Annotated in this window: 52 protein-coding genes, 1 tRNA gene and 1 other RNA gene (1 of these 54 only partly in view); 31 read left to right on the top strand and 23 right to left on the bottom strand. The window is 69.0% G+C overall.

What is annotated here, in order from left to right:
- Positions 1-274 precede the first annotated feature (274 nt).
- Both ACIQCY_RS12405 and ACIQCY_RS12410 read right to left on the bottom strand, forming a co-directional pair.
- The gene (locus tag ACIQCY_RS12405; RefSeq protein ID WP_400484372.1) at positions 275-508 is read right to left on the bottom strand and encodes a helix-turn-helix domain-containing protein; all 234 of its coding nucleotides are present in this window, start codon (positions 506-508) and stop codon (positions 275-277) included.
- 236 nt (positions 509-744) lie between these two features.
- The gene (locus ACIQCY_RS12410; protein ID WP_400484199.1) at positions 745-1,068 is read right to left on the bottom strand and encodes a hypothetical protein; all 324 of its coding nucleotides are present in this window, start codon (positions 1,066-1,068) and stop codon (positions 745-747) included.
- Between the two features lie 100 nt (positions 1,069-1,168).
- Here ACIQCY_RS12410 and ACIQCY_RS12415 point away from each other — a divergent pair, with 100 nt between their 5' ends.
- Both ACIQCY_RS12415 and ACIQCY_RS12420 read left to right on the top strand, forming a co-directional pair.
- Positions 1,169-1,561, top strand: coding sequence for a hypothetical protein (locus ACIQCY_RS12415; protein ID WP_400484200.1), 393 nt, complete (start codon positions 1,169-1,171; stop codon positions 1,559-1,561).
- A gap of 60 nt (positions 1,562-1,621) precedes the next feature.
- Positions 1,622-2,886 (top strand): IS3 family transposase gene (locus ACIQCY_RS12420; RefSeq protein WP_400484201.1). Its coding sequence is split into 2 segments (ribosomal slippage): positions 1,622-1,925 and positions 1,925-2,886, totalling 1,266 coding nucleotides; the frame shifts between segments, so codons are not numbered across the junction.
- 432 nt (positions 2,887-3,318) lie between these two features.
- Here ACIQCY_RS12420 and ACIQCY_RS12425 read toward each other — a convergent pair.
- Positions 3,319-4,734 (bottom strand): hypothetical protein, encoded by a 1,416-nt coding sequence (locus tag ACIQCY_RS12425; protein ID WP_400484202.1) that lies wholly within the window; start codon positions 4,732-4,734, stop codon positions 3,319-3,321.
- Between the two features lie 709 nt (positions 4,735-5,443).
- Between ACIQCY_RS12425 and ACIQCY_RS12430 the strand changes: the two genes are divergently transcribed.
- The gene (locus tag ACIQCY_RS12430) at positions 5,444-5,785 is read left to right on the top strand and encodes a hypothetical protein (protein WP_400484203.1); all 342 of its coding nucleotides are present in this window, start codon (positions 5,444-5,446) and stop codon (positions 5,783-5,785) included.
- A 297-nt stretch (positions 5,786-6,082) separates the two neighbouring features.
- Here ACIQCY_RS12430 and ACIQCY_RS12435 read toward each other — a convergent pair whose 3' ends face one another.
- Together ACIQCY_RS12435 and ACIQCY_RS12440 are read right to left on the bottom strand one after the other, a co-directional pair.
- Positions 6,083-6,532 (bottom strand): Rep family protein, encoded by a 450-nt coding sequence (locus tag ACIQCY_RS12435; RefSeq protein WP_400484204.1) that lies wholly within the window; start codon positions 6,530-6,532, stop codon positions 6,083-6,085.
- A complete protein-coding gene (locus tag ACIQCY_RS12440) occupies positions 6,532-6,828 on the bottom strand; it encodes a helix-turn-helix transcriptional regulator (RefSeq protein ID WP_400484205.1) in 297 nt (98 codons plus the stop codon). Before ACIQCY_RS12440 ends, ACIQCY_RS12435 begins: the two co-directional genes overlap by 1 nt.
- A 757-nt stretch (positions 6,829-7,585) precedes the next feature.
- Between ACIQCY_RS12440 and ACIQCY_RS12445 the strand changes: the two genes are divergently transcribed.
- Together ACIQCY_RS12445 and ACIQCY_RS12450 are read left to right on the top strand one after the other, a co-directional pair.
- Positions 7,586-8,494 carry a tyrosine-type recombinase/integrase gene (locus ACIQCY_RS12445; RefSeq protein WP_400484206.1) on the top strand — a complete coding sequence of 303 codons (909 nt, stop codon included), beginning with the start codon at positions 7,586-7,588 and terminating at the stop codon, positions 8,492-8,494.
- A gap of 22 nt (positions 8,495-8,516) precedes the next feature.
- Positions 8,517-8,702, top strand: coding sequence for an integrase (locus ACIQCY_RS12450; RefSeq protein WP_400484207.1), 186 nt, complete (start codon positions 8,517-8,519; stop codon positions 8,700-8,702).
- 292 nt (positions 8,703-8,994) lie between these two features.
- Here ACIQCY_RS12450 and ACIQCY_RS12455 read toward each other — a convergent pair whose 3' ends face one another.
- Entirely contained in the window at positions 8,995-9,378 is a 384-nt protein-coding gene (locus tag ACIQCY_RS12455) for a hypothetical protein (RefSeq protein WP_400484208.1), read from the bottom strand.
- A gap of 91 nt (positions 9,379-9,469) precedes the next feature.
- Between ACIQCY_RS12455 and ACIQCY_RS12460 the strand changes: the two genes are divergently transcribed.
- Positions 9,470-9,673 (top strand): hypothetical protein, encoded by a 204-nt coding sequence (locus ACIQCY_RS12460; RefSeq protein WP_400484209.1) that lies wholly within the window; start codon positions 9,470-9,472, stop codon positions 9,671-9,673.
- Positions 9,674-9,799: 126 nt separating this feature from the next.
- Here the strand turns inward: ACIQCY_RS12460 and ACIQCY_RS12465 are convergent, their stop codons facing one another.
- From ACIQCY_RS12465 to ACIQCY_RS12490, 6 genes are read right to left on the bottom strand one after another with little or no spacing between them, the layout of a single operon-like run.
- Positions 9,800-10,720 (bottom strand): phosphodiesterase, encoded by a 921-nt coding sequence (locus ACIQCY_RS12465; RefSeq protein ID WP_400484210.1) that lies wholly within the window; start codon positions 10,718-10,720, stop codon positions 9,800-9,802.
- 5 nt (positions 10,721-10,725) lie between these two features.
- The gene (locus ACIQCY_RS12470; protein ID WP_400484211.1) at positions 10,726-11,862 is read right to left on the bottom strand and encodes a glycosyltransferase; all 1,137 of its coding nucleotides are present in this window, start codon (positions 11,860-11,862) and stop codon (positions 10,726-10,728) included.
- Positions 11,852-13,189, bottom strand: coding sequence for a family 1 glycosylhydrolase (locus ACIQCY_RS12475; protein ID WP_400484212.1), 1,338 nt, complete (start codon positions 13,187-13,189; stop codon positions 11,852-11,854). Before ACIQCY_RS12475 ends, ACIQCY_RS12470 begins: the two co-directional genes overlap by 11 nt.
- Complete coding sequence (locus ACIQCY_RS12480; protein ID WP_400484213.1) at positions 13,186-13,437, bottom strand: DUF6752 domain-containing protein; 252 nt, start codon at positions 13,435-13,437, stop codon at positions 13,186-13,188. Before ACIQCY_RS12480 ends, ACIQCY_RS12475 begins: the two co-directional genes overlap by 4 nt.
- On the bottom strand, positions 13,434-14,963 hold the full coding sequence (locus ACIQCY_RS12485; RefSeq protein WP_400484214.1) for a class I SAM-dependent methyltransferase: 1,530 nt from the start codon (positions 14,961-14,963) through the stop codon (positions 13,434-13,436). The genes ACIQCY_RS12480 and ACIQCY_RS12485 overlap by 4 nt, the downstream gene beginning before the upstream one ends.
- A complete protein-coding gene (locus ACIQCY_RS12490) occupies positions 14,960-16,423 on the bottom strand; it encodes an SDR family NAD(P)-dependent oxidoreductase (protein WP_400484215.1) in 1,464 nt (487 codons plus the stop codon). The genes ACIQCY_RS12485 and ACIQCY_RS12490 overlap by 4 nt, the downstream gene beginning before the upstream one ends.
- 198 nt (positions 16,424-16,621) lie before the next feature.
- Between ACIQCY_RS12490 and ACIQCY_RS12495 the strand changes: the two genes are divergently transcribed.
- The 7 genes from ACIQCY_RS12495 (at position 16,622) to ACIQCY_RS12525 (ending at position 26,743) form a co-directional block, all read left to right on the top strand.
- Positions 16,622-17,077 (top strand): 23S rRNA (pseudouridine(1915)-N(3))-methyltransferase RlmH, encoded by a 456-nt coding sequence (locus tag ACIQCY_RS12495; protein ID WP_400484216.1) that lies wholly within the window; start codon positions 16,622-16,624, stop codon positions 17,075-17,077.
- Between the two features lie 77 nt (positions 17,078-17,154).
- Complete coding sequence (locus ACIQCY_RS12500) at positions 17,155-17,883, top strand: DUF4232 domain-containing protein (RefSeq protein ID WP_400484217.1); 729 nt, start codon at positions 17,155-17,157, stop codon at positions 17,881-17,883.
- 57 nt (positions 17,884-17,940) lie between these two features.
- Entirely contained in the window at positions 17,941-22,965 is a 5,025-nt protein-coding gene (locus ACIQCY_RS12505) for a DEAD/DEAH box helicase (protein ID WP_400484218.1), read from the top strand.
- Positions 22,958-23,776, top strand: coding sequence for a DNA-formamidopyrimidine glycosylase family protein (locus ACIQCY_RS12510; protein WP_400484219.1), 819 nt, complete (start codon positions 22,958-22,960; stop codon positions 23,774-23,776). Before ACIQCY_RS12505 ends, ACIQCY_RS12510 begins: the two co-directional genes overlap by 8 nt.
- A 39-nt stretch (positions 23,777-23,815) precedes the next feature.
- Positions 23,816-24,724, top strand: a complete 909-nt coding sequence (locus ACIQCY_RS12515; protein ID WP_400484373.1) for an RluA family pseudouridine synthase — start codon at positions 23,816-23,818, stop codon at positions 24,722-24,724.
- A 62-nt stretch (positions 24,725-24,786) separates the two neighbouring features.
- Positions 24,787-25,422 carry a DedA family protein gene (locus tag ACIQCY_RS12520; RefSeq protein ID WP_400484220.1) on the top strand — a complete coding sequence of 212 codons (636 nt, stop codon included), beginning with the start codon at positions 24,787-24,789 and terminating at the stop codon, positions 25,420-25,422.
- The gene (locus tag ACIQCY_RS12525; protein ID WP_400484221.1) at positions 25,385-26,743 is read left to right on the top strand and encodes a tryptophan-rich sensory protein; all 1,359 of its coding nucleotides are present in this window, start codon (positions 25,385-25,387) and stop codon (positions 26,741-26,743) included. Before ACIQCY_RS12520 ends, ACIQCY_RS12525 begins: the two co-directional genes overlap by 38 nt.
- 140 nt (positions 26,744-26,883) lie before the next feature.
- Here ACIQCY_RS12525 and ACIQCY_RS12530 read toward each other — a convergent pair whose 3' ends face one another.
- From ACIQCY_RS12530 to ACIQCY_RS12545, 4 genes are all read right to left on the bottom strand, one after another.
- A complete protein-coding gene (locus ACIQCY_RS12530; protein WP_400484222.1) occupies positions 26,884-27,819 on the bottom strand; it encodes an NADP-dependent oxidoreductase in 936 nt (311 codons plus the stop codon).
- 141 nt (positions 27,820-27,960) lie between these two features.
- Entirely contained in the window at positions 27,961-30,795 is a 2,835-nt protein-coding gene (gene ppc, locus ACIQCY_RS12535) for a phosphoenolpyruvate carboxylase (RefSeq protein WP_400484374.1), read from the bottom strand.
- A gap of 296 nt (positions 30,796-31,091) precedes the next feature.
- Positions 31,092-32,255 carry an acyl-CoA dehydrogenase family protein gene (locus ACIQCY_RS12540; protein ID WP_400484223.1) on the bottom strand — a complete coding sequence of 388 codons (1,164 nt, stop codon included), beginning with the start codon at positions 32,253-32,255 and terminating at the stop codon, positions 31,092-31,094.
- A gap of 35 nt (positions 32,256-32,290) precedes the next feature.
- A complete protein-coding gene (locus tag ACIQCY_RS12545; RefSeq protein ID WP_400484224.1) occupies positions 32,291-33,076 on the bottom strand; it encodes an SDR family NAD(P)-dependent oxidoreductase in 786 nt (261 codons plus the stop codon).
- Positions 33,077-33,217: 141 nt separating this feature from the next.
- On the opposite strand from ACIQCY_RS12545, the gene ACIQCY_RS12550 reads away from it, so the two are divergent.
- Positions 33,218-34,228: a glycoside hydrolase family 76 protein gene (locus ACIQCY_RS12550; RefSeq protein ID WP_400484225.1), complete on the top strand. Its 1,011-nt coding sequence runs from the start codon at positions 33,218-33,220 to the stop codon at positions 34,226-34,228.
- Here the strand turns inward: ACIQCY_RS12550 and ACIQCY_RS12555 are convergent.
- Positions 34,225-34,821 carry a YdeI family protein gene (locus ACIQCY_RS12555; protein WP_400484226.1) on the bottom strand — a complete coding sequence of 199 codons (597 nt, stop codon included), beginning with the start codon at positions 34,819-34,821 and terminating at the stop codon, positions 34,225-34,227. The two genes, ACIQCY_RS12550 and ACIQCY_RS12555, sit on opposite strands and share 4 nt — an antisense overlap.
- A 63-nt stretch (positions 34,822-34,884) precedes the next feature.
- Here ACIQCY_RS12555 and ACIQCY_RS12560 point away from each other — a divergent pair, with 63 nt between their 5' ends.
- From ACIQCY_RS12560 to ACIQCY_RS12600, 9 genes are all read left to right on the top strand, one after another.
- Positions 34,885-35,610 (top strand): VOC family protein, encoded by a 726-nt coding sequence (locus ACIQCY_RS12560; protein ID WP_400484227.1) that lies wholly within the window; start codon positions 34,885-34,887, stop codon positions 35,608-35,610.
- A gap of 90 nt (positions 35,611-35,700) precedes the next feature.
- Entirely contained in the window at positions 35,701-36,240 is a 540-nt protein-coding gene (locus tag ACIQCY_RS12565) for an NUDIX hydrolase family protein (RefSeq protein ID WP_133080337.1), read from the top strand.
- A 166-nt stretch (positions 36,241-36,406) separates the two neighbouring features.
- Complete coding sequence (locus ACIQCY_RS12570) at positions 36,407-37,216, top strand: DUF6707 family protein (RefSeq protein ID WP_400484228.1); 810 nt, start codon at positions 36,407-36,409, stop codon at positions 37,214-37,216.
- Between the two features lie 53 nt (positions 37,217-37,269).
- Entirely contained in the window at positions 37,270-38,532 is a 1,263-nt protein-coding gene (gene tgt, locus ACIQCY_RS12575) for a tRNA guanosine(34) transglycosylase Tgt (RefSeq protein WP_400484229.1), read from the top strand.
- Between the two features lie 66 nt (positions 38,533-38,598).
- A complete protein-coding gene (locus ACIQCY_RS12580; RefSeq protein ID WP_400484230.1) occupies positions 38,599-39,264 on the top strand; it encodes a TetR family transcriptional regulator in 666 nt (221 codons plus the stop codon).
- Positions 39,261-39,698, top strand: a complete 438-nt coding sequence (locus ACIQCY_RS12585) for a hypothetical protein (protein WP_400484231.1) — start codon at positions 39,261-39,263, stop codon at positions 39,696-39,698. The genes ACIQCY_RS12580 and ACIQCY_RS12585 overlap by 4 nt, the downstream gene beginning before the upstream one ends.
- 2 nt (positions 39,699-39,700) lie before the next feature.
- The gene (locus tag ACIQCY_RS12590) at positions 39,701-39,838 is read left to right on the top strand and encodes a DUF1731 domain-containing protein (RefSeq protein ID WP_400484232.1); all 138 of its coding nucleotides are present in this window, start codon (positions 39,701-39,703) and stop codon (positions 39,836-39,838) included.
- A 4-nt stretch (positions 39,839-39,842) separates the two neighbouring features.
- Positions 39,843-40,670, top strand: coding sequence for a bifunctional hydroxymethylpyrimidine kinase/phosphomethylpyrimidine kinase (thiD, locus tag ACIQCY_RS12595; RefSeq protein ID WP_400484233.1), 828 nt, complete (start codon positions 39,843-39,845; stop codon positions 40,668-40,670).
- A 20-nt stretch (positions 40,671-40,690) separates the two neighbouring features.
- Positions 40,691-41,221, top strand: coding sequence for a DUF6328 family protein (locus ACIQCY_RS12600; RefSeq protein ID WP_400484234.1), 531 nt, complete (start codon positions 40,691-40,693; stop codon positions 41,219-41,221).
- A gap of 62 nt (positions 41,222-41,283) precedes the next feature.
- Here ACIQCY_RS12600 and ACIQCY_RS12605 read toward each other — a convergent pair whose 3' ends face one another.
- A complete protein-coding gene (locus tag ACIQCY_RS12605) occupies positions 41,284-42,768 on the bottom strand; it encodes a helix-turn-helix domain-containing protein (protein WP_400484235.1) in 1,485 nt (494 codons plus the stop codon).
- A gap of 118 nt (positions 42,769-42,886) precedes the next feature.
- Here ACIQCY_RS12605 and aceA point away from each other — a divergent pair, with 118 nt between their 5' ends.
- Together aceA and aceB are read left to right on the top strand one after the other, a co-directional pair.
- On the top strand, positions 42,887-44,227 hold the full coding sequence (gene aceA, locus ACIQCY_RS12610; RefSeq protein WP_400484375.1) for an isocitrate lyase: 1,341 nt from the start codon (positions 42,887-42,889) through the stop codon (positions 44,225-44,227).
- Positions 44,228-44,333: 106 nt separating this feature from the next.
- The gene (gene aceB, locus ACIQCY_RS12615; RefSeq protein ID WP_400484236.1) at positions 44,334-45,962 is read left to right on the top strand and encodes a malate synthase A; all 1,629 of its coding nucleotides are present in this window, start codon (positions 44,334-44,336) and stop codon (positions 45,960-45,962) included.
- A 53-nt stretch (positions 45,963-46,015) separates the two neighbouring features.
- Here aceB and ACIQCY_RS12620 read toward each other — a convergent pair whose 3' ends face one another.
- The 3 genes from ACIQCY_RS12620 to ACIQCY_RS12630 all read right to left on the bottom strand — a co-directional run bounded on the left by ACIQCY_RS12620 (position 46,016) and on the right by ACIQCY_RS12630 (position 48,060).
- The gene (locus tag ACIQCY_RS12620; RefSeq protein WP_400484237.1) at positions 46,016-46,708 is read right to left on the bottom strand and encodes a LytR C-terminal domain-containing protein; all 693 of its coding nucleotides are present in this window, start codon (positions 46,706-46,708) and stop codon (positions 46,016-46,018) included.
- Positions 46,701-47,000 carry a type II toxin-antitoxin system VapB family antitoxin gene (locus ACIQCY_RS12625; RefSeq protein WP_400484238.1) on the bottom strand — a complete coding sequence of 100 codons (300 nt, stop codon included), beginning with the start codon at positions 46,998-47,000 and terminating at the stop codon, positions 46,701-46,703. Before ACIQCY_RS12625 ends, ACIQCY_RS12620 begins: the two co-directional genes overlap by 8 nt.
- Positions 47,001-47,121: 121 nt before the next feature.
- Positions 47,122-48,060, bottom strand: coding sequence for a ribokinase (locus tag ACIQCY_RS12630; protein ID WP_400484239.1), 939 nt, complete (start codon positions 48,058-48,060; stop codon positions 47,122-47,124).
- Between the two features lie 77 nt (positions 48,061-48,137).
- On the opposite strand from ACIQCY_RS12630, the gene ACIQCY_RS12635 reads away from it, so the two are divergent.
- A complete protein-coding gene (locus ACIQCY_RS12635; protein ID WP_400484240.1) occupies positions 48,138-49,058 on the top strand; it encodes a hypothetical protein in 921 nt (306 codons plus the stop codon).
- Positions 49,059-49,084: 26 nt separating this feature from the next.
- Here ACIQCY_RS12635 and ACIQCY_RS12640 read toward each other — a convergent pair whose 3' ends face one another.
- On the bottom strand, positions 49,085-49,588 hold the full coding sequence (locus tag ACIQCY_RS12640) for a glutathione peroxidase (RefSeq protein WP_400484241.1): 504 nt from the start codon (positions 49,586-49,588) through the stop codon (positions 49,085-49,087).
- A 195-nt stretch (positions 49,589-49,783) separates the two neighbouring features.
- Here ACIQCY_RS12640 and ACIQCY_RS12645 point away from each other — a divergent pair, with 195 nt between their 5' ends.
- Positions 49,784-50,701, top strand: a complete 918-nt coding sequence (locus tag ACIQCY_RS12645; protein ID WP_400484242.1) for an oxygenase MpaB family protein — start codon at positions 49,784-49,786, stop codon at positions 50,699-50,701.
- A gap of 51 nt (positions 50,702-50,752) precedes the next feature.
- On the opposite strand, the gene ACIQCY_RS12650 is transcribed toward ACIQCY_RS12645, so the two are convergent.
- A tRNA-Ser gene (locus tag ACIQCY_RS12650) sits at positions 50,753-50,837 on the bottom strand.
- Between the two features lie 140 nt (positions 50,838-50,977).
- Between ACIQCY_RS12650 and ACIQCY_RS12655 the strand changes: the two genes are divergently transcribed.
- From ACIQCY_RS12655 to ACIQCY_RS12670, 4 genes are all read left to right on the top strand, one after another.
- A complete protein-coding gene (locus ACIQCY_RS12655; RefSeq protein ID WP_400484243.1) occupies positions 50,978-52,483 on the top strand; it encodes a glycosyltransferase family 39 protein in 1,506 nt (501 codons plus the stop codon).
- Between the two features lie 17 nt (positions 52,484-52,500).
- An RNA gene (gene ffs / locus ACIQCY_RS12660) (signal recognition particle sRNA small type) lies at positions 52,501-52,596 on the top strand.
- 29 nt (positions 52,597-52,625) lie between these two features.
- On the top strand, positions 52,626-53,579 hold the full coding sequence (gene gluQRS / locus ACIQCY_RS12665; protein WP_400484244.1) for a tRNA glutamyl-Q(34) synthetase GluQRS: 954 nt from the start codon (positions 52,626-52,628) through the stop codon (positions 53,577-53,579).
- Positions 53,576-56,808: the 5' portion of a DNA polymerase III subunit gamma and tau gene (locus ACIQCY_RS12670; RefSeq protein WP_400484245.1), read on the top strand. 520 nt of this gene lie beyond the right edge of the window; 3,233 of the gene's 3,753 nt are visible here — the first part of the coding sequence; it begins with the start codon at positions 53,576-53,578; the stop codon falls past the right edge of the window. Before gluQRS ends, ACIQCY_RS12670 begins: the two co-directional genes overlap by 4 nt.

The raw sequence follows: 56,808 nt of genomic DNA on the forward strand, positions 1-56,808 counted from the left end.
ACATGAAGACCTCTTAGTCGTTGGCGTGTGTGGTAACCACCAACCTAAGAGGTCTTCACCCTTTCACCCTGCAACCAACGTCCTGTCTCAGTACAACTAGTCGGCGGCCGAAAAGGGCCGGGTCGCGCAGGCCCTTGCTCGACGTGGTGTGCCCGACGTTCCGCATGTTCGTTCTGCACAGCGCCGAAATGCGTTTGGGTGGCAAGCCGCGCACGTATATGGGGAGCCATTCATCGCTGGACTCGCATGGCCCCTACCCGTCTGTGTCCACGGATCACTGCTCGGCGGAAAGGTCTGCCGGGGACGGCTTGCCGCGCTGCTTCTCCGCCTGCTCATACATGCGGACGATGTACTCCTCGAGCTTCACCCGCTCCACACGCCACTGACCACGGCCGCCCACTTGAATCGCCGGCAGGTCACCCGACTTCACCAGTGCGTACATCTGCGACTTGCTCACGGCGAGCTCAGCAGCTGCGTCGGGAAGGGTCATGAAACGGGGCTGACCGATCATGAGCTGATCTCAATCTCAGCGACGGGTCCTAACGTTCATTCAATGGGACGAAACACAGACAACCAGGGAGTAACCGATGCCGCGGCGTGAACCACCGCTCACCGTCAAGGCCCAGATGGGCGGGGCGTTCTCTGTGGTCGAGGTGACGCCCTCAATGGGTTCCGGAAGAGAGGTGGGTGGTACGAACCGGTCACGGGACGGCGGTATTCCATGCCAGCCAGGATGCGGCGCCCTCAACGTGATTCGTGCCTTCCTTGGCGTTCGACGAAGCGTTGTGTAAGTCCGAGGTAAGAGCCGGCGAGGAACATCACCGACATGGCCATTGCGAGTTGGGCGACGTACCCGATGAGGGCGTAGGCGCCCTGCTCGAGACCGAGAATCAAGGCAGAAAGGATGAAGGCATCGACCGTGACGATCGCCCGGTACCAGCGGACTGCTTGCTGCCGGTGTCGGGTGTTCTTGTAGGTGCCGAACCTCTGGTCGACTGCGAATGTCAGGAGCAACACGATCAGGATGTTCGCGTAAGTCGCGGTTAGGTCGTCGGTGATGAGGTGCATGCCGCTGACCGTAGTACTCCCCGGGGACAAGCAGGCCGACCGGCGGAAAGTGGGTTGGTAGGATCGTTAGTCGACGCGAACCATGACCCGGAGGAGCCCTATGAGCCCGCTGACCAAGGACCAGAAGCAGCTTCTCCTCGCGAATGGGTTTCTCGCCGGCCTGGCCCATCTCGGAATTGACCGCCTCGACTCGACCCACATGCACTTCGAGGCGCCTTTCCGTAGGGCGTTCCAGCAGTGGCCTCATCACCTTTCCCCGTACATGCCCGCTGTCACCGTCGAAGGAACCAACCAGCCCCGCAGCATCCTGTTCCGAGTGGGTAACTCAAACTCTCCGTTCAAGGACTTCGCCACCGGCATCAACCCGAGGCCGTACGGGCTCGAACCACTGGAGTACCTTGAGGACCACTGCGACGAGTTGCCGTCCGAGGCGTGGGTCGAATTGGCCAGGCTCTTCCTCGAAGCTAAGCAGCCCCGCGAGCGTCGCTCATGACGAAAGTGAACCGCACTGGGTTTGATGGAGACTCCAGACCTTGGAAACGAGAATAGAGTCATGGCATCAAGTCAGGGAGCTGGGAAGCCGACGGCACGTCGGTATTCGCCGGAGGAAAAAGCTGCTGCGGTCCGGATGGTGCGGACCTTGCGGGCAGAGCTCGGGACCGAGCACGGGACGGTGCACCGGGTCGCTTCGCAGCTCGGGTACGGGACGGAATCGGTACGGGCATGGGTCCGGCAGGCCGACATCGATGAAGGACAGGTCCCTGGTGTGAGTACCGCCGAGGCCCGACGGATGCGTGAGCTCGAGCAGGAGAACCGGGAGTTGCGTCGAGCGAACGAGATCCTGAAACGGGCCGCGAGTTTCTTCGGGGCGGAGCTCGACCGCCAACACCGGAAGTAATTGCGTTCATCGACGCGAACAGACACGACGTCGTCGAAGGCCGACCGCTTGGAGTCGAGCCCATCTGCGCGCTGCTGCAGGTGGCCCCGAGCACGTACTACGCCGCGAAGAACCGCGCCCCGTCCGCGCGTGCGGTCAGCGACGCGGTCCTCACCCCGGAGCTGGTCACACTGTGGGAGGACAACTACCGCGTCTACGGGGTCCGCAAGCTCTGGAAAGCCGCGCGTCGCGCTGGAATGAACATCGGCCGGGACCAGACGGGCCAGCTGATGCGATCCGCCGGCATCGAGGGCGCCACGCGTTCGAAGCGGGTTAAGACCACGCGGCCGGATCCGGTTGCAATAAGACACCCGGATTTGGTGAAACGGCAGTTCACCGCAACGGCGCCGAACCGGCTCTGGGTGACCGGCCTGACCTTCGTCCCGACGTGGGCCGGCGTCGCGTACGTCTGCTTCATCATCGACGCGTACTCGCGGATGATCGTCCGTTGGCGGTGTGCGTCGCACATGCGCACCGAGATGGTCCTCGACGCGATCGAGATGGCCCGCTGGGGCCGCGGCACCCACCATGAGGACCTTCGGTGCCACAGCGACGCGGGTAGCCAATTTACGTCGATTCGCTACGGCGAACGCCTCGCGGAGATCGGTGCGACGCCTTCGATCGGGACCGTCGGCGATAGCTATGACAACGCCCTGGCTGAGACGGTGAACGGCTACTACAAGACCGAACTCGTCCGTGGTCCAGCTCGCCCTGGTCCGTGGAAGACGGTTGAGGACCTCGAGCTAGCGACCCTCGGATGGGTCCACTGGCACAACACGCAGCGCCTTCACAGCTACCTCGGTGATGTTCCGCCCGCGGAGTTCGAGCAGGGGTTCTATGCTGGGCAAACCGACCGCCATCAGCTGGTCGAAATCACATAGAGCGAGTCTCCATCAAACCCAGTGCGGTTCAGTACGGCACCTCAGCTACGTTCGGAACAACTGCGCGCACCATGGACGGCTTTGGAACCGACAGCTTGTGGAGAAGCTCGCAACCATGAAGAGCCAGAGTCACGAGATTTCGATTCGCACCCAAGGAAGCGATTCATACCGCATCTTTCAGACACTGGTGCTGTTGAGCTACCTGTCCAGAAGATCTGGCGCAAAATCCGGCTTCGAGGACCGCTGCTTGCTCCTGATCTCCCAACACCGTGACCTTGCTCAACGCATGGGATTCCCCGCTGACCCCGATTTTGATCGTCTCTAGTCCCAGGCGTTACAACATCGAGGGCTTGTGACTGTGGGCCATAGGTAACCCCGTGGCCCGCCCTCGAGCGGGAAGGCCACGGAGCGTCGACCTCGGTGGGATCGGGCTCAGCTGGTGAAGTCCAGTGCGATCGTCCGGGCTGGCAGATCGAGCGACACGGTGGCCGGTCCTGTGCTGTCCGGGTCCCTCAAGACTCCAGACAGGGAGAACGACAGATCGAGGTTCATCGTGTCCTGATCGTCGGGCACGGCGAACATCAGGGTGAAGGGATCCTCGCCACCGGTGGAGGCAGCCTGGATAGCTTCACCACCGACACTCACAGTGGCGCTGGCGACGCGAAGTTTTACGTCGTCGTAGTAGCTGCCGTTGAAAATGTCCTCGTAGTCATGGAAGTACAGGTCGGAGGCCACCCGGAAGTCCATGGGGATTTTGACCCACGCCTTGCCGTCGCCGGCCCACCCCTGATCCTTGTCCCAGACGGTTCTGGTTGCGCGTATTGCCTCGAACGCCACGTACGCCGTCACGCCGCTCTTCGTCGAGTCTCCATGCCGAATTTCCTGACCGTCGGCCGACGCCACCGCAGAGTTCTCGTCGTACAGGGCATCAATCCGATCGCTGATGCTGCCATCGCTCAAGTTGACGCTCTGTGTCCGCCCATCGAAGGTGATAGCCAGTTGCGTGTTCTCCCCCGTGCCGGGAACGGAAATGGCGGCAGAAAGCTCAGGCCCGGCCTCGGAGGCGGATCCGATTAGATACTCCTTCCCGTCCACGAGGAACGCGAGGTCCGTGCCCGCCCCGGTCACCACTTCCTCGTTCCCTTCCTCGGACGCATCGATCTGCGTATCCGGGTCCTCCCATGTAGAAGCTGCGCCGATCGTGAGGGTCGTGGAAACGATTACGTGACCCTCTGGTGCTTTTACCCGGTCCTCTGCGGTTCCGGCGCGCTGCCCGATATCGGTCTGCGCCACGGTGATCACAGCATCCGGTGTCCGGATTTCGAGGGGCTCGAGGCTTCCCTTCACGGGGTAGCTGCCGACGAAAGTGTCCAGCGGCTGAAGCTCCGTCGTATCTGGTTCGTCCAGTTCGACGTTCTCCGGCAAGGTAGCCCCATCCGTGCGGAAGAGCTCGGCGTTGGGAGCTGGCTGAGCTTCGCCTATGAACTGGCCGGTGTACGCCACAGTCGAGGCACCGTCCGATGCGTTCCCTACGGCCAGGGATATCGAATCCCACGTCGTCGCTTCGCTGGCCATGTAACGAATCGGGCCGCAGAGAGCACTATCAGTCAGCGTCTCCCCTGCTGCCTGTAGAAAGCACCGGGAATCTTCATGGATCTCTGAACCCGTCAGGTTGTTCGCACGATAGGAGGCCCAAGCGGCATCAAGCTCTTCCACTGTTCGGCTCAAGCCGGAAACCTCCGTTGCGCCAAACGTCATTTTCTCTTCTGCGCCGCATCCGGCCAGGAGTGCCCCCGCGACAACCACGACCCCAACGTTCGCGGTTGTTCGCACCAACTTCTTTCTCACATTCATCCTTGCGTTGTAGGTACACGCAGAGGGACATGCAGCAGGCAGCAATAAGCTGCCTCCCCCAACCTGCGCGAGTCGCCCTGGCAGGTAATTGCTGCAGGTAACCGGATCGATGATATCTGCTCTGAAGTGGGTTCAATGAAGGATCGTCAACAAAGGTAGTACCGCGCCTAAATGACAGGATACTTATTATTTGCGCTTGTCGGTCTTGCCTCGCGGTGATGACGCGGTCAACTGGGGGAGAACCACGGTGACACGTCAGGAGGTGTTCGACCTCGAGGACCAGAACGTGACCTCAGCAAACGCATTCCTGTTGCTTGGCCACTCCCTTATGGAGGCTCCGAACACGGGCATTTCGACTGCACCGACGACTGAATGGGGTCTACAAGGACCTGGGTACAGCCGGCAACCTCCCCGGCTCTGCCTGGACCACAGTGAGGAACGGCGCTCCTACCGCGGAGGCCTGCAACCTTCTCAAGACCGAGCGGGTGAGGGCCGGCTCTTATGGTTCGGGTTGGCTTTCTGAACTCGTTCTTTCTACGTCACCCGACGAAGGTCGACAGCGTCAGGCGGCTCATCCCAGGCCAGACACTCTCCCACTACATGATTGCCTAATTCACTCTGGCCCGTGACATCTTCGGCTTCATCGTCTACATTGTCGCAGCGCTCGCTAGTGTGAAACTAAGACTGAACTAACCGAAGGAAAATGATGCCAGCTACATCGACCTGCAAGCCATGGTGCACCGACCACCAGAATCCGAACGAGTGCCTAACCAAGACGACAATCTGGGACAACGGCGAAGAGGAAAAAGCAGAGTACGAAGAAGGGTCGGTAGCAGCTCAGTTCCAAGCCCTTGGTCTGCCCAAGGACGTCGCATGGATCAATCTCACCGTGAGTCAGGACGAGGACGACGAGCAACCCTTGGCGGACCTCCAGCTCTTTGAGGCAGGAAATTATGAGGCGGTTGCTGCGGTGCACCTTGGTTATGACGGGCTGAAGGAACTCTATTCGAACCTCACGACAGTGATGAAGGAGCACCTGCAGTAATCGGAGGACCGTCCCACCGGAACTGGTTCCCTGCAATAAGGCGTCCGCGCGCGCACGGTGACCTTATACAGCTTCAGCTGCGCGCCAACCGTCCGGATCAGGGGGAAGCACCGCTCCCGCGGACGCGAACGCGGCGCGTGGATCCAACTCTGAGCATCAAGCTAGGGGCATGCATACCGACCCCAGGACACGCGGGGTTATAGGAGGTTATTGGAGTTTTCCTATAACCCCCAATACGTTGCCTTCGAAGGTTGTCCGAGAAGCCCGTTTCATCGTGACCAGCCCGTCACGAGCGGGTCACATCGGTGAGCCAGTGGTTGGGTCCCCGTGGGTCAGACAGCGGAGGTAGCTCGCAAATCCTCCGCGGCCGCCCAACACTCGAACAAGTTGAAGCGGTACACCAAACCACTCGGCGATTTGTTCACGGCTGCGGGCGTCCTTGCATTGCACCGCGATGTGCCAGTGGGGAGGTATCAGGTTGCCGTCGCCACCACGGTCCTGATCGTGTTCGGCCCATGCCCACTTGGTGATCGAACGGCGGGAGAGGCCGGCCTGTAGCTGCGCCGGGGTCAGGAGCGCTTCGCCCGAGTCCGGATGGTGCAAGTACTGCGTGATCTTGAAGGCGTGGAAGCGACGTGGCGCGACCTTCTTGTCTCCTGGCGTGGAAGGGACAGTGCGGCGTCGAGAATTGCGCTGACGGGCAGCTCCCGGCCCGTCTGCACCGACGTGCTCCTCTACCGTCGGCATCAGTACCGCACCTCCTCGGAGGTGCTGTGATGCTCCTGGGAGAGCAGCCAGGACTCCACGGTCGCGGAACGGTAGCGGACGGTCTTGCCCAGCCTGATGAAGGCGGGACCCCGACCCGTGATGCGCCACTCGCTGAGAGCGCGCTCGGTAACGCCCAGCTGCTCGGCGAGGGCCGGAGGAGTGAGAAGACTGTCCAACACCGGAACGCGAGCACTATTGACGTCGCGCTCGACTGCGGCGAGGCGTTCGGCGATGGAGATGAGGGTGGGGCGACTGATCGAAATGGTTGTAGACATGGGTATCCCTTGCGGCTTTTCAGCGGCAAGAGGATCACCCGACGAGCCATTTCAGATCTCTATGTCGGCCGTGCACCTTCTGGTGCGTATCCACTCGGGGAGATAACTCTCCACTACTCCTTGTGACTGTTTTCGGAGCATTGATCTCGTGTGCCACACACTATACACACATGTGTGAGTGATTCTACGGATCCTTACACTTGCGTACATAACTCCGGAATTTTGGGCGAGCACAGATGAGCACAGTTAGGGGTCCTGACTCCATCGCAGGTGCCCAACCGATCTCCCGACCTCCCCTCGAGCCAGCGGTCGCGCCGGTGACGATAGAGGATCAACCGCGAGCCCTCCGGGTTCCACGCACAGTAGAGCACACCACGTCTCGGCCTCACTCAAGAGAGACCACCACGCCAGCGCGGACGCGTAGTCCCCAGCAGTGGGAAGAGGACAGGCCTGCAAGGCTTCCGCCGAAAACCCTTCGAGCACAGTTGAGCACGCCAAGTTCCGAAATTTCTCTGGCCGGAACAAGGTCCAGATTCGGCGCTACAAATGGCACTCCCCACAAGCGGCAGAACCGCCTGATAAACGAGCAGAAAACGCTTCTGACTCGTGTGCCACTTCTTGGTTCGAAATACGGTACACGCCGGTAGGAGCCCAGCATCCCGGTGCGCCCGATTGCCTCCAACCCGCTTGACCGGGCGGCCGGACGCACATTTACTTACAGTTCGTCCACACCACGGCAACGCAGGAAAGGCACAGCATGGGGAGCATTCACGCATACGAGAATAAGGGCGGTAAGTGGTACCGCGTGCTCTACAAAAAGCCTGACAACTCCCAAGGTCAAAATCGCGGGTTTAAGCTTAAGCGCGACGCTCAGGCTTACCTTGACGCAGTTGAAGTATCAAAACGGCAGGGTCAGTACGTTGCCCCCAGTGACGGGCGGACGACAGTCGGAACGCTTGGTGCCGACTGGCTGGCAGCACACAAGCAAACGGTCAAGCCCTCGACATTCCACAGTGATAGCAGTGCGTGGCGCATTCACGTCGAGCCGATGTGGGGAGGGCGAGCCGTCTCCTCACTGCGCCGCACCGAGATCACAGCCTGGGCCGCCAAACTCTCGGAATCACGCAGTCCCACCACCGTGGTCCGGTGTTTGGGAGTGCTCTCGGGAGTCCTGCACGATGCTGCCGAGGACAAACGCATCGCCGTGAACCCGGCGTTAGGGATCAAAGTCGCCCGAAAGACGCGGTCACCCCGCGCATACCTGACACACCACCAGGTGGAAGCGCTCGCTGCTGAGTCCAAGCACCCCGATCTTGTGCGCTTCCTGGCCTACACAGGCTTGCGTTGGGGTGAAGCCACGGGCTTGAGGGTTGGACACATAGACCGCCGGGCGCGACGGGCGGTAATCATAGAGAACGCCGTAAGCGTCAACGGACGCATAGTCGTGGGCACCCCAAAAATGCATGAGTCCCGTTCCGTCGTGTACCCGGCCTTTCTCTCCGCTGCTGTCGAGGAAGCATTTGCCGGCAAAACACCTGAGATGCTGCTCTGGGGCGAAGGCGTGAAACACCTCCGTCCTGGTAATGCCGTCAGCGGATGGTTTGGAGGAGCCAGGAAACGCGCACAGGCAAAAGATCCTGCATTCCCAATGCCTGACACCTCATGACCTCAGGCACACAGCTGCATCCTTGGCCATCAGCGCGGGCGCCAACATCAAAGTCCTCCAGCGGATGCTGGGACACGCTTCCGCTGCGATGACCCTGGACCGGTACGCAGATCTGTTCGAAGATGATCTGGACACAGTAGCCGGAGCGCTTGGCCTGGCCCGGCAGGACCAGCTGTTTGGCAAGAAAATGGCAAAGGAATCGCTGTGAGACCCCGTCCGCAGTTGTGTGAGAGCGTGACCACGCGTCCCTATTCTCGTTGAGATATCACGACTCCTGAGTATTTTCCGCGTAACAGCAGGAACGTGGATATGGGTTCAAATCCCACCGTCACCGCCAACTGGAAGGCCCCGCGTCCCTTGTGAGTAGAGGGAAGCGGGGCCTTTTGCTTCCCTCGCAGAGCGCCGGCGGCAACGCGACGAGGTAAGGGACCAGGGGCGTCGGGGTCGGCGTGAAACGTCATGGCACGGTCTACCAGCTGTCGCGTCCAGGCACACGACAGCTACCGTGTCAGCGGCGTTCGCTGGGAAACCCAGATAGGAGCGACCTGGGTCATGAACTCTTCGTTGCACGCCTGCATGTCCTCGTCAGGAGGACCGCTCTCACCGCTGTAGGAGGAGGTGAAACCCAGCTGGTCGCCGTCCTGCTGCTCAAGGGGTCCGACGCCCCACCCCCTGTCCTGGAGGCAGAGGCGTGTCGCATCCACCGCGTCACGGTACTCGGTCTCGGTCACGATCAGGTCTTCCAGGACCGCCCGCTGGTACTCGCTGGTGCTGTCCCGCATGTCGAGCTTCTCGTCCTCCGAGAAGGACGGTGCGATGGCGCAACCGGCAAGAAGTGCTGTGCAGCCCATGATTCCAGCCACAAATATCGGTCGATTCCCCATGAAAGCATCCTGCCCGACCACATGAAGCGCGTCGAGGGCGACTCGTGGCCGGAGGGAGAATGAAGCCATGACCCGACCTGCCAGAAAGCCGATGAGCAAGACCCTGGCACGCATCCTCGCCGATTCCTCACTTGCCCTCGCCGGTGTCACTGCGTTGCTGCTTGTCGTGGTCGTAGCGCTGGGCATGGTGCAGTGGAGCTGGACCTGGAGCGGCGCGGTGCCGATGCTCTACGGCGTCGCCATCGTCCTACTATCCAGCTACAACTACCGGTACTTCCGGGCCCGTTCGCGCTAGGGACCACCCCATGCGCTTCGGCCTCCACCGGGCCCGAGCAGGACAGCGCCAGCAGTCCCACCATCACCGCCGCAGCAACGAGAAGACCCCGCGCAGCCGGTCAGGGGCCGCACGGGGTCTTGCTGCTCAGCGCCGCGTCCGGCTGCCCGACGCGAGGTCCGCTCCCGCGGCCGCCAGGCGCCGTCGTGCCTCCTCCGGCGGGACGTACTCACCCACCGTCGCGAAGGAACCCAGTGTCGCGAAGGACGTGACGATCGTGTGCGGATAGACGTGCACGAGGTTGAAGCCCTGCGCGCCGTCCATACCGCGGATGCCGCCCACCGGAACGTTGAGGTCCTGCGTGTAGCACGTGGACGACGCGACGGACACAGGGATGCCCGCGAACAGGGACGACGACGGGAAGTGGACGTGCCCGGCCAGGACCAGGCGGATGTCCTTCCCCTGCACGATCTCCGCGAGGCGGTCCTGGCGGCGCAGCTCCGTCAGGACGGCGAGGTCCTGCACCATGGGGATCGGCGGGTGGTGCAGGGCCAGGATGCTGCCCTCGGGTGCGGGGCGGGACAGCTCGGCCTCGAGCCAGGCGAGCTGCGCGTCGTCGAGCTCCCCATGGTGGTGCCCGGGTACGGAGGTGTCGAGCGTGATGACGCGGAGCCCGCCGAGCCGGTAGCTGCGGTACAGCGGGGCCTCCTCGGGCGGCTCACCCAGGAGTGCCGAGCGCAACGCGGCCCGCTTGTCATGGTTGCCCATGAGCCAGATCACCGGCGCGTCCAGCTGCTCGGCGAAGGGCTCGACGACATCGCGCAGCGACGAGTAGGCCTCCGGGTCACCGGTATCCGTGAGGTCGCCCGTGAACACGAGCGCGTCCGGCCGGGCTCCCGACCGCTCGATCTCCGCGAGCAGCTGGCCGAGCCGCTCCCGGCCGTCCACACCGCCGTAGAGCAGGCCGTCGGCGACGAAGTGCGTGTCGCTGAAATGGAGGAGGAGGTGGTCGGCGGGAGGATGCTCCCTGGACAGGGCTGCATCCTCCCGCCTGCTGGGAGTCGGCATGGGCGCTAGGCGGTCGCCTCGGCCGTGGCGCGTTCCGGCGTGGACCGCTCCTGGTCGAAGATCAGCTTGTCCATCAGTTCGGCGGTCCTGCTCCAGTCGTGGCGTCGGAGCAGGCGGCGCAGCTCGGGTGACGGCGCCTTGCCCGCCCGTCCGCGAAGCTTCTCGCAGGCGGCGGCGAACCCCTCGGCGTCGTCCTGCAGGTCCACGACCCCTGGGAAGTCCGCGACGACGTCCGCGACGCGCGTGGACACGACCGGCAGCGCCGACGCCAGGTACTCGAGCGTCTTGGTGGGGCTGATCGATTTCGTGGCCTCGTTGAGCGCGAACGGCATGAGGGCTACGTCGAACTGCGCCATGTGGCCCGGCAGGTCCTCGTACGCCTGCTGCCCGAGGTAGGTGATGTTCGGCGCCTGTGGCAGGTCCGATTCCTCGATCTTGCAGATGGGGCCGACCATGCGGATCTCCCACTCGGGCAGCCGCTCGGCCAGGCCCGCGATCAGGTCGAGGTCGAGACGCTCGTCGAGTACCCCGACGTAACCGGCCACGGGCTTGCTGCGGTCGGGGTCCGCAGTCCGGGCGGCAGCCGCGTAATGCTCCACGGACACACCGCTGGGAACGAGGTGGGCGTCCTCCCTCCCCTGCTTCACCACGGACCGGTGCAGGGACCGGCCGCCGGCGAAGACGACGTCGGCCTTCCGCAGCGCCTGGCGTTGCCGCACGAGCAACTCGGGAGCTGCGTTCTTGAACGCCGCCAGGTCGTCCATGACATCGAACACGAGCGTCGTCGGCTCCAGGGCGAGGGCAGCCTCGAGGGCCAGCGGGGTGTAGATCCACACCACGCGATCGCCGGAGGGCGGGCCGATGAGCTGGGGCAGCTGCTCGACGTAGTCTGGCATGACCTCGTCGAAGAAACCGACGTGCCTGCCCTGCTCCGGGATCTCCAGGAACACGCGCGTCAGGCCGTCCGCCTCGACGGTGCCCAGGCGGTTCTCCGTCACCTCGACACCCTGCGGCGTGAGGGGTTCCTCGACGAACCAGGTCTTTCGTCCCGGCGCCTGGTTCAGGCGCGACACGAGCTGTTGAGGCCGCTGCCAGACCCAATCCCACCGCAGGTGCGACAAAACTATGAGTTCACTTTGCATCGACGATCCTCAATTCCATTCGGGTGGTTGTACGGGGAAGACTCGAACCGATATCGGTTCCGGGAGGCTGTTGCCAGTCCCAATGGGCCATCTGGGTTCGATAGCCCTGCAGCCAGGTGGCCACGGGTTCAGCGAGCACGTAGGCAGGAAGGTCGCCCGAGCGGGCTCCCCCGGCGGCGAGCGCGTACGACGTCGCCATCACGGACTCCCGCCGCTCGAGGTCCTCGTCGAGCCAGTACACGCCCACGGGATCCACGGAGCCCTCGCAGCGGAAGAGCAGCGAGTTCCAGTCGGTGGAATCGACGACGGGGAACCAGCAGACGCCGTCCATGACCACGCCGCGGGCCTGAGCCTCCTCGCACTGCTCGAGCACGTACTTGAGCCAGGTGGCGCGGTCCGAGGTGTGCCCACGGACGTTGGTCTCGGTGAGCATGCACGGCAGCCCGTAGCGCTCCCAGTACTGCTGGATCTGGTCGGCCAGCGGCAGCGGGGTGGGCGTCGGGGCCGTTCCCCCCTCCTCGGAGAAGTTCCATTGGCAGTGCGCGTAGTAGTCGAGGCCGAGCACGTCGACGCTGCCCGTGGGGAGGGACAACAGGCGCTCGCCGCCGACGGGCGCGAGGTCGCGCCCGAGCTGGCTGTCGACGTCGTACCCCCTGCCGAGGAAGACGTCGATGGCGAGGAAGCGGCGGTCGTTCGCCATGTCCGCGTACCGCCGTCCCGATTCGTCGGAGCCCGTATGGAACTCGCACGTGTCCACCCAGACGTGCCGGGCGTCCGGGAGCAGCTCGCGGTACAGGTGGCTGGCCTCGGCGACGGCCGGCAGCACGTTCACGAGCAGGTCCACGAAGCCCTGCAGCCCCGAGTGGTACGGCGGCCAGATGGCCTCGTGCCCGCAGAGGAACAGCGTGGAGAACGGCTCGTTGAAGAGCGTGTACTCCTCGACCCAGGGATAGCGGCGGGCGAAGGCCTCGGCATACCGGAGGTAGGCGGGGCCGAAGCGCGAGTCGGCGAAGCCGTCGGTGAGCCACTTCGGGTAGCTCGTGTGGTGGACGAGGTCGACGATGGGCCGGAAGCCGTGCTTCCTGAGGTGACCCATCACCTCATCGGTGGAGGACCAGTCGTAGGTGCCCTCGGTCTCCTCGATACGGTGCCAACGGATCGGGTATCGCAACCGCGTGATCCCCGACCTCGCGAGCAGGCCGAGGTCCTCGCGCCACCGGAGATCGTGCTCCGTGGTCTCGAAGATGTCGCGATCGTGCGCCGGCATGAAGGTGCTCTCGAACCCCCCGATGATCTCCAGGGGTGGTCCCGCGTCATGAGCGGTCATGGTGTCTCCTCCCGTCCGGCGCGTCGTGCGCCGAGTTCCTCGTAGACGACGTCGAGCAGTTCGGCCGCCCGCAGGTTCAGCCGCCGCGACTCGTCGAGGTCCGCGTCGAGCCGGACCACCTCGGCGCGCAACTGCTCCGAGTCCACGCGCAGCTGCTCCACCTCCGCCCGGAGCGCCAGAAACGGTTGTGCCACCCCGCTCCACCGCGCGAACCGCTTGCCGACCTCTCGTACGGTCACCACTGTCATGTCCCCTCCCTCCTCACGAGCACGCGTCGGCCTGTCGCCGCGCCTGCTCCGTCGTCTTGCTCCTCGGCAGCCAGCGAGTACCGGCGTAGCTGTTCCTGGAACCTCTCCCACTCCACGGGCTGGTACTCCGTCCAGCTCGCGGAGCCTTCGGCGCCTGCCACCCCCACCTCCAGGAACGCCCGGCTTCCGGGGGCCGCCAGCAGGTGCTTGATGAGCATCAGCGTGGTGTCCCACCCGAGTGGGCCGAGGGCGTTGAACACGTGGTTCGCATGGACGTGCACCGTCCCGTCGAGTTCCGCGCACCGCTTCCGGAGGTGCAGTGCGTGGCGTGCCATCGTCAGGTTGGCGCGCTCGAACAGGACGGCGCCGTCGAGCGCGAGGTTCTCCTGGGCCCAGGCCAGCGCCGGCCTGCTGTAGTCGACCGCGAGGACGCGATGGCCGCGGTCGGCCAGGTAGCGTGCATCGGCGCCGAGCCCGCACCCGAGGTCCAGCACGGTCGACGATGGCGGCAGCTGGTCCGCCGTGGCGACCGCGAGGCGCGACGGCGTCAGGACGGGCCCGGCCTCGATCGCGGCGCGGTGGTGGTCCTCCCAGTTCTCGCGATCGACGTCGAAGTGGTTGAGCCACCAGTAGTACCGGCGGAACGCTGCGGGCGGGGTGATGAACGTGAAGGTCGGGTCCGGAACCTCCCAGGACGGTCCGTAGATGGCCGCGAGCAGCTGGGCGGGCTCCGCCGGGCCGGGAAGCATCCGCCCGTTGACGGGCAACGCCTTCAGCGGATGGATGGTGACCGACTCGGCGCGCTCCCGGGCGTGGAAGGTCCCGTAGAACCACCCGTCGCACTCGAAGTACGTGAAGATGTCGAGGTAGAAGCGGTCCGTCACGGTTCCGCCCGGGAACATGAGCTGCAGGTGTCCGCCGGAGTGCCGCACCACCTCGTAGCCCTGCTCCACGAGCGTCCGCTCGATGCGGAAGCTCTCCAGCACGACGTCCGACGGATTGGTGTGCTCGCTCAGGTAGGCGAGATCGGCGTCGTCGTCATGCGCCATGATCCGGCCGTTACGGACGGGCCCGAGCAGCGTGCCCCCCGTGACGAACAGCTCTATGCCGAGCGTCCCGTGCAGCACCTGGACGAGCCGCTCCGCCTCGTCGAGGACCTGCTCGATCAGCGTGGCGTCGCGGCCCTCGAAGGAGCGCGCGATGCGCCCCCACTTGTTGACGACCTGGGGGATGCCCGTACCGGGCTCGCTCAGGTCGAAGTCGGACCCGTGGTCGTCGAACGCAACCGTACCCGCCGCGATCTCGCGGCCCGCATGCTCCACCGCGAGCCGGGCGCGCCCGGTGAACCGTTCGGACAGGGCCGGGGGCCACACGACGGCGAGCGCGCCGTCGTCACCCGGTTCCGGCGCACGGACCGTCCAGATACGACGTCCGTCCAGCAGGACGGACAGGGCGTCACCCGAGGGTATCCGGGCGCCGGTGATCACCAGCCGATCGGGGTCGGCTGTCAGGGCGGCCGCGCTCACCGCACACTTTCGAGCTGTGTCGGTAGCGGATCGACCTGCTGCAGGCGGACATCGAACACCTGCCCCGTGATGTCGGACGCGAGGACCTGGGCGCTGACGCGGGCGACGTCCGCCGCCTGTACGAGGGTGGCCTCGTCCTCGTGGCCGAATGCCTTCTCCCGCATCGGCGTCGCGGTGCGGCTCGGGCTGATGCAGTTGACGCGGATCGAGTCCCCGCTCCACTCGTCCGCGAGCGCCTGCGTCAGGTTCACGAGCGCCGCCTTCGTCGCCGAGTACACCGTGTACTTGGCGCGGCCGCGCGTGTAGGAGCTGGAGGAGAAGAGCAGCAGGGACCCCTGCGACTCGACGAGGTAGGAGTGGGCTTCCTGCGCGACGACGAACGCCGCCATGAGGTTCACCCCGACGTCGTGCTGGAGCTGCTCGTCCGAGAGGCCCACGAGGTCGCCGATCGTGAGCACGCCCGCGGTGAGCACCACGTGGTCGATCCGCCCGTGCTGGGCGGCGGCGTCGGCGAGGGCGCGGGAGACGGACGCGCGGTCCTCGACGAAGGTCCCGCTGCCCGTCCTGCTGTGGCAGACGACGTGGGCGCCCTCGTCCTGGAGCTGCCGGCCGAGTTCGCCGCCGATGCCGGAGCTGCCGCCGAACACCACGACGACGGCGTCGCGCAGCGAGGCGGCCGGGAACGGCACCGGATCCACGTGCTGGTGCTTGAGCTGGAAGAGCTTGTCGGCCAGGTGGATGTCGATGGGGTGCGTGATCTTGATGTTGGCCTCGTGCCCGGGGACCACGATGATCGGGACGTCCGGGCAGTACTTCAGGACCACGGAGCAGTCGTCCGTCGCCGCGAAGTCCGCGTCCGCCCGGGCCCGCCCGTAGGCCTCCATCAGGGTGTCCCACCGGAAGGCCTGCGGGGTCTGGCCGCGGCGCAGGGAGGCGCGGGGCGGAACAGCGCGGATGATGTCGTGCTCGTCGACCTCGATGATGGTGTCCGCGGAGGGGATGCCGGTGTCGACGGCGTCGTAGGTGTCGAGCGCGTCGACGCAGGCACGGATGATGGCCGGGTCCACGAGCGGGCGGACGGCGTCGTGGAAGACCACCTTGGCGCCCGGGGTCGCGATCTCGCGCAGCGCCAGGTAGGAGGTCTCGTTGCGGTCGCGTCCGCCGGGGAGGAGGCCGGTGAGCTTGGGGAAGCGGTCCTTCGTCACCAGTTTCTCGGCGCGGTCCATCGACCCCGGGTCCATCATGACGATGATCTCGTCGATGAAGGGGCACTGCTGGAAGATGTCGACGGTGTGCTCGAGGCTCGTCCGCCCCGCGACGGGTACCAGTTGCTTGGGGATCTCCAGTCCCATGCGGGTCCCGACACCTCCGGCGAGGACCACGCCGACGGTTCGTCGTCGGGGGCGTGCCTCGCTGCCCGCTGTGCTTGGTGCGTCCATTCCGTCGGTGATGGTGGACATTGCCGCCCCCTTCGTCAGTTTCGTGGTTTTCGGCGAATTCAGCCAGCGTACTGACGACACGCGTCACTGGGCAGCGAAATATCTGCGAATCAATTCCTTGTGCAAGCGCTTGTTCTTTGCCTTGCGTTCGCCGGGCGTTCACTTCCGAGGGTCCGCCATCGACCCAGGAGGACCCTCCCCGGGCGATAGCCTGAGGACATGGCAATCCGGGTGCTCGCAGTGGGCCGCAAGCACGAGAGCTGGGTCTCGGAGGGTATCGAGCGGTACTCGAAGCGGCTGAAGAAGCCCTTCGACCTCTCGTGGCAGCTCATCGCCCACTCCGCGCGGGAGAACGACGCCGCGCGCCGGGAGGAGTCGGAGCGGCTCCTCGCCAGGCTCGGCAACGACTTCGTGGTGCTGCTCGACGAGCGCGGCAAGGCCATCGATTCCCCGGCGCTCTCCCGGACCCTGCTGGCACCGCTCGAAGCCTCGCGCAGTGTCACGGTGATCATCGGCGGCGCCTACGGCGTCGACCAGCAGGTGCATCAGCGGGCTGACTTCGTCTGGTCCCTCTCGCCGCTGGTGTTCCCCCACCAGCTCGTCCGCCTCATCCTCGCCGAACAGGTGTACCGCGCCCAGGAGATCGCGGGCGGCCGCTCCTATCATCACGAGTAGGCCACTGCCAGGTAACAATCGAGCCGCACCGCCGCACGCCTACCGGACGTCCGGGGTGCCGGACGTAGGGTGAGGGCATGACTAGTCTGCTGGGGAGCAAGCGTTGGATCACGGCTGTGGCCGCCACCGGAGTATTGATCGCGATGAGCGGCTGTGCCGCGTCCGGACAGGACGACGGCGGGGCCGCAGCGCCCGCTGCGAGCGCCACCAGCGCCGCGAGCGAGGCAGCGACGCCGACGCCGACGCCGACGCCGAGCGCCTCGGAGGCCCCCGCACCGTCGGCCTCGGCGACACCGTCGTCCGCACCTGCACCTGCACCTGCACCTGCACCCAGTTCATCGCCGTCGTCCTCGCCCGCCGCATCGCCGTCGACGCCCGCGGCAGGCGGCCCCTGCACGGCCGGGCAACTGACGGGTGCCGTCGCGGACCAGCTCGGCGGCGGTGCTGCCGGCAGCGTGTACCGGAGCCTCGTGCTGACCAACGCCTCCGACCGGGAGTGCACCGTCCAGGGGTTCCCCGGCGTGTCCTTCGTCGATGCGTCCGGCACCCAGATCGGCGCCGCGGCGGACCGCGACGGCTCGGCGGCGGCCCTCGTGACGCTCGCCCCGGGGGCGTCGGCCACAGCCACCCTGCGGCAGGTCAACGCCCAGAACTACGGCGCGGACTGCGAGCTCACCCCCTCGGCCGGGCTTCGCGTCTACCCGCCCGGCTCCACCGATTCGCTCGTCCTGCCGCAGGAGATCCCGGCCTGCTCCGCCGCCTCGATCGTCCTGATGACCGTCGGGACCCTGCAGCCCGCGTCCTAGCCGTTCCGGTGCGCCCCGCCCGGGCGAACTGTCGGTGGGCTGGGGCATGATGATGAAGTGACGCAGGTCCTGACGAGGTTCACCCCCGCAACCCATGAGTGGTTCGCCGGGGCCTTCTCCGAGCCCACTCCTGCGCAGGAGGGCGCCTGGTCCGCGATCTCCGCCGGGTCGAACGCGCTCGTGGTCGCACCCACCGGATCGGGCAAGACCCTCGCCGCGTTCCTCTGGGCCCTCGACCGCCTGATCGCCTCGGGTGAGGACAGCGAGGACCCCGACGTGCCGGCGGCGTCCTCGGCGGCGAAGGGCGGCAGGGCAGCTGCGAAGAAGCCGAAGCGCAGCACGCGGGTGCTCTACATCTCGCCGCTGAAGGCGCTCGGCGTCGACGTCGAGCGGAACCTGCGCGCCCCGCTGATCGGCATCACCCAGACCGCCAAGCGCCTCGGCCTCCCCGCCCCCAGCATCACGGTGGGCGTCCGGTCCGGCGACACGCCCCAGGCCGAGCGCCGTGCCATGCTGACCCGGCCGCCGGACATCCTCATCACCACGCCCGAGTCCCTGTTCCTCATGCTCACCTCGAAGGCGCGCGAGACGCTCCTGGAGGTGGACACCGTCATCATCGACGAGGTCCATGCCGTCGCCGGCACCAAGCGTGGGGCGCACCTGGCGGTGTCGCTCGCCCGCCTCGACGCGCTGCTCGAGAAGCCCGTGCAGCGCATCGGACTCTCCGCCACGGTGGAGCCGAAGGAGACCGTCGCCCGCTTCCTCTCGGGGAACGCCCCGGTGGAGATCGTGGCGCCGCCGTCGAAGAAGCAGTGGGACCTCACCGTCACCGTGCCCGTCGAGGACATGACGGAACTGGGCGGAGCCGCGGCCAACACCGACGACGACGGCGACGCCGTGCCCCAGGCGAGCATCTGGCCGCATGTCGAGGAGAAGATCGTCGACCTCATCGAGCAGAACCGGTCCACGATCGTGTTCGCCAACTCGCGGCGGCTCGCAGAGCGCCTGACCGCCCGACTGAACGAGATCCACGCCGAGCGATCCGAACGGGATGCGGTGTGGGCTGCCGGAGGCGCACCGGCCGCCCTCGAAGCAGCACCGGCAGCGCCGTCGTTCGCGCACACCACCGCCACCCCCGCGCAGATGATGGCCCAGGCGGGCCAGACCAACGGCGCCGAACCGCTGCTCGCGCGCGCCCACCACGGATCCGTCTCGAAGGACCAGCGCGCCCTCATCGAGGACGACCTCAAGTCGGGGCGCCTGCGCTGCGTCGTCGCGACGAGTTCGCTGGAACTCGGCATCGACATGGGGGCCGTGGACCTCGTGGTGCAGGTCGAGTCCCCGCACTCCGTGGCCAGCGGGCTGCAGCGCGTGGGCCGGGCCGGACACCAGGTGGGCGAGGTGTCGCAGGGCGTCCTCTTCCCCAAGCATCGCGGCGACCTCGTCAACACCACCGTGACCGTCGAGCGCATGCTCGCCGGTCAGATCGAGCCGCTGTACATCCCCACCAACCCGCTCGACATCCTGGCGCAGCAGACCGTCGCCGCCGCAGCGCTCGGCACCATCGACGTCGAGGAGTGGTTCGACGTCGTCCGCACGTCCGCGCCGTTCGCCACCCTGCCGCGGTCCGCCTTCGAGGCCACGCTCGACCTCCTCGCGGGCCGGTACCCGTCGGACGAGTTCGCCGAGCTGCGCCCGCGCATCATCTGGGATCGCGTCGAAGGCACCATCACGGGCAGGCCCGGGGCGCAGCGCCTCGCCGTCACCTCCGGCGGCACCATCCCCGACCGCGGGCTGTTCGGGGTGTTCCTCGTCGGGTCCGAGGGCGAGGGAGCGCGCGCCGGCGGCCGCCGCGTCGGCGAACTCGACGAGGAGATGGTGTACGAGTCACGGGTGGGCGACGTCTTCGCGCTCGGCGCGACGAGCTGGCGGATCGAGGAGATCACCCACGACCGCGTGCTGGTCTCCCCCGCGTTCGGCCAACCCGGCAAGCTCCCGTTCTGGAAGGGCGACTCCCTCGGCCGGCCCGTCGAGCTCGGCAGGGCGCTCGGCGCGTTCCAGCGCGAGATGTCCGGGTCCACACCGGAGAAGGCGCAGGAACGGTGTGAGCGGATAGGCCTCGACGCCTGGGCGTCCGGCAACCTCATCACCTACCTGACGGAACAGCGCGAGGCCACCGAGGTGGTCCCGAGTGACAGGACACTCGTCGTCGAGCGGTTCCACGACGAGCTCGGTGACTGGCGGGTGGTCCTGCACAGCCCGTTCGGCATGCCCGTGCATGCCCCCTGGGCGCTCGCGGTCGGCGCCCGGCTCGAACAGCGCTACGGCATGGACGGGTCGGCGATGGCGTCCGACGACGGGATCGTGCTGAGGGTGCCGCTCATGGACGACGAGCCCCCCGGAGCGGACCTCTTCCTGTTCGACGCCGAGGAGCTCGACGGCATCGTCACCGCGGAGGTCGGCGGGTCGGCGCTCTTCGCCTCCCGCTTCCGCGAGTGCGCGGCCCGCGCACTCCTGCTGCCGCGCCAGAACCCGAGCAAGCGCACGCCGCTGTGGCAGCAGCGGCAACGGTCGGCGCAGCTGCTCGATGTCGCCAAGAAGTACCCGACGTTCCCGATCGTCCTCGAGACCGTGCGCGAGTGCCTCCAGGACGTCTACGACCTGCCCGCGCTGAAGGACCTCGCGGCGTCGCTCGAACGCCGCGAACTGCGCATCGTCGAGGTCACCACGCAGCAGCCCTCGCCCTTCGCGCGGTCCATGCTGTTCGGCTATGTCGCATCCTTCCTCTACGAGGGCGACTCCCCCCTGGCCGAGCGCCGGGCGGCGGCGCTCTCGCTGGACCCGACGCTGCTCAACGAGCTGCTCGGCCGGGCGGAGCTGCGGGAGCTGCTGGACGCGAGGGTCATCGCGGAGACCGAGCTGGAGCTGCAGCGCCTCAAACCGGACCGCCTGGCCCGAGGGCTCGAGGGCGTCGCGGACCTGCTGCGGCTGCTCGGACCGCTCACCGTGGACGAGATCGCGGAGCGGCTCGAGGCACCGGCGGACGACCAGACCTCCCTCGCGCCGGTCGTCGCGGGGTCCGCGGCTGCCCGGGGCGGGCGGGACTCCGTCGACGCCCCCACCGGATCCGACGCATCGCCGGAGGCGCCCCCGGACGCCTTCTCCGACGAGGACCCCTCGGACGAGGCGCTCATGGCCGTCGCCGCCACCCCGGTACCCGGGCGGGCCTCCGCCGAGGTGGTCGCCCACCACGTCACGGCACTCGTGAAGGCCAACCGGGCGCTGACCGTGCACATCGCCGGGATCGAACGGATCTCGGCCGTCGAGGACGCGGCCCGCCTCCGCGACGCCCTCGGCGTCCCGCTGCCCATGGGCATCCCGCTGGCGTTCATCGAGCCCGTCGCCGACCCGCTCGGCGATCTCATCGGGCGCTACGCCCGCACGCACGGTCCCTTCACCGCCGCCGAAGCGGCCTCCCGCCTGGGCCTCGGCGTCGCCGTCGTCGCCGGGTCCCTGCAGCGGCTCGCGGGAGCCGGGCGGGTGGTGGAGGGCGAGTTCCGCCCCGCGGAGTCCGTGCCCGTCCTGGACATCTCGGCGGCCTCGGGGGCGGCGCCCGGGACCATCACGGTGCATGCGCCCGCGGCCAGCGAGTGGTGCGACGCCGAGGTACTCCGCCGGCTGCGCCGCCGCTCCCTCGCCGCGCTCCGCCAGGAAGTGGAGCCCGTCGATCCGACAGCGTACGGCCGCTTCCTGCCCGCCTGGCAGCACATCGGCTCGGGGCTGCGCGGACTCGACGGCGTGGTGACCGTGATCGACCAGCTCTCCGGAGTCCCGATTCCCGCCTCCGCATGGGAGCCGTTGATCCTCGCGCAGCGCGTGGCCAACTACACCCCGGCGATGCTCGACGAGCTCACCGCGACGGGCGAGGTGCTGTGGTCCGGCGCCGGCTCCCTCGCCGGCAACGACGGGTGGATCGCCCTGCACCTCGCGGAGAACGCCCCCCTGACGCTGCGGCCGGACCCGGCCTTCGAGCCGACCTCCCTCCACACCGCCCTGCTCGACCTGCTGGCCGGCGGCGGAGGCTACTTCCTGCGACAGCTCACCAACCTCCTCGATGTGCAGGAGGCGACGCCGGACACCGCCGTCGTGACCGCGCTGTGGGACCTCGTGTGGGCGGGCAGGATCAGCAACGACACGTTCACGCCGGTGCGCGCACTCCTGGCCAACGGCAAGACGGCGCACAAGCAGCGGCCGGTGCCGGCCCGCGCGCGGACGTCGCGTGCCGGGCGGCTGGGACGGGCTCCGGGCAAGTCCCTCACGGGTGCCTCGATGCGCCTGAACGCTGCAGCGGACGACGGCGGCAGCGGCGGCTACCAGCGCGCCACCCCTCCGCTCGCGGCCGGCCGGTGGAACATGCTGCCCACGGTGGAGGCCGAGACGACGCTGCACGCGCACGCCACGGCGGAACTGCTGCTCGACCGGTACGGGGTGGTCACGCGCGGCGCCGTCGGCAACGAGGGCATCCCCGGTGGCTTCGGCCTCATGTACAAGGTGCTGGCACGGCTCGAGGAGATGGGCAGGTGCCGGCGCGGCTACTTCATCGAGCACCTCGGCGCCGCCCAGTTCGCGGTCCCCGCCACCGTGGACCGGCTGCGCTCGTTCAGCGCCGACAATCAGCTGCCGACGGCGCAGGACGTCCTCGGCGGCGAGGCGCCGCCCCTGAAGGCGGTGGCCCTCGCGGCCACGGATCCCGCCAACCCCTACGGCGCCGCCCTCAGCTGGCCGCAGGCCGACGGCGGACACCGCGCGGGACGGAAGGCCGGCGCCCTGGTGGTACTGGTCGACGGCGCCCTCGCCCTCTACGTGGAGCGCGGCGGCAAGACCCTGCTGACCTTCACCGAGGACGCCGATGCACTGCGCGCGGCCGCCCTTGCCCTGGTCACGATCATCCGTCGCGGCGCGGCCGACAAGATGGCCCTCGAGAAGGTCAACGGTGGCGAGATCCTGGACACGGACGTGGGCCGCGCCCTCGCGGACGCCGGCTTCTACACCACGCCGAGGGGGTTGAGGATCCGTGCCTGAAGGCGATACCGTCTGGCGGGCCGCCCGCGAGCTGGACCGCGCCCTCGCGGGCAAGGTGCTCACGCGCTGCGACATCCGCGTCCCGCGCTTCGCCACCGTCGACTTCACGGGCGACACCGTGCAGGAGGCGGTCTCCCGCGGCAAGCACCTGCTCATCCGCGGCGGCGGCGACGACGGCTGGGACATCCACTCGCACCTCAAGATGGAAGGCCTGTGGCACGTCTACGCGCACGGGGAGAAATGGCGCAGGCCCGCCTTCAAGGCCCGGTGCATCCTCGAGACGACGGACGCCGTCGTCGTCGGATTCGAGTTGGGGTTCCTCCGGGTGATCCCGCGTGCCGAGGAGGAGGAGGCCGTGGGGTACCTCGGGCCGGATCTCCTCGGTCCCGGCTGGGACCCGGACGAGGCGCTGCGCCGCCTGCTCGAACAGCCCGAACGGCCCATCGGGCTCGCGCTGCTCGACCAGCGGAACCTCGCGGGGATCGGCAACGTGTACCGCTGCGAGCTCTGCTTCCTCGCCGGAGTCCACCCGCTCACCCCGGTGGGCGAGGTACCGAACCTGCCGCGCATGGTCGAGCTGTCGAAGAAGCTCCTCGAGGCGAACAAGGCACGCAGCACCAGGGCCACGACCGGGCAGCTGCGGGGCAATACGCTCTGGGTCTACGGCCGGTCCCGGCGTGGCTGCCTGCGCTGCGGCACGCCCGTGGCCCTGGAGCAGCTCGGGGACAGGGAGACCGAACTGCGCGAGCTGTACTACTGCCCGCACTGCCAGCCGCGATTGGAAGCCCCGGCCGGAGCGGCACTACCCTGACCACGTGGACGGAAACCGACAGGTGATGCGCTGATGGCGATGCAATCCCCCCTGCCCGTGCGCAACGGCGTGAACGCCACGCGGCTGCGCCTGCCCCCGGAGGGGCCGTGGGAGACCGCCCTCGAGTACATCCTCGACCGGTTCGACCACGTGGACCCGGAGGGCATCGGCGAGCGCTTCGACCGCGGCGAGGTGGTCGCCCTCGGCGGCGAGACCCTGACGCGGTCCACTCCCCTCGGCGAGCACACGTTCGTCTGGTACTACCGGGAGCTGCCGGTCGAGGAGCGCCTGCCGGTCGAGATCTCGATCCTGCACCGGGACGACCACCTCGTCGTCGTCGACAAACCGCACTTCCTGCCCACGACCCCCGGCGGGATGTATGTCGCGGAGTCGGCACTCGTGCGGCTGCGGGTGGAACTCGGCATCCCCGACCTCATCCCCATGCACCGGCTCGACCGCATGACGGCCGGGATCCTGATGTTCTCCGTCGACCCGGAGACCCGCGGCGCCTACCAGCTCCTGTTCGAGAACCGACGCATCACCAAGGAGTACCGTGCCGTCGCGCCCGTGCGGCCCGATCTGCACCTGGACGCCGAACCGCTCGACGTCCGGAGCCGGATCGTGAAGTCCCGTACCTACCTGCTGGCCCAGGAGGTGGAGGGGCCGGCCAACACGCACACCACGGTCAGCCTGCTCGACCGGCGCGAGGACCGGGGCCTCTACCGCCTGCAGCCGCACACGGGCAAGACCCACCAGCTCCGGCTGCACATGGCATCGCTCGGACTCGGCATCATCAACGACCCGTTCTACCCGATCCTCCATCCGCAGGCACCCGACGACTACGGCAAGCCGCTGCAGCTCCTGGCGCACAGCATCGCGTTCACCGACCCCGTGGACGGCACCGACCGGCGCTTCGAATCGGGCCTCACCCTGGCCGAGTTCGCCTGATCACCCTTCGGCTCCCGACGCGTTCCGCTGTACGGCCGGCTTCCTGACGGTACATTTGCGGGGTGGACCTGCCCGGCACGGACATCCCAGCACCGCTCTACCTCCTCGTCATGTTCGCCGTCATCTTCGTCGATGTGGCGATCCCCGTGGTGCCCTCGGAACTCCTCGTGATCGGCTCCGGCACCATGTCCGCCCACGGCATGCTCCTGCTTCCCCTCGCGATCATCACCGCGTTCGCGGGGAGCTGGCTGGGCGACGTCGCGCTCTTCCTGCTGTTCCGGCGCCGGCTCACCCACTTCCTCGACCGCTTCCGGTGGGGCCGCTCCATCCACCGCGGACTGCGGAACGCCATCGACAAGGCCGGCACCTCACCCACCTACGCGGCCGTCGTCGCCGTCCGCTTCCTTCCCGGCGGCCGTACCGCGAGCGTGGCCGTCGCCGGCATCGCCGAACTGCCCCTCCGACCGTTCATGCTCGCGGCAGCGGCGGGCGGCGTGCTGTGGACAGCGTGGCTCGTGGGTCTCGGCTTCGTCGCCGGGGCCTCCACGGGGCTGCCGGCCGGCGTGAGCGCCCTGCTGGGGATGGCGGTGGGTACGCTGGTGGGAGCCATCACGGCGGCAGTCCTCGCCCTGAAGAAACACCGGAAGGCCACAAAAGCGCATGAGCACCCCGAAGAACCCGGGACCGAGGCTCCCTGACAGGCCGGTCAGGCCTCCGACGATCGCCCGGGAGGTTCCGGCCACGGAAGTTCCGGCCACAGCGGTTCCCTCCGACACGGGAAGCATCCTCGAGCGTTTGAAGGCGGCGAAACCACGCGCCACCTCCACGGCGGACGACGCTGAACCCGGCCGAGGGCACACGACATCAGGCACGTCCGCGGCGCCGGGGGGCCCGGCACAACCATCGGGCAATACGGCTTCGGGCACGCCCACTCCGGGAACCCGTGATGCACGGTCCGGGATCGAGGGGCCGGACGCCGGAACCGCTGCGGGACCGGGTGCCGGCACGACGGCGGACGGAAGCGGCAGGGGTGGCCGCGCCGACAGCGACGCGGCGCACCAGGTGCGCCAGGCAGCCGGCAGGGCGAGAGCCGCAGCGGGCGCGTCGGGCAGGGCCCTCACCCGTGGCAGCAGCGCAATGGCCCGCTCCATGGGCTCGTGGGATCCGGATCTCGTCCGTCAGGCAGTCGTCACGGCCTGCGCCGTCGCCTGCATCCTCGGTTCGGCCGCCGGCGTCGGCGCTTTCGGCGGCCCGTCGATACGGGATGCCGCAGGCGGTCTCTTCGCTCCGGACGCGACGCTGCTCGCGCCGGCGTCGTCGGCCTTCTCCATCTGGAGCGTCATCTACGTGGGCCTCGTGGCCTATACGGCGTTCCAATGGCTGCCGTCGCAGCGGACCAGTGAGCGGCAGCGGCGCCTGGGCTGGATCGTCGCGGCCTCGATGCTGCTGAACCTCGCCTGGATCCTGAGCGCGCAGTCCGGTCGGCTGGCCCTGAGCCTCGTGGTCATCATGCTGCTCCTCTTCGCCCTGCTGGCGGCCGTGCGGACCATGAACAACCACCCCGACGAGTCACGGCTCGAGGGCGCGCTCGTGGACACCCCGCTCGGGCTCTACCTCGGGTGGGTCCTGGTGGCAGCGGCGGCGAACAGTGCGGCGCTCCTCACGGCGCGGGGCGCGGAGCTGTTCGGCTGGGACGGTGCGACGTGGGCGATCGTCGGGATCGTGGTGGTGCTGATGAGCGCCGCCGTGGTCTGCTCGACCGACCGCGGACGCCTGTCCGTCGCCGCGGCGACCTCCTGGGGGCTGCTGTGGATCGCGGTCGAACGGCTACTGGGAGAGCCGGTGGCTGTCGACGTCGCGCTCGTCGCGGCATTCGCGATCTTCCTGCTGCTCATCACGGCGGGCTCCCGCCGCCATCGCGTGGACCATGCCCACCGGCGCTGGCTCCGGGCGCAGGAGGATGCCCTGCGCGAACCCGTCGATCTGCTCGACGACGACTACCAGGACTCTCGCTACTAGCGAGGTCGGCTCGACCCCATCCGGCATCCGCCGGGCGCGCAGCCTCCCGGCGGGACAGGACCGGCGGCAAGCCGTCCTGTCCCGCACCGGAAGCGTTCGGGCACGGCGAGGAACGCTGTCCGCGCCGTGCCCGGTGGGCGCTACTCGCCCTGGTCGCCGACCGTGACGGCGATCTTGCCGCGCACGTGGCCGTCGATGCTGCTGCGGAAGGCATCAGCAGCGCGTTCCAGGGGGAAGCTCTCCGCGAGGATCGGCTTCACACTCCCGGACTCGACGAGTTCGGTGAGCGCGAGGAGATCGGCCGGGTTGGGCCGCACGAAGATGTAGCGCCCACCCTTCTCCTTCACCTCGGCGTCCGTCACGGAGGCGATCCGTTCCGGCGACTTCAGGTGCTCGAGGGACGCGACCCAGTCATCGCCGCCGACGAAGTCCACCACGGCGTCGAGCCCCTCCGGGGCCGCCTCGGCGATGCGGCCGGCGAGGCCCTCGCCGTAGGTCAGGGGTTCGGCGCCGAGTGAGCGCAGGAAGTCGTGGTTCTTCTCCGAGGCGGTGGCCAGCACGCGGGCCCCCCACGCCTTCGCGATCTGGATGGCGTAGGTGCCCACGCCCCCTGCCCCGTTGTGCACCAGCACGGTGTCACCGTCCGTCACACCGACCGCTTCGAGCGACTGGTAGGCCGTGAGCCCCGCGAGAGGCATCGTCGCGGCCTCCGCCCAGGACACATTGCGGGGCTTCCGGGCGAGCGCGCGCACCGGAGCGGCGACCCGCTCGGCGAAGGTCCCCAGCCCCACGGTGTCCATGCGCACGTAGCCGATGACCTCGTCACCGGCTTCGAACTCCGTCACGGACGGCCCCGGCTGCACGACGACGCCGGCCACGTCCCAGCCCGGGATCACCGGGAAGTAGGTGGGCAACGCGCCGTCGAGGTAGCCGGCGGTGATCTTCCAGTCGACCGGGTTGACCGATGATGCACGCACGTCGACGAGCACGGAATCCGGCCCCACCTTCGGGTCCGGCTGCTCGCCGTACTGGAGGACGTCGGGATCGCCGTACTTCTCGTAAAACACTGCCTTCATGGTGTTCCTCCCTGCAGATGAACCGGCCGGGGCCGGCGCTGTTCAGCTTCCAGAGGCGGCAACCGGTGCGTCCCGGTCCCTATTCCGACACCACGCGCACGGTTCCATCACACCGCGCGGCCCGCACCCGGGGGCCTCGGCTCAGCCCGTGTTGCGCATCCCCGCCGCCACACCGTTGATGGTGATGAGCATGGCCCGCTGCAGCTGCCCGTCGGGCCGGCCGCCATCGGCTTCCTCCCGGACGCGGCGCAGCAGTTCCACCTGCAGGTAGGAGATGGGGTCCAGGTACTGGTCGCGGACCGCCAGGGACCGCTTGAGCACGGGCTGGTTGTCGAGCAGTTCGTGCTCCCCCGTGAGGTGGCGGATCTCGGCGAGGGTCAGCTCGTACTCCTCCCGGATCACCCCGAAGAGGTGCTGCAGCTCGCCCGGCACCAGGGCCTCGACGTAGTGCGCCGCGATCTCGAGATCGGTCTTGGCGAGCGTCATCTCCACATTGGAGACCACGGTCCGGAAGAAGTGCCAGCGCTCCAGCATCTCCTCGAGCAGTCCCTCGTGGCCTGCCTCGCGCGCAGCCCGCAGCCCTGACCCGACGCCGAACCAGCCCGGCACGATCTGCCGCGACTGCGTCCATCCGAACACCCACGGGATGGCGCGGAGCCCGCCGAGTCCGCTGCCGGAATCGGGCCGCTTGGACGGGCGCGAGCCGATGTTGAGCGAACCGAGCTGCTCCACCGGAGTCGACGCGAGGAAGTACGCGGGCAGGTCCTCGTGGTCGATCAGCGAGCGGTAGCGCGCGAAGGCGGCGTCGGACACGGTCTCCATGACCTCCGCCCAGCGGTCGCGATCGTCGTCGGACGTACGCGGCGTGCGGTGCAGCGCCGATCCCTGCATCACGGCGGCCAGGGACAGCTCGAGGTTCTCGCGCGCCAGGGCCGGCAGGGAGTACTTGTCGCTGATGACCTCGCCCTGCTCGGTGAACTTGATCTCGCCTTCGAGGACACCGTTGGGCTGCGCGAGGATGGCATCGTAGGTCGGTCCGCCACCGCGGCCGACGGACCCGCCGCGGCCGTGGAACAGGCGCAGGCGGACGCCGTGCTTCGCCGCGACGTCACGCAGGCGACGCTGGGTCTTGTGGATCTCCCAGAGGCTCGTGAGGACGCCGGATTCCTTGTTGGAGTCCGAGTAGCCGAGCATGACCTCCTGCAGGTCACCGCGCAGGCGCACCACCTCGCGATAGGTGGGGTCGGACAGCAGGGTGTCCACGATCTCCGCCGAGACCCGGAGCTCGTCCACGGTCTCGAGCAGCGGGGCGAAGCCGATCTTCGCGAAGGCGCCGGAACCGGGACCACCCGAACCGTCGCCGACGACGTCGACCAGGCCGGCTTCGCGGGCGAGGACCACCGGGGCGAGGACGTCGTCCGCACCCCGCGTCATGGAGACGATGTAGGTCTCGATGACGTCGGGTCCGTAGGTCTCCAGGGCCGAGGCGATCTCGCGGAAGACGTCGAACGTGCGCCGTGCGCCGTCGTCGAGCGGCGGGTTCACCGTGGCCAGCGGACGCCGGGACGCCAGCTCGCGGGACAGTGCCTGCAGGCGGCCCTCGCGGTCCAGCTCGAGGTAGGGGACCTTCAGCTCGCCGAGGCGGTCGGTGAGCTGCGCGACGACGTCGTGGTGCATGTCCGCGTGCTCACGGATGTCGAGGGTCGCCAGGTGCAGCCCGAAGGAGGAGATGACGCGCGACGCCGTGGCGAGGGCCCCGTCGGCAGCGAGACCCGCGGCGTGCCGGCGCAGCGAGTCGCCGACGAGCTGGAGGTCCGCCAGGACCTGGGCCGTCCCGTTGTAGTCCCTGCCGGGCTCGTGCGCGGTCTGGTTCTGCACGCGGGCTGCCGTGTTCAGCAGCTTCGCCTTCACGCAGGTCAGCTTGAGCCGGTACGGTTCCTGGGCGTTGAGCTCGAGCACGCGCTTGTCGAGCCTCGGCAGGTTGGCGAGGTCCTGCTCGATGGAGGCGGTCAGCTCCTCGGACGCCCCGACGATCGCCGTGGACGAGGACAGCGACGAGATGAGCCGGTCCACGAAGTGGATCGCGATCCGGACGGCCTGCTGGTTCTGGATCTGCAGGATCTCGCGGGTCACGGCGGCGGTGACGTTGGGATTGCCGTCGCGATCCCCTCCGATCCAGGACCCGAACCGCAGCGGTGCTCCCTCGGCGGGCAGCGTGACGCCGTGCTCGGACAGGAGGTCCGAGAGGTCCTCCAGCAGTTCGGGCATCGCCGTGGTGAGGATGTCGCCGAGGTAGTAGATGGCGTTGCGGGCCTCGTCGATCGGCGTGGGCCGCACCTGGCGCAGTTCGTCCGTCTGCCAGATCAGGTCGATCACCTCGGCGAGCCGGCGGTCCTGGCGGCGCCGCTGCTGGGAGCCCTCGGGCGTCGTCTCGGCGAGGATGTCGGAGAGCCGGCGGAGCTTGTCCAGCACGGACCGGCGCGAGGCCTCGGTGGGGTGTGCCGTGAAGACCGGGCGCACGTCGAGCTGCTGCACGACGTCGGCGAGCGCCTCCGGGCCGGCGTCGGCGGCGATGCGGGAGACGGTCTGCGCGAGCCAGCCGTCCTCCTCGGAGCGGGTCCGCAGACCGCGGACGCGGTGTACCTGCTCGGCGGCGTTCGCGAGGTGGAAGTATGCGGCGAAGGCCCGGACCAGCTCGGTGGCCTGATCGATCGGAAGAGCCGCGAGGAGTTCACGGACCTGCTCCGCGAGGGCTGCCCGCTCGACCGCGTCGCTGGCGCTGCCGGACTCCTTGGACTGCTTGGTCAGCAGGCGGACGCGCTCCACGAGATCGAGGAGATCCTGCCCGTGCTGCCGCACGAGCGATTCCCCGAGCAGGGTGCTGACGCGCCGCACGTCGGCACGGAGGTCGGAACTGATATCACCGGCCGTTCCGAACGGGTCGGCGGCACGCACGGGAGACACTTCGAGGGGCACAGTCACAACAGCCTGCTTTCAGGGCACGGAAAACGTGGCGTATGCGGCACTGGATACGACGGATTGCTGTTGGGATACTACCCAGTAATGTGGCGTGGGCCTCACCGTGTCCGTCATATGAACCGAAACGGCGTGCACGACGCTGCGGCATCGGGGCCGCTCCGCGCCGCCGTCGTTCCTGGTTCTCGGCGGCATCCCCCGTGAGCGTCGGCGTGTTCCCGTACAACACGCTGTTCGGGGACAGAAGCCGGGAACGACGGCGCCCGGCAGCCGGGCGCGGGCAGCATGAGGGCGCGTCAGGCGAATGCGGAGATGCCGGTCAGCGCCCTGCCCACGATGAGGCTGTTGATCTCGTAGGAGCCCTCGTAGGTGTACACGGCCTCGGCGTCGGCGAAGATCTTCGCCATCCCGTAGTCCGTCACGATCCCGTTGCCGCCGAGGATCCCGCGCCCGAGGGCCACCGTCTCGCGCATGCGGGCCGTCGTGTAGGACTTGGCGAAGGCCGCCCTGGGCATGTCGGCGGCTCCCTGCTCCTGCAGTTGGGCCATGCGCGCCATCACGCCGAGGCTCGCCGTCGTGTTGCCCATCATGGTGACGAGCTGGTCCTGGACGAGCTGGAATCCCGCGATCGGCTTCCCGAACTGGTGGCGTTCGACGGCGTACTGCCGGGCGACGTCGAACGCGGCGAGCTGCTGGCCCACGGCCTGCCAGCCCACGAGGATGCGTGATCCGAGCAGGAGCTGCCGGGTGTCGTTGAAGGAATCGATACCCGTGAAGCGGTCCGCCTCGGGGATCCGCACGTCGGTGAGGGTGATGTCCGCGTTCTGGACCGTCCGCAGCGCGGTCTTGTTACCGATGGCCGTCCGGGTGACACCGGGCAGCGTGGCATCGAGGATGAAGCCGCGTACTGCGCCGGTCCCGGTGTCGCGGGCCCAGAGGAGCATGTAGTCGCAGAACGTGCCGTTGCCGATCCAGCGCTTCGCGCCGTTGATGACCCAGGTGTCGCCGTCGCGCGTCGCCGTCGTCGCCATGCCGCCGGCGACATCGGATCCGTGCAGCGGTTCGGTGAGCGCGAAGGCACCCGTGATCGTGAGGTCCATCGCGTCCTGCAGGAGCCGGGCCTTCTGCTCCTCGCTCCCGAAGGTGTGCAGCGCCTCGACGAAGAGATCGTGATGGACCATGAAGAACGTGGCGATCGAGGTGTCCGCGCGGGTCAGTTCGGCGATGACCAGCCCGCTGAACAGGTGGCTGTAGCCCTGCTGTACGGGCGTGCTGAGGTTGAGTCCCGCCAGCTTCGGCAGGATCCCGTGGGGGAATTCCGCACGGTTCCACCACTCGACCGCGCGTGGCGTGACCTCCTTCGCGAGGAAGTCCCGGACGTCCTGCAGTTTCGCCCGCTCGTGGCTGGCGAGGAGGGACTCGAAGCCGAGGAAATCGGCCGTGGGCAGCTGGCTCTCCATTGAGCCGTCCTTTCGGTTGAGACCGGAGACGAGCGTTATCTCGGCGCCATGCGGATGGCGCCGTCGAGGCGGATGGTCTCGCCGTTGAGCATCTGGTTCTCGACGATGTGCGCGGCGAGCGCGGCGTACTCGACGGGCTTGCCGAGGCGTGACGGGTGCGGGACCTGGGCTCCGAGGGAGTCCTGGGCCTCCTGCGGGAGGCCCGCCATCATGGGCGTCTCGAAGATGCCGGGCGCTATGGTGACCACGCGGATCAGCGAGCGGGCGAGTTCCCGCGCGATGGGCAGGGTCATGGCCGCCACCCCGCCTTTCGACGCGGAGTAGGCCGGCTGCCCGATCTGCCCGTCGAAGGCCGCCACGGACGCGGTGTTGATGATGACGCCGCGTTCGTCGGAGCCGCCGAGTCCGGTGACGGTCGGCGTGGCCGCCATGGCCTCGGCGGCGAGCCGGATGACGTTGAAGGTGCCGATCAGGTTGACGCCGATGACGCGGGCGAACTGCTCGAGCGGCAGGACGCCGTCGCGCCCGAGGACCTTGCCCGGCGTGGCGATCCCCGCGCAGTTGACGACGATCCGCAGCGGACCGAGTGCGGAGGCCGCGGCGACCGCCGCCTGGACCTGGCCGGAATCGGCGACGTCGGCAGGCACGAAGCGGGCACGTGCACCCGAGGGGTCGAGGCGGGCGGCGGCGTCTGCTCCTGCAGACTGCGGGAGGTCGACCAGCACCACGGAGGCGCCGTCGTCGAACAGCCGCTGCGCGGTGGCGAATCCGAGCCCCGAGGCGCCGCCCGTGACGAGCGCTACTGCTCCCCTGATGTCCATGCCTGGTCCTTCCGCCGGTCGCGGACCGCCCTTGGCCCGCGCGCCCAGCGTACTGTGACGTGGCCCACTGCGCACCCGGGAGGATATTCGTTGTGCATCCTGCGCAGTGGGAGGCTCGGGCGGTGTGGTTAGGGTGGTCACATGCCCACTCCCGACGACGCCGCCGCCGCGGCCGCGAGCAGTGTCCGGCACCTGTTCGCGCGCCGGAGCCTCCGCGTGCCCGGGACGAGGCTCGGCGCCATCGCGTACCCGGCTCCCACCGGCCCCCGGAACCACTGGCACTACTGGTGGCAGGCGCACTACCTCGACTGTCTCCTGGATGAGCACCTGCGCGATCCCGCGGGCCCGGCACTGCGCGAGGCCCGGAAACTGGCCCGAGGCATCTGGCTCCGCAACGGTGGCCGGTGGCGGAACTCCTACTACGACGACATGGCGTGGCTCGCCCTGGCGCTCCAACGCCTCGACGCGATCGAAGGACGACGGCGGCCGCGGCGCCGCGTGCGCGTCCTCGGAGGAGCCCTGGCATCCGCGCACACGCAGGACCTGGGCGGTGGGGTCTTCTGGAACACCACGCGGAACTACAAGAACACCCCGAGCACCGCACCCGCTGCCCTCTTCTTCGCCCGTGCCGGGGAACAGGCCCGTGCGCAGGACCTGCTCGACTGGCTGCGAGCCCGCCTGTTCGACCCCGCTACAGGGCTCTACCTCGACGGCATGAAGGCGGACGGCACCGCGGACGGCACCCTCGAGCGCGCCATCCACACCTACAACCAGGGCACCGTGCTCGGCGCGCTGGTCGGCGTCGGCGGGACCGAGAACGTGGGATACGCGGCGGACCTCGTGGAGGCCATCGCCCGCCGCGTGGCGGACGACGGCGGGGCGCTGCCCCTGGGATCGGACGGCGACGCAGGCCTCTTCACCGGGATCCTCGCCCGCTACCTCGCCCTGGCGGCGTCGGCCCCGGGCATCAGAGCCGGTGCCGCGGCCACGGCCCGCAGCATGCTCCGGGCCACGGCCGACCGCATCTGGAGTGGCCGGAGCCAGGTCGACACAGCAGCACTCCTCTTCCCGCCCTCGCAGGTCGTACCCGCCGGCCTGTCGGCCCAGCTGCAGGCCTGGATGATCCTCGAGGCCGAGAGGGCCTTCTGCTAGCCGCCCTTCTTCGCGCCCTGCGGATAGAAGGTCTCGCCGCGGGCGAGCATGGCGACGAACTTCGCGATGTTCCGCTCCTTCGCCGCTTCCGTCCTGAGCTGGGCCAGGCGGAAGATCAGGGCGTACCGGTTCTGCGAGGACAGGGTGCGGAAGGTGGCGAGTGCGGCGTCGTCGGCCTCGATCGCCTCCAGGAGGTCGGGCGGCACCTCCGCCGTCGCCGGCCCGGCATAGGCCCGCTCCCACCGGCCGTCGGCTTGGGCCGCGGCGACCGCCCGCTCGCCGGCGTCGCGCATCCGGCCCTCGGCGCGGAGCCTGTCCACGTGGGTCCGGTTGCGGACCGACCAGATACTCCGGGGCCCGCGGGGCGTGAAGCGCTGGAAGTAGCTGCCCTCGTCCCGGGACCGCGCCTGTCCGTCGATCCAGCCGAAACAGAGTGCTTCGTCGAGCGCCTGCGCGTAGGTGAGTGCCGTCGTCGTCCCGCCCTTCTTGTGCTCGATGAGCCAGACACCGGGCGAGGACCCGTGGTTCTCCTCGAGCCAGGAACGCCAGGACGCGGCGTCGGGCAGCAGGAGTTCGGGCAGTTCGGCCTTCATGCGACAACCCTAGGACTCCGGTGGAGTATCCGGTACCACCTGCCGGCACCCTAGGATGCACTGATGCTGCGCGTCCGCCCCCTCGTCCACACCGCCGACCTCCCCACCGCTGCCGGCTTCCTGCAGTCCCTCGGGCTCACACCGGCACGGGACACCGCACCGAGCGGGTCCTGCGCCGTGTTCGACGCCGTGTTCGACGCCGGGAGCGGCCGTGTCGCCCTGCGCTCCTGCGCTCCAGGCAGTCGTGCGGAAGGCACGACGGCCCTGATGTTCGACGTCGCCGATGTGCGCGAGTTCGCACGCCGGACGGCCGAGGCCGGCACCGCCGTGGAGCTCTCCGGGGAGGGCCACGGCCTCGCGGCCCGCGTCACCGCACCCGACGGGATGTCCTTCGTCGCCGACGCGGGTCCGCGCGAGACGGGCGCGCCGGCCTCGCCCCTGTCGGTGCTGGCCCTCTGGTACACGGCCGACGTCGACGGCGCGGTCCGGGCGCTCGGGGACATCGGGGCTAGACCGAGGATCAGCTCCGAGGCGGGCACGTGGCACGACTTCCGGGCGAAGAACGGCGGCCTGGTCGCCGTGCACCTCCAGGAGCGTGCCGCACCGGGCCTGGCCTTCGAGTACGACGGCGACGTGCGGGCCCTGGTCTCCGGCCTCTCCAGCGGCGGTTCCGAGCCCGAGGTCGTGGACGAGCGCCACGGTCGCTCGCTCCGCGTCCGCGCACCGTGGGGCACGGACGTGTGGATCAACGAGCGGCGACGGGACCTCGACGGCTGCACCGAGCACTGACGCCCCACCTGCTCCCCGCGGATTCAGCCACGGGCCGAAGAACCGCGCGCCGTCCGTGCCGGGAAGGGGGTCTGCTATAGAACTGGGGGTATGAACGTACGCACCCCTGACCCCAACCCGGGCTGGCTCTCCGAAGATGACCTGTACGAGGCCCGCCGCCGCCTGCCGATGGTCTACGTGGAGGCGATCCCCGTGCGGTGCGACGCCCTCGGGTACGTCAACGAGGTGGGGCTGCTCCTGCAGGCCAACGAGCAGGGCGAGATGGTGCGGACGTTCGTCTCCGGGCGCGTGATGTACCGGGAGACCATCCGGGCCGCGCTCCTGCGCCACCTCGAGAAGGACCTCGGCCCGCTGGCACTGCCGCAGCTGCCGCCGTCGCCCCTGCCCTTCACGATCGCCGAGTACTTCCCGTCCCCCTCGGAGACGGGCCTGACCGACGACCGCCAGCACGCCGTCGCCCTCGCGTACCTGATCCCCGTCACGGGCGAGTGCAACCCGCGCCAGGACGCGCTGGAACTGTCCTGGCTGACCCCCTCCGAGGCCCTGAGCCCCTCCATCCAGGCCGAGTTCTCGGGCGGGCGCGCCGACCTGCTGCGCCAGGCCCTCGCCCACGCCGGTTGGGGCCGGTAGCCGGGACGAGGCGCCCGCCGACGCCCGCGACACCGTATCGTGATACGGGCGCGCTGGGGCGCCGGGACACATCCAGGGGCTACTGGCAGAGGTTGGCACGACGTACATGATGGTGAACAGGTTGGACAGGACAGGGTTGCGCGCGGTTCCGGCAGAGGTACTGGCCGTGGGCGACGTACTGGCGCTCCCGGGCGGTGACGACCCGGCGGAGGTGACGTCCGTCGTGGTCGAGAACGACGACTTCGGGGTGCCCGCGCTCGTCCGTGCGTCCGTCGCGGGAGGACGGAGCATCTCGATCGCCACCGGCTCGATGGTCTACGTCGAGCCGGCCGATGCCGAGATCGGCGCGTCGGCCGTCGCCGCGGACCACGGCTCCCCGGAGGCGCTCGTCGCGCAGATCGCCCAGGCGCACGCGGACAGCGCTCCCATCCAGGAGATGGCAGGGCGGCTGGCGCGCGGCATCAACCTCAAGGCCGGCAGCAACCTGCAGGACCTCCACCAGCTGGCCCTCGCGCTCTTCATCGACCAGGGCGACACCGCAGCCGCCCTGACCGTCGCCGACCTGCTCGCGGAACTGCCGTTCGACGGGAACTTCGGGCGGTGGAAGTGGATCGAGGGCGGGCTCGCGATCGCCGCCTACCTCACGCGCCATGACGAGGACCGCTCCGCGCGGTACTCGGCAGCCATCCGCGCGGCCGACGACGCCGAGACGGATCCGCTGCGCGCCAAGACGGCGGCGATGTACCGGCAGCGCCAGCTCAACGAACCCAACGTGTACGACCCGGAGATCCTGCGGGCCTCCTCGGCGGGGAAGATCGACGTCGAGCGCGACTGGCGCGTCCTGCGCATCGGCGTCCTCCTGTACCTCCGCGCGCACGGGGGATCGGAGACCCTGGGCCGCGAGGTCCTGGAACGCCGGATCGCCGCGGAGCTGGCCGCCGTGGGTGCGCTGAACGCGCAGCTCGCCACCCGCTAGCCCCGGCGACCGCCGGCTCGGACCGCCCGCCCGCGGTGGGCTGGCAAAATGGGGTGGTGCATCCACAGTCCCAGCAGTCCTCGTTCGCCTTCTCCGTCTCCAGCCGCCTCGAGGACACCACGCCCGCGACGGGCGGCGGGCACCGGCACGGGCGGACCGGCACCATCACCACCCCGCACGGAGAGATCCGCACCCCGGCCTTCATCCCCGTCGGCACGAAGGCATCGGTGAAGGCCGTCCTCCCCGGCGCCATGGCCGAGCTCGGCGCGCAGGCCCTCCTCGCGAACGCCTACCATCTCTACCTGCAGCCCGGGGCGGACGTCCTCGACGAGGCGGGCGGCCTGGGCGCCTTCATGAACTGGCCCGGCCCCACCTTCACCGATTCCGGGGGTTTCCAGGTGATGAGCCTCGGCTCCGGCTTCAAGAAGGTCATCACCATGGACGTGCCCGTCGACGCCGACAAGGCGGGAGCGGACGACCGCATCGCCGTCGGCAAGGAACGCCTCGCGCACATCGACGACGACGGCGTCTGGTTCAAGTCCCACCTCAATGGCGACCGCCACCGCTTCACCCCCGAGATCTCCATGCAGGTGCAGCACCAGCTCGGCGCGGACATCATGTTCGCGTTCGACGAGCTCACCACCCTCATGAACTCGCGCGGCTACCAGGAGGAGTCCCTCGAACGGACACGGCTCTGGGCCCTGCGCTGCGTCGCGGAGCACGAGCGGCTGACCGCCGAGCGCAGCCACCGCCCGTACCAGGCGCTGTTCGGTGTCATCCAGGGCGCGCAGTACGAGGACCTCCGCCGGAAGGCGTCCGCCGACCTCGGGGCCATGAACTTCGACGGTTTCGGGATCGGTGGCGCCCTCGAGAAGGAGAACCTCGGCACCATCCTCGGGTGGTGCAGCGACGAACTGCCCGAGGACAGGCCACGCCATCTGCTGGGCATCTCCGAGCCGGACGACCTCTTCACGGGGATCGAGAACGGCGCCGACACGTTCGACTGCGTCTCCCCCACGCGCGTTGCCCGGAATTCCGCCTTCTACACGCCGGACGGCCGGTGGAACCTCTCCAACGCGCGCTTCAAGAGGGACTTCACCCCGCTCGTCGAGGGCTGCGACTGCTACACCTGCACGCACTACACCCGCGCCTACATCCACCACCTCTTCAAGGCCAAGGAGATGGTGTCCGCGACCCTGATCTCCATCCACAACGAGCGGTTCGTGGTGCGCATGGTCGACGACGCGCGCACGGCCATCGACGACGGCACCTTCTACGACCTGAAGGCCGAGGTGCTGGGCAGGTACTACGCCTGACAGCGGTTTGAACGTGTTCAAATCAGGGCTACACTTCGAATTGAACACGTTCGAATCAGGAGGAGCATGCCGACGCCGACAGCCAAGAGCGAAGCGACCAGGGACCTGCTGGTCTCCACGGCGCTTCGGCTCTTCCGCGAGATCGGCTACGAGAAGACGACCATGCGGGCCATCGCGTCGGCCGCCGACGTCTCGACCGGGAGCGCCTACTACTACTTCGCCTCGAAGGACGACCTCGTCCACGAGCTCTACCGCAGCCTGCAGGAGGAACACCGCTCCCGCGCCCTGCCGCAGCTGCGCGAAGGCCAGAACCTCGGCGAACTCCTGCGGATCGTCCTCAACACCGGGATCGACGTCATGGCGCCGTACCACGACTTCGGCTCCCGCTTCATCAGCATCGCCATCAAGCCCTCCGCGACGACGAGCCCCTTCGGCAGCGAATCCGCCGTCGCCCGCGCCCGGTCCATCGCGCTGTTCCGGCACGCCGTCGCGATGTCGAGGCCGCAGCCTCCGCTCGCCATCCGGGACGACCTGCCGGAGCTCCTCTGGTACGCCTACATGGGTGTGACCCTCTTCTGGGTCTACGACTCCTCCACCGACCAGGCCCGCACGCGCCGGCTCATCGACCAGGCCGCCCCGCTCATCTCCAGGCTCGTGATCCTCTCCCGGCTCCCCGTGGTGCGGAAGATCGTCGAGGACATCGTTCAGCTGATCCGGGGTACGCGGCAGTGAGCACGGACGGCGGAAGTCCCGAGGACGCGGCCGACGACGGACCCCCGCCGTCGCGCCACCACGTCACCTTCGGACCCGCCGCCGTCGTCGTCGGGTTCCTCGTGGGCGTGACGGTCCTCGCGCTCGCCTTCGCCTCCACCTGGGGAGCCGAGGCGCCGGCGGTGTTCCTCCTGGCCCTCTGGTACGGCCTCGGGATCGGGCTGGTCACGGGGCTGCCGCTCGGCGTCGTGCTCGGGCTCCTGCTGCGACCGGTGGGCAGCCAGTGGATCCATGTCGGGGTCTTCTTCGCCGCGTTCACCGCGGCAGCCTTCGCCATCGCCACGCTGCTGTCGCCGTCCACCGCCATCGGGGACACCCTCCCCGCAGCCGTTCTCATCGGAGGTGCGGGCGCCGTTGGCCGTGCCAGTGTCTGGAAGCTGGTCCGCGTGCAATGACCATGAAGAGCCGCTGGGTGTCCCCACGGAATCTGCTCGACGCGGGGTTCACCTTCGCCTACCCCACTCTCGGGCCTGCACTCGACGAGATCCTGGTGCCCGATCGGGTGGCCGCTTCCGAGCGGGTTCGGGCAGACTAGGGGAATGTCCGACACCCAGACCTCCGTGAGCCCCGCCGTCACCCTGACCATCGCCGGATCGGAGGCGACGGGCGGCGCCGGAGCGCAGGCCGATCTCAAGACGTTCCAGGAGCTGGGCGTCTACGGCGTCGTGGCCCTGACCTGCATCGTGTCCTTCGACCCGAAGAACGAGTGGCAGCACCGCTTCGTACCCGTGGACCAGCAGGTGATCGCCGACCAGCTCGAGGCCATCCAGTCCTGCTACCCCCTCGGAACCGTCAAGTTGGGGATGCTCGGCACCCCCGCGACCATCGACACGGTGGCCAGCGCCCTGAAGAGCCAGGAGTGGGACAACGTGGTCCTCGATCCGGTGCTGATCTGCAAGGGCCAGGAACCCGGCGCAGCGCTCGACACCGACCAGGCGCTCAAGGCGAACATCCTGCCGCTGGCCACCTTCGTCACGCCGAACCACTTCGAGGCGGAATCCCTCTCCGGCATCACCATCGACTCCCTCGAGGACCTGAAGGAGGCTGCCCGCATCATCCACCGCCAGAGCGGCGCCGTGGTCCTCGCCAAGGGCGGCGTGCGCATCGCGGGCCCGGACGCCGTCGACGTCTACTTCGACGGCGAGACGCTCGAGGTCCTGTCCGCACCCAAGGTGGGCGAGGTCGCCGTGAGCGGCGCCGGGTGCACCCTCGCTGCAGCGATCGCAGCCGAACTCGCGAAGGGAGCGGAGCCCCTGGACGCCGCCCGCACCGCGAAGGAGTTCGTCACCGAGGGCATCCGCAACCGCGTGGGGTCCAACGCCCCGTTCGACGCCGTCTGGCAGGGCGGCGCGCGGTCGTCCCGGTAGCGGGCAGGGACGGGCCCGGGATGAGCACCGCCGCGGACCCTGCCGAGAACGGCGGGCCAGTGGGAGCTGCCGCTCCCGACGACGGACGCGGGGAGAGCGCGAACCAGCGCCTCGACCGCAACTGGCAGGAGATGCTCCAGGAGCTCCGTGTCATGCAGACCGGCATCCAGATCCTGACCGGGTTCCTGCTGACCCTGCCCTTCCAGTCGCGGTTCGCCGAGCTCGACGACGTGCAGGTGGCCGTCTACCTGGGCCTGGTGTGCCTCTCGGCGCTCATCACGGCCCTGGTGCTCTCCTCGGTCAACCTGCACCGGGTCCTGTTCGGCCTGCGGGTGAAGGCCACGCTCGTGCAGCAGACGGCCGCGATCATCCGCACGACCATCGCCCTCGTGGGCCTGGTGCTCGCCGGGACGGCCTGGCTGATCTTCGACCTCGTGGTGAGCCGCACGGCGGGCCTCGTCGTGGCCGGATCGCTCCTGCTCACGGTGGGAATCCTGTGGGTCGCCTATCCCCTGGCCGTCCGCCGTCGGGCACTCCGGGAACGCGCCTGACGCGTCACGCCGACTCCGGCAGGGTGCCCGCGTAGGGTGCCTTCGGAGCAGCGCGTGCCGCCCTACGTCGAGTGTGCGGCGAGGAACGAGTAGACCTCGGTCTCGTCCACGCCCGGGAAGGCGCCGGGCGGCATCGCGGCCAGGAGGTGCGAGTGTGCCCGGGCGCTCGGCCAGGCATGGCCGGCCCACTCCCGCGCGAGGTCCGACGGCGGCTGCCGGCAGCACGCCTCGTCCGGGCAGAAGGACTTCTCCCGGATGTCCGTGTCCCGTCCACGGAACCACTTGACCTGGGCATAGGGGACGCCGATGCTCAGCGAGAACTCGCCGCTGGCCGCACGCTCGGTCCGCGCCGTGCACCAGTAGGTACCGCTCGGGGTGTCGGTGTACTGGTTGTAGGCCCGGAACTTGTCCTGCACGTCGAACACGACGCGCGAGGTCCAGCGGCGGCAGGACGGCTGGCCCTCGATCGCGCCCGTGTGGTCCTGCGGGAAGGTCACGCCGTCATTCTCGTAGGCCTTGTAGATGATGCCGCTCTTGTGGGTCTTCTGGAAGTGCGTCCTGATGTCCAGGTGCTCGGTGGCGAGGTTCGTGAAGCGGTGCGCGGCCGTCTCGTAGGACACCGCGAAATTGTCGCGGATGTCCTCGACGGCGATCTCCTTCGCTGCCTTGGCACGCTTGAGGAACTCGACGGTGGGCCGCTCCGGGAGCAGCAGCGCGGCGGCGAAGTAGTTCGTGGCGACCCGCTGCCGGAGGAACTCGCCGTAGTTCTCGGGGGTGCGGTGCTCCAGCACGTAGTGCCCGAGCGCCTGCAGCAGCACCGACCGCGGATCGTGATCCGTCCGCTGCGACTGCGTCAGGTAGATCCGGCGGTTCTTCAGGTCCGTGACGGAACGCGTGGAATGCGGCAGGTCGCTGACGTGGTGCAGCGTGAACCCGAGGTGCGCGGCGATGTCGGCGATCAGGTGCTGCGACACGGGGCCGGCGCTGTAGCCGACGGCGTCGAGAACCGTCCGCGCCTGGGCCTCGATCTCGGGGAAGTAGTTGTTCCGTTCCCGCATGACGGCCCGCAGCTCGGCGTTGGCACGCCGGGCCTCCTCGGGCGTGGCCACCTGCTCGTCGAGGCGCCGCTCGAGTTCGCCCTGCAGCCCCACGAGTGACTCCAGCACCTCCAGCGGCAGCCTCGACGAGATGCGGACCTTCGGCAGACCCAGCGATTCGTAGAGCGGCCCGCGCTGCGCACGCTCCAGTTCGATCTCCAGCGCCGCACGCCGCGACGGCGGCTCCGCTCCCAGAAGGTCGTCGATCGTCACGCCCAGGGCCGCCGCGAGGCCCTGCAGCATGCCGAGCTTCGGTTCACGCTTGCCGTTCTCGATGAGTGAGAGCTGCGAGGCGACCGTCCCGACGGCTGAGCCCAGATCGTCGAGCGTCATGCCCTGCGCCTTCCGCAGGTGCCGGACCCGCCGGCCGAGGCTGATCAGGTCCAGCGGGGCGCCCTGCGGACGCACCTGGGTCGCAGGAACGGGTCGGGTCCACGCGGGAGTCGTCATTTCTTGACGATAAGCGAAGAAGTGCGTTTCTTTCCACACTTTTCCCCTTGGAAGGCCGCCAGAAGTGGCGAATTGTTGATTCCACCCCAGCCGGGCAGCCCGGCCAGCACCCAAGGAGATCACAATGACGCAGGAACCAACCCCCTCGACCCCGTCCACGGACCGCCTCCAGGGCGCCGCTGCCGCAGCCCAGGCGCTGGAGCTCGAATGGTCGGTGGATCCGCGCTGGGACGGTGTCCGGCGCGACTACTCCGCGGCCGACGTCGTGCGTCTCCGCGGCAGCGTCCAGGAGGAGCACACGCTGGCGCGGCGTGGAGCGGAGAAGCTCTGGCGCCAGCTCACCTCCGAGGCCGGGACCGGTGGCTACACCAACGCGCTCGGGGCGCTCACCGGCAACCAGGCGGTGCAGCAGGTCAAGGCCGGCCTGCGCGCCATCTACCTCTCCGGGTGGCAGGTGGCGGCGGATGCGAACAACTCCGGGCACACCTACCCCGACCAGTCGCTGTACCCGGCGAACTCGGTGCCCACGGTCGTCCGCCGCATCAACAACGCCCTCCTCCGCGCCGACCAGATCGAATGGGCCGAGGGCACCTCCACCGTCGAGGACTGGCTCGTCCCGATCGTCGCCGATGCCGAAGCAGGCTTCGGCGGACCGCTCAACGCCTACGAGCTCATGAAGTCGATGATCCAGGCCGGGGCCGCCGGCATCCACTGGGAGGACCAGCTCGCCTCGGAGAAGAAGTGCGGGCACCTCGGCGGAAAGGTGCTGATCCCCACCCAGCAGCACGTGCGGACCCTCAATGCGGCCCGCCTGGCCGCCGACGTGGCGGGGACGCCGTCGGTCATCGTCGCCCGCACCGACGCCGAGGCCGCGACCCTCATCACGTCCGACGTCGACGAGCGGGACCAGCCGTTCGTCACCGGCGAGCGCACGCCCGAGGGTTTCTACCACGTACGCAACGGCCTGGAGGCGTGCATCGCCCGCGGACGGGCGTACGCCCCCTACGCCGACCTGCTCTGGATGGAGACGGGCACCCCTGACCTCGACCTCGCCCGGCGCTTCGCCGAGGGCATCAGGGCCGAGTTCCCCGACCAGATGCTCGCCTACAACTGCTCGCCGTCGTTCAACTGGCGCAAACACCTCGACGACGCCACGATCGCGAGGTTCCAGCGCGAGCTCGGCGCCATGGGCTTCACGTTCCAGTTCATCACCCTCGCCGGGTTCCACGCCCTCAACTACTCCATGTTCGACCTCGCACACGGCTATGCGAGGGACGGCATGAGCGCGTACGTGGACCTGCAGGAGCGCGAGTTCGCCGCCGAATCGCGCGGCTACACCGCGACCAGGCACCAGCGCGAGGTCGGCACCGGCTACTTCGACTCCGTGGCCACGGCGCTGAACCCCACCGGAAGCACCCTCGCGCTCGCCGGATCCACCGAGTCGCAGCAGTTCCACTAGCACTTCCCCCGACAGCACCCCGCCGAGGCGACAGAAAAGACCACGAATCCCCGCCCGGGCCGGTCCTTTCTGCCCTCTCGCGGCCCTTCCACCCCAGGAGCACACCATGAACGACCCCTACACCCTGAATCGCATCACCCTGAACGCTCCACCCGTGCAGCGACAGGGCGAGATCCTCACCCGCGAGGCACTCGACTTCGTCAAGGCGCTGCACAAGGCCACCCACAAGCGGCGCGAGGAACTCCTCCGCCACCGTTGCCTCCAGCGGAAGGCCGTCGCATCCGGCATCGACCCGCATTTCCTCCCCGAGACACGCCACATCCGCGAGGATGCGTCGTGGCGGGTCGCACCGACGGCGCCGGGGCTCGAGGACCGCCGCGTCGAGATCACCGGCCCGGTGGACCGCAAGATGACCATCAACGCCCTCAACTCGGGAGCGAAGGTCTGGCTCGCGGACATGGAGGACTCGTCCACGCCGTCGTGGGCCAACGTGATCAACGGGCAGCTGAACCTGAAGGACGCGCTCGCGGGCCGCATCGGCTTCACCTCGCCGGAAGGCAGGGAGTACAGGGTGAAGGGCTCCCCCGAGACCCTGCCGACCATCGTGGTGCGGCCCCGGGGCTGGCACCTGGCCGAGAAGCACGTGCTCATCCAGGACGTCGCCGTCGCGGGCGGCCTGTTCGACTTCGCCCTCTACTTCTTCCACAACGCCCGCACGCTGATGGAGCAGGGCCGGGGCCCGTACTTCTACCTGCCGAAGATCGAGAACCACCTCGAGGCGCGGCTCTGGAACGACATCTTCGTCCAGGCGCAGCACCTGCTGGGCATCCCGCAGGGCACCATCCGCGCGACGGTGCTGATCGAGACCATCACGGCGGCCTTCGAGATGGAGGAGATCCTGTACGAGCTGCGGGACCACGCGGCGGGCCTGAACGCCGGCCGCTGGGACTACATCTTCTCGGTCATCAAGAACTTCCGCACCCGCGGGCCGCGCTTCGTCCTGCCCGACCGCAACGCCGTGACCATGACGGCACCGTTCATGCGCGCCTACACGGAGCAGCTCGTCCGCGCGTGCCATCGGCGGGGTGCACACGCGATCGGCGGGATGGCGGCGTTCATCCCGAACCGGCGGGACGAGCAGGCCAATACACTGGCCTTCGAGAAGGTCCGTGCGGACAAGTCCCGCGAGGCCCATGACGGCTTCGACGGCTCGTGGGTGGCCCACCCCGACCTCGTACCCGTGGCGATGGAGGTCTTCGACGCCGCACTCGGCGACCGCCCGAACCAGCTCGACCGGATGCGCGACGACGTCCAGCCGGACGACAGGGCACTGCTCGACGTCGCGGCCACGCCGGGCACCATCACGGAGCGCGGCGTCCGGGAGAACCTCGAGATCGGCGTCCGGTACATCGAGTCCTGGCTGCGGGGCAGCGGAGCCGCCGCCATCAACAACCTGATGGAGGATGCCGCGACCGCCGAGATCTCGCGGTCGCAGATCTGGCAGTGGATCTACACGAGCGCCCTCACGGAGGACGGCGACGTCATCACGCGCGAGTGGGTCACCGCCCTGCTGGACGAGGAATTCGACGCGCTCGCCCGGTTCGACGGCGACTTCTTCGACGAGGCCCGCGAGGTCTTCGAGGAGGTGGCGCTCGGCGAGGAGTTCCCGGCGTTCCTGACCGTCACCGCCTACTCGAAGTACCTCCGGGACAGCCGGACGCCGGCCGCGGCATAGCGGCAGCGGACGGGAGGGACGGCGTGCGGCGTCGTCCCTCCCGTCCGGGCCGGCTAGGGGGCGGTGGCTGCCGGGGTGGGGGCCGGCGTCGAGCCTTCCTCCGGTGCGCACCTGAGGCCCGCGGGCGTGACGTCCACTCCTTCCGGGGGGATGATGCCGGCGTAGGTGGACCCGAGGATGACGTCGACCGTCCTGTCCTCACGCTCGTCGGCGACGTAGACCGAGTCCGGGATGGTGCGCTGCACCGTGAAGGCGTTGGCGCGGCCGCCCTCCCCCGAGACGACGATCGCGGTCATACCGGTGGGGCCGACCTCGCGGTTCCCGATGTCGCGGACCGCGAAGGCGCGGCCCCGCAGCTGCTCCGCCGCGATGCCGGCGAGGCCGTCGATGTCCGTGCTGTTGTACACGTTGACGGTGACGGCACTCGGGTCCTGGTAGTCGAACGGACCGGCCGGACACGTCGACGTCGGAGCGGGAGCCGGAGCCGCGTCGGAGCCCCCGATGCTGATGTCGCCGCGCGCGATCCCGAGGGCCACGTACACGGCGGCGGCCAGGAGCGCGACGAGCAGGACGAGGACAACCCCGTGGCGGATCCTGCGCATGGAGGCGCGATGCCGGCGTGCATCGTCGTCCTCCGTGAAGACGGCGCCGAGGTCCGTCTCGGTGATGATGCGGTGGCCGTGCCATTCGGTGGGATCACGCCTCGCCTGCGCCCGCTGCTGGCGCGACGAGCCGTGCTCAGTCATTGAGCACGAGGACTCTCGCGTGCAGGATGGTCCGCTGGTGCAGCGCGGTCCGGACAGCACGGTGCAGGCCGTCCTCGAGGTACATGACGTCGTTCCACTGCACCACGTGCGGGAAGAGGTCACCGAAGAACGTCGAGTCCTCGGCGAGCAGCGCTTCGAGGTCGAGGGTGGTCTTGGTGGTCACCAGTTCATCGAGCCGCACCTGCCGGGGAGCCACTTCCGCCCAGTCCTTGGGGGTCACGTGTCCGTGGTCCGGGTACGGCCGTCCGTCACTTACTGCTTTGAAGATCACTGGTACAGCCTAGGTAATTGCTCGGGCCAATGGAACGCGGCGCCGCCGCGGCCGTCATCTCGTGGCCCAATGGTTACCCCTTCCTGCCCCTCGCGCGGGCGGGAAACCCCAGGAATCCGCTTCACGTGCCGGCGTCCTGCTCCTGTAGCGGCAGTGCGGGGAGCTCGTCGCCGAGCGTCGGATAGGAGGGCTGGGCGCCGGCGCCCTGGACCGCGTAGGAGCCGACACGGACGGCGAACCGGACGGCGTCGACGAGGGGCGTGCCTCCGGAGAGTTCCGCGGCGAGCGCACCGACGAACGCGTCCCCGGCGCCGGTCGTGTCCACCGTCGGGACGCGCGGGGCGGGCACGGCTCGGACCGTGCCGCCGTCGGACACCAGGGCGCCTACGCCGCCGAGGGTCATCACCACGGACGCGAAGCCGCAGGCCAGGAGGCTCCGGACGACCGCCTCGTGACCGGGCACCGCGTCGCCACCGAGATGCGCGAGGACCAGGGCGCCCTCGTGTTCGTTGACGACGAGCGGGTCCGCCCGCAGCAGCATTCCGCGGTCGATGCCGATCACGGGCGCGAGGTTGACGATCACGCGCCCGGAGGCCAGGCGCACCGCCGCCTCGGTCGCCTCCGCCGGCAGCTCGCCCTGCACGACGACGACTGCCGCCGCCCGGATGACGTCCGCCGAGGCGGCGACGAGCCCGGCGGACACCTCGGCATTCGCGCCCGGCAGCACCACGATGGAGTTCTCGCCGTCGTCGGACACCTGCACGACGGCGACGCCCGTGCCGCCGTCGGTCCGCCGGACCGCTCGCAGGTCCGCGCCGGCAGCGGCAAGGGCCGAGAGCGCGACGTCGGCGTGGGCATCGGTGCCCACGGCACCGACCATCGCCACCTCGGCACCGAGCAGCGCTGCTGCGACGGCCTGGTTGGCTCCCTTGCCGCCGGGCAGGACCGTCATCGATCGGCCCAGCACGGTCTCGCCCGGTTGCGGGTGCCGTTCGAGGGTGACCACGAGGTCCGCGTTGATGGACCCGACGACGACGATGCCCGGCGACACTGGATTCATCCCGCGAGTGTTTCACGGCCGGCGCCCCGGCACCTCCCGAATGGAAGGACCGTGCGGCTCCGGAACATAATGGGACCATGCCTACGGACGCCCCGATCGACCTCCTGCCCGATACCCCCGCCGCTCCCGCGACACACCAGGGGAACCCCGTCCAGGGGCTCCTGCTCGACGTCGACGGCCCGGTCGCGAGCCCTGTCACCCGCTCTGTTCCGGCCGGGATCATCGCCGATCTGCTCACGCTCGCGTCCGCGGGCTGGCCCGTGGTGTTCAACACGGGCCGGTCTGACGCCTTCATCCGGCAGCAGGTCATGGAGCCGATGCTCGCCGCAGGCCTACCCGCCGGGATCACGTTCCACGCCGTCTGCGAGAAGGGTGCCACGTGGTTCTCGTTCACCGCGGACGGCGCCGGCGAGGTGTTCATCGACCGGGACCTCGCCCTGCCCGTGAGCTTCGCCGACGACGTGCGGGACCTCGTGGAGGAGCAGTACCCGGACGTGATGTTCTTCGACGAGACGAAGCTGTCGATGGTCTCCGTGGAGCAGTCCCTCGACGCGACGAACGCCGACTACCTCGAAGCGCAGCGCTCCTTCGACAACGACGCCCTCGACATCATGCACAGCCACGACATGGGCGCCTGCCGGCTCGACCGCGAGGAACCGGACAGCCACGGGAACATCGAGTACCGGGTGGACCCGACGATCATCTCCACCGACATCGAATCGGTGCGTGTCGGCAAGGACCTCGGCGCCGAGCGGGCCCTCACGCTCGTGGCACCCCTCATGGGGATCCCCCGCACCTGGCGGACCGTGGGGGACTCCCGCACGGACTACGCCATGGCCGACTACCTGCACGAGCAGGGCTTCGACGTCGCGCACGTGGACGTCCGGCCCGCCGACGGCGTCCCCGCGAAGCCGTACGAGGTCGTCACGGAGGGCTCGCTCATCCACGAGGAGGCAGGAGCCGCGTTCCTCGCGCGCTGCGTCGCGTCACTGGGCTGAGGCCGGGCCGGGAACGGCCGCCGCGTTCAGGCTGCGGGCCGCGCCAGGGCATCCTCGATCGCGGCGATGACCTCGGGTGCGTCCGGTTCCACCGTGGGAGCGAAGCGCGCGACGACGTCGCCCTCGCGGTTCACGAGGAACTTCTCGAAGTTCCACTTCACGAGCCCGGGCAGGACGCCGTTCCTGAACTGCGTCAGCTGCTCGTAGAGCGGATGCTGGTCCTTGCCGCGGACGTCTCCCTTGGACATGAGCGGGAAGGTCACACCGAAGGTGGTGGAGCAGAACTCGGCGATCTCGCCGTCGCTTCCCGGTTCCTGTCCCAGGAACTGGTTGCACGGCATCCCGAGGACCACGAGGCCCTCCTCGGCATACCTGCCGTAGAGCTTCTCGAGGCCCGCGTACTGGGGCGTGAACCCGCACTTCGATGCCACGTTCACCACCAGGACGGGACGGCCGCGGAAGTCGCCGAAGGACCTCCGGCTGCCGTCGTTCATGGTGAGGTCGATCCCGTACAGGCTGGGCGAGGACATGGTTGCTCCTTTGGAAATGGTTGCGCTCCTGCTTCGTGCTGCGTGGCTGCCCGGATGGCTCGGCGTCCGGGAGCGGACAGGAGCAAACGGGCCCGCGGATGCGTTGGAAGGAACGGCGGCCACGAAGGCCGTGCACCGGCCGCTCGGGCACATCCCGGGTCGGCCGCGAAGGTCACCAACAGGATAGGTCGTCGCATGGGATTGATCGACACGTGGAAGACGCAGCTCCGGACGACGTTCACGGACGGCGATCCCACCATCCCGCAGTGGCAGTTCGAGTTCGAGAAGGGCGACGACCTCGGCTACTTCCCGATCGGCTCGGCGGTGTGGACGGTCCACAGCTCGATCACGCCGACCGTCGCGGGCATCCGCGCCCTGCTGCTCCAGGCGCTGCATCCGGGAGCCATGGCGGGCGTTCACGCGCACTCGAGCTTCCGCGAGGAGCCACTCGGACGACTGGCGAACACCATCCGCTGGATCTTCACCGTCACGTACGGCTCGAAGACCGCCGCCCAGGAAGGCTCCGCGTTCGTGCAGCGGCTCCACACCAGGGTCAACGGCACGTACATCGACAGCCGGGGCGCCGAGCGGCCCTACTCGGCGGCGGATCCGGACCTGATCCGCTGGGTGCACCTGGCGTTCACGGACGCCTTCGTCGCTGCCCATGCAGCCTATGGCGGCCCCATTCCGGGTGGAGCCGACCAGTACGTCGCCGAGTGGGCTGCTGCCGGGGAGCTGATGGGGCTCGAGGACCCGCCGCGGTCCGAAGCCGAGCTGAAGGCGCAGCTCGCAGCGTTCGACGGCGAACTCACCGACAGCGACCAGGTGCAGGAGGCGCTGACCTACATCCGCCGTCCCCCGCTGCCGAGGTCCCAGCGCCTCGGCTACCGGGTGCTGTTCGCCGGGGCGGTGGCCACCCTCGAGCCGAGGCACCGCGAGATGCTCGGGCTCCGGACGCCGTCCCTCGGCCCGGTCCCCCTGCCCATCCGGACGGCGGTGCGGCTCGTCCTGGGAGTCATCCGGCTCGGGCTCGGGCCCCAGGGGCCCGCGGAGACCGCCGCGAAGAACCGCATCCGCCGCCTCACCGGGGCGGCCGACCCCTCGACGGCTTAAACAGCAGGACCCCGGCCGGTGGGCCGGGGTCCTGCTGTTCGAGCTACAAGGCGGAGGATGGGGGATTTGAACCCCCGAGGGCGTGAACCCAACACGCGTTCCAGGCGTGCGCCATAGGCCGCTAGGCGAATCCTCCTCATTTGGAGCAGATACCAGAATACCCATACAAGCGGATCCTGCCGAATCGTGCCCTCCCGACCGGAGCCGGCGCTTTCGCCGGACACCTTGGTGAGGCCGCAGCCCTCCCCCATACTCGGAGCATGATCGAGCAGCACTGTGGCGGGTAGCAGCTCCTCATCCGCCGCGCTCGCCGCGGCCGATGTGGGGCCGGAACGACCGGAGTTCGCCTACCCCGCGGTCCTGTCCGCCGCGGTCGCCCTCGCCGTCGTCCTCGCGCTGACCAGCGGAAGGTACGGCTACCACCGCGACGAACTGTACTTCCGCATGCTCGATCCCGCCTGGGGCTATGTGGATCAGCCGCCCCTGACTCCCCTGCTGGTGCAGGCGATCAGCGCCATCGCGGACCAGGCATGGGCGATCCGCATCCCGGCCGTCGTCGCAGCGGCAGGGTCCGTGCCTGTCATCGCACTCATCACCCGCGAGCTCGGCGGGGACCGCTATGCCCAGGCACTCGCGGCCTGGGCCTACGCGACGGCATCCACGCCGCTGCTGCTGGGCCACGTCATGCTCACCGCTTCCCTGGATCTCCTGGTCTGGCCGGCGGTCGGCCTGTTCGTGATGCGTGCGCTGCTGCGGAACCAGGACCGGTGGTGGTACGCGGCAGGCGCGGTTGTCGGCCTGAGCATGTTCAACAAGCTGCTGATCGCCGGACTCCTGGTGTCGTTCACCGTGGGCGTTCTCATCCTGGGTCCACGCAGGGTCCTGTGGTCACGGGCAGTCCTTGCATCCGCCGGGCTGGCCCTGCTGGTCGGTGCTCCCAATCTGCTGTACCAGGCCATGCACGGCTGGCCGCAGGTCGGGATGGGTGCGGCCCTGTCCGGGAACAACGCCGGGGAGGTCCGCGTGACCATGTGGCTGTTCCTCCTGGTGCTCCTCGGGCCGCCGCAGGTGCCGGTATGGATCGCCGGGTGGCTGTCCCTCGCCCGCCGCCCGTCGTGGCGCCCCGTCCGATTCCTGGCCGCCGCTTTCCCTGTGCTCCTCCTGCTGTCCTTCGCCGCCGGGTCCCAGATCTACTATCCGTTCGGCCTGCTGGCCATCCTCTTCGCTGCCGGGTGCGTCCCGGCGGCGGCGTTCCTGGCGAAGCGCACCGCATGGCGCCGCGTGATGATGCTCGGTCTCGTTGCCAGCGCGGCGATCTCTGCGGTGATCGCCCTGCCCGTCCTCCCCGAGCGGGCCCTCGGGGGCAGCCCCGTACCGGACATCAATCAGCTGTCCGGGGACCAGGTCGGCTGGCCCCGCTACGTGGAGCAGATCTCGGAGGTCCACAGGGCGGAGAAACCGGGAACCGTCATCATCACGAGCAACTACGGTGAAGCGGGGGCCGTGGCACGGTACGGCCCGGACCTCGGTCTGCCGCAGCCGTACAGCGGGCACAACGAGCTCTACTTCGTTGCGCAGCCACCCGAGGGATCGACGACGGCCGTCATCGTGGGCGGGCAGGCGGAGCGGGTCTCCCGCCTGTTCAGGGACTGTCGGCTCGCCGGCACCCTCGACAATGGCGTGGACGTGGACAATGAGGAGCAGGGCCAGCCGATCCTGGTGTGCACTGGCCCTCTCGACCCCTGGCATGAGACCTGGCCCGCGTTTCAGCACTTCGATTGAGAGCCTGTAGACTATTTCCCGGCCCCTCATGTGGTGTCATCCTGTGAACTCCCCCAGGACCGGAAGGTAGCAAGGGTAAGCGGGCTCTGGCAGGTGCATGGGGGGTCTTCACTTTAAGGGCGAGTCAGCGGGAGGTCGGACGGTGGCAGTTCAGGGCGCCGGACGCTTCGCTCCCAGCCCCTCCGGGCAGCTGCACCTCGGCAACCTCCGCACCGCCGTCCTCGCCTGGCTGTTCGCCCGGTCCACGGGCCGGCGCTTCCTGATCCGGATCGAGGACCTGGACCGCGTCCGCGCCGGTGCCGAAGGCGAGCAGCTGGCGGAACTGGCCGCACTCGGGATCGCCTCCGACTCCCCCGTCATTCGCCAGAGCGAGCAGTCCGGACGCTACGAGCAGGCGCTCGGCCGGCTGCTCGACCACGGACTGGTCTACGAGTGCTTCTGCACGCGCCGGGATGTCAGCGACGCCGCGAGCGCGCCTCACGGCCGGCCCGGCTTCTACCCCGGCACGTGCCGGGAACTCAGCGAGGGCGAGCGGGCACGACGGCGCCTGGAGCGCCGGCCGGCGCTGCGCCTGAGGTCCGCCGTGGACAGCTGGAGCGTGGAGGACCTGCTGGCCGGGCCGTTCACCGCTCCGGTCGACGACTTCGTCCTGCGCAGGAACGACGGCGTGATCGCCTACAACCTCGCGGTGGTGCTCGACGACGCCGCCCAGGGCATCGACCAGGTGGTGAGGGGGGCCGACCTGCTCGATTCCGCCCCCCGGCAGGCCTACCTCGCCACGCTGCTCGGACTTCCCGTCCCCGCGTATGCCCACGTGCCCCTCGCCGTGACGGCCGAGGGGCGCCGCTTGGCAAAACGGAACGGCGCTGTGACACTGGAGGACCTCGCCGAGCTGGGCCGGACACCGGCCGAGGTGCTGGACGTCATCCTGGCCTCCCTCGGGCTTCCCGGCGGCCCGCTCGGGTCCGCCCTCACGGCCTTCGACCCCGCCGGGCTGCCGCGGAAACCCTGGATCGTGGACCCAGCGGCCCTGTTCTCCACCTCCGCCGTCCCGGCATGCAAACCGTCAGCGCCAACCGATAAGGTTTTTCCGTGAGTACAGCCCTCTACCGCCGCTACCGTCCCGAGACCTTCGCGGACGTCATCGGTCAGGAGCATGTCACCGAACCCCTGATGGCGGCCATCGACAAGGACCGCATCAACCACGCGTACCTGTTCTCCGGGCCGCGCGGCTGTGGCAAGACCACCTCCGCCCGCATCCTCGCCCGCTGCCTCAACTGCGCGCAGGGCCCCACGTCCACTCCCTGCGGCACGTGCGACAGCTGCGTGGAACTGGCACGCAACGGATCCGGCAGCCTCGACGTCATCGAGATCGACGCCGCCAGCCACGGCGGCGTGGACGACGCGCGGGATCTCCGTGAGCGTGCGACCTTCGCGCCGGTCCGCGACCGCTTCAAGATCTTCATCATCGACGAGGCCCACATGGTCACGTCCGCGGGCTTCAACGCGCTCCTGAAGATCGTGGAGGAGCCGCCGGAGCACATCCTCTTCATCTTCGCGACCACCGAGCCGGACAAGGTCATCGGCACCATCCGCTCGCGCACGCACCACTACCCCTTCCGGCTCGTTCCGCCGGAACCGCTGATGGCGTACCTCGAACTGCTGTGCCACCAGGAGAACGTGCCGGTGGCACCGGGCGTGCTCTCGCTCGTGATCCGGGCCGGCGGCGGCTCCGTCCGAGATTCGCTCTCCGTGCTGGACCAGCTGATGGCCGGCGCCGGCGAGAACGGACTCGACTACGAGCTCGCGGTCTCACTCCTCGGCTACACGCATGCCACCCTCCTCGACGACGTCGTCGACTCCGTGGCCGCGGGTGATGCAGCAACCGTCTTCAATGCCGTGGACCGCGTGATCCAGACCGGCCACGACCCCCGCCGCTTCGTCGAGGACCTCCTCGAACGGTTCCGGGACCTGATCGTCATCAATGCCGTCCCCGAAGGCGCGGCGTCGATCCTTCGCGGTGTCCCGGACGATCAGCTCAACCGCATGCGCACCCAGGCGAACCAGCTCGGTGCCGGTGAGCTGTCCCGGGCGGCCGACGTCACCAACTCGGCGCTGACCGAGATGACCGGGGCGACGTCCCCGCGCCTGCACCTCGAACTGCTGTGTGCCCGGCTCCTGCTTCCGGCGGCCGACGCTACTGCACGCGGTACCCTCGCGCGGGTGGACCGCATCGAGCGCCGCCTCGAATATGCCGCCGGCACACCTGCGGTCGAGGCGGACGAAGCGCCCAGGCCGCCGGCACGTCCGAGGCTCCACGGCGTTCCCCGGACCGCTGAGGAAGCCGCCGCCCGCTGGTCCCTCCCCTCTGCGGACACGGCTGCTCCCGCGGTTCCTGCAACGGCACAGGGTGCTGCCCCCGGCACGCACTCGCCCGCCGTCCCTGCTGCAGCGCGGGTCGAGCGACCGGCCGGAACCCCCAGCGCCGATTCGTCTCCTGATTGGGGCGGCAGCTGGGGGGTGTCCAACACGTCGGCATTCTCCGACGCGGCCGACGGGCAGTCGAAGAGTCCGGCAGCGGCCGGTCCGGCGCCTGCCGCCGGTCAGCCCAGCGCGGATGCCGCCACGACCACAGCCCAGGATTCGCCCGCTGCCGGCCCGCAGGTGAACCCGCAGGGGGAAGCCGTCGACAACCGCCCGGCACAGGTCGGCTTGGCGGACGCTCCCCCGGCCGCAACCGGTGAATCGGCGCCATCTTCCCGCCAGGCAGGACAGCCCGCCGCCTCTCCCGGGCAGCAGGCAGGCGCGGCCCGCGGGCAGGAGCCCGCCGCCGCGAGGAACCAGGCCGGGGCCCCTGCCGAGGCCACGCGGAGCGGGGCACAGTGGTCGACACCGTCGCAGCACGGGTCACCCCAGGAGGGTCAGCCACCGGTCCGCCCGGTGCAGGACGGACCGGCGCAGCACGGCCCGGGCCAGGGCGCCCCGATGCAGCCCGGCCAGGTTCAGCCCGGGCAGGGCGGTCCGGCCCAGGATGTGCCGGCCCAGGGTATGCCGGAGCAGTCCCGGCAGGCTGCCCCCCGACCCGAATCGGGTCACCAGGGACAGCCCGCCGCGTCCGGTGGCAACGTCGAGATGGTGCGCCGTGCGTGGCCCGAGATCATGGACGAGGTCGCGCGGATCAAGCGCGCCACCTGGTTGATCGTCAACGTCGCCGCGAAGCCCCGTTCCTTCGAGGGCAACCAGCTGGTCCTCGCCTTCGCTAACCAGGGCAACGCCATCGGGTTCCAGCGTGGGCCCCACATGGACAACGTGAAGCAGGCCATCCACAAGGTACTCGGCCTCACCTGTTCCATCGAGGCAGTCCACGACGCCGGCGGGTCGGGTGAGTCGGGCCCAAAAGTACCGGCCGGCCAGCCGGCCACGGGGAGTAACCCGGGCCCGGTTTCCCCCGCGCCATCCGCTGATCCGCACGGGGCCCGGCAGGCGTCGCCGGGGACGGCTCAGGCTCCCGTCGGCGGAGTGCTTGGTGGGCACTCCGGTCCGGTCGCCGAGGCGAGTCCGCAGGTCGAGGGGAGGAATGCCCCCGGCGCGGGAAGTAGCCCCGCGCCCGCCCCTCGTGCGGGCGAGGACAGGAGCGCCTCGTCCGTCGTGAGCGCGCCCGGCACGGCCGAGTCCGGCAGTGCCGCGAGCCCACCCGGTGCATCCCCGGTGCCGGCGTCGGCCACTCCGCCCCGTTCGCCTGGGACGCCCGACACCGCCCGTACCCCCGGCGCGCCCAGCACCTCTGGTGCTGCCGGCTCGCCGGCGTCGGCCACTCCGCCCGGCGCGCCCGGTTCGGCTGACCCTGCCCCTGGTTCGCCCGCCTCGTCGACGGCCGCCTCGCCCGGGCCCTCCCACACCGCCGGCCGGGCGGCCGGGCAGCCTGTGCAGACCGACCCGCAGCCGGACCGGGGAACCGCCGGCAGCGGCTCGGGGAAGACCCGCTGGGACGCTCCGACCGCCGTCACCCCTCGGGGTGCGGCGCGCGCGTCAGCGCAGGCCGAGCCGTCGGTGTCCGAGGCCGTCAGCGCATGGGACCCGTCCATGTCCGACGACTCCTGGGCCCTCGTCGAGCCGCCCGAGGAAGCTTTCGATCCCGGCCCGGGCTGGGGCTCCGTCCCCGAGGATCCCTTCGAGCGCAGAGCACCAGCACCGGTACCGGCACCGCACGGCAGCCAGGCAGGACGACCGGGCAGCGCCCCGGTGCCGACCTCGATGCGCGCCTCGGAGGAGACCCGCCAGGCAGACAGCGATGCGTCGCGGAAACCCGGACCGGTCGCCGCCGC

This window comes from Arthrobacter sp. NPDC092385, assembly GCF_044755105.1.
Taxonomy (GTDB): domain Bacteria; phylum Actinomycetota; class Actinomycetes; order Actinomycetales; family Micrococcaceae; genus Arthrobacter_D.

Coding starts and splice junctions, on each gene's coding strand:
- ACIQCY_RS12410 (WP_400484199.1), bottom strand. CDS start 1,068: ATGCACCTCATCACCGACGACCTAACCGCGACTTACGCGAACATCCTG.
- ACIQCY_RS12415 (WP_400484200.1), top strand. CDS start 1,169: ATGAGCCCGCTGACCAAGGACCAGAAGCAGCTTCTCCTCGCGAATGGG.
- ACIQCY_RS12430 (WP_400484203.1), top strand. CDS start 5,444: ATGATGCCAGCTACATCGACCTGCAAGCCATGGTGCACCGACCACCAG.
- ACIQCY_RS12435 (WP_400484204.1), bottom strand. CDS start 6,532: ATGCCGACGGTAGAGGAGCACGTCGGTGCAGACGGGCCGGGAGCTGCC.
- ACIQCY_RS12440 (WP_400484205.1), bottom strand. CDS start 6,828: ATGTCTACAACCATTTCGATCAGTCGCCCCACCCTCATCTCCATCGCC.
- ACIQCY_RS12445 (WP_400484206.1), top strand. CDS start 7,586: ATGGGGAGCATTCACGCATACGAGAATAAGGGCGGTAAGTGGTACCGC.
- ACIQCY_RS12455 (WP_400484208.1), bottom strand. CDS start 9,378: ATGGGGAATCGACCGATATTTGTGGCTGGAATCATGGGCTGCACAGCA.
- ACIQCY_RS12460 (WP_400484209.1), top strand. CDS start 9,470: ATGAGCAAGACCCTGGCACGCATCCTCGCCGATTCCTCACTTGCCCTC.
- ACIQCY_RS12465 (WP_400484210.1), bottom strand. CDS start 10,720: ATGCCGACTCCCAGCAGGCGGGAGGATGCAGCCCTGTCCAGGGAGCAT.
- ACIQCY_RS12470 (WP_400484211.1), bottom strand. CDS start 11,862: ATGCAAAGTGAACTCATAGTTTTGTCGCACCTGCGGTGGGATTGGGTC.
- ACIQCY_RS12475 (WP_400484212.1), bottom strand. CDS start 13,189: ATGACCGCTCATGACGCGGGACCACCCCTGGAGATCATCGGGGGGTTC.
- ACIQCY_RS12480 (WP_400484213.1), bottom strand. CDS start 13,437: ATGACAGTGGTGACCGTACGAGAGGTCGGCAAGCGGTTCGCGCGGTGG.
- ACIQCY_RS12490 (WP_400484215.1), bottom strand. CDS start 16,423: ATGTCCACCATCACCGACGGAATGGACGCACCAAGCACAGCGGGCAGC.
- ACIQCY_RS12495 (WP_400484216.1), top strand. CDS start 16,622: ATGGCAATCCGGGTGCTCGCAGTGGGCCGCAAGCACGAGAGCTGGGTC.
- ACIQCY_RS12500 (WP_400484217.1), top strand. CDS start 17,155: ATGACTAGTCTGCTGGGGAGCAAGCGTTGGATCACGGCTGTGGCCGCC.
- ACIQCY_RS12515 (WP_400484373.1), top strand. CDS start 23,816: ATGCAATCCCCCCTGCCCGTGCGCAACGGCGTGAACGCCACGCGGCTG.
- ACIQCY_RS12525 (WP_400484221.1), top strand. CDS start 25,385: ATGAGCACCCCGAAGAACCCGGGACCGAGGCTCCCTGACAGGCCGGTC.
- ACIQCY_RS12530 (WP_400484222.1), bottom strand. CDS start 27,819: ATGAAGGCAGTGTTTTACGAGAAGTACGGCGATCCCGACGTCCTCCAG.
- ACIQCY_RS12540 (WP_400484223.1), bottom strand. CDS start 32,255: ATGGAGAGCCAGCTGCCCACGGCCGATTTCCTCGGCTTCGAGTCCCTC.
- ACIQCY_RS12545 (WP_400484224.1), bottom strand. CDS start 33,076: ATGGACATCAGGGGAGCAGTAGCGCTCGTCACGGGCGGCGCCTCGGGG.
- ACIQCY_RS12550 (WP_400484225.1), top strand. CDS start 33,218: ATGCCCACTCCCGACGACGCCGCCGCCGCGGCCGCGAGCAGTGTCCGG.
- ACIQCY_RS12555 (WP_400484226.1), bottom strand. CDS start 34,821: ATGAAGGCCGAACTGCCCGAACTCCTGCTGCCCGACGCCGCGTCCTGG.
- ACIQCY_RS12560 (WP_400484227.1), top strand. CDS start 34,885: ATGCTGCGCGTCCGCCCCCTCGTCCACACCGCCGACCTCCCCACCGCT.
- ACIQCY_RS12565 (WP_133080337.1), top strand. CDS start 35,701: ATGAACGTACGCACCCCTGACCCCAACCCGGGCTGGCTCTCCGAAGAT.
- ACIQCY_RS12580 (WP_400484230.1), top strand. CDS start 38,599: ATGCCGACGCCGACAGCCAAGAGCGAAGCGACCAGGGACCTGCTGGTC.
- ACIQCY_RS12590 (WP_400484232.1), top strand. CDS start 39,701: ATGAAGAGCCGCTGGGTGTCCCCACGGAATCTGCTCGACGCGGGGTTC.
- thiD (WP_400484233.1), top strand. CDS start 39,843: ATGTCCGACACCCAGACCTCCGTGAGCCCCGCCGTCACCCTGACCATC.
- ACIQCY_RS12600 (WP_400484234.1), top strand. CDS start 40,691: ATGAGCACCGCCGCGGACCCTGCCGAGAACGGCGGGCCAGTGGGAGCT.
- ACIQCY_RS12605 (WP_400484235.1), bottom strand. CDS start 42,768: ATGACGACTCCCGCGTGGACCCGACCCGTTCCTGCGACCCAGGTGCGT.
- aceB (WP_400484236.1), top strand. CDS start 44,334: ATGAACGACCCCTACACCCTGAATCGCATCACCCTGAACGCTCCACCC.
- ACIQCY_RS12620 (WP_400484237.1), bottom strand. CDS start 46,708: ATGACTGAGCACGGCTCGTCGCGCCAGCAGCGGGCGCAGGCGAGGCGT.
- ACIQCY_RS12630 (WP_400484239.1), bottom strand. CDS start 48,060: ATGAATCCAGTGTCGCCGGGCATCGTCGTCGTCGGGTCCATCAACGCG.
- ACIQCY_RS12635 (WP_400484240.1), top strand. CDS start 48,138: ATGCCTACGGACGCCCCGATCGACCTCCTGCCCGATACCCCCGCCGCT.
- ACIQCY_RS12640 (WP_400484241.1), bottom strand. CDS start 49,588: ATGTCCTCGCCCAGCCTGTACGGGATCGACCTCACCATGAACGACGGC.
- ACIQCY_RS12645 (WP_400484242.1), top strand. CDS start 49,784: ATGGGATTGATCGACACGTGGAAGACGCAGCTCCGGACGACGTTCACG.